This window comes from Snodgrassella sp. W6238H11, assembly GCF_016100525.1.
Classification (GTDB): Bacteria; Pseudomonadota; Gammaproteobacteria; order Burkholderiales; family Neisseriaceae; genus Snodgrassella; species Snodgrassella alvi.
In genome coordinates this window covers 1-57,671 of sequence record NZ_JACFSH010000006.1, presented here as the reverse complement: position 1 = coordinate 57,671, position 57,671 = coordinate 1, and the positions used below count along the sequence as shown (strand labels likewise).

Here is a 57,671-nt window from a genome sequence, read left to right as displayed (position 1 = left end):
GGTGCCATCTGATGAATCAGCCAGCTGAACCGGTAAATACATCCGATAGCACTTGGCATGAGACTCTTAACAGGGCAAGTGAAACACCATGGCGTTACGGATATCTGAGTCTCATGCGTCGATTTGGGGCACAGTCTCAGCTAAAAATGCCAATAGGACATGCCGCACTTCCTCAGCAGGAGCCATTTCGGCTTGGGCAATCACCTTCTCTAGTATTCGCGCCTCGCGAAATTGCTGATGCATCCCTAACTTCAGAAGGAAATTTTCGAATACGGCTATACGGACTCGGTTTATGGGGAGCAAACGGTCCGTTACCGATGCACTATACCGAAACTGCCCTGAGTCGGCGGGACAGTAATCGTGACACAACATTAGTTGATTTTACAGATCTGTTTCATCATCGTTATCTGACACAATTTTACAATGCTTGGCAAAGTGCGCAATCAGCCGGTGGTGGGCTGGACAGAGGCGATGCAGAGGATTTCTCATTTTATATTGCCAGCCTGAGCGGACAAAGCCTTGATGAAATTACTGACAGCCCGCTTCCCTCTCATCCCAGACTGGCAGCCGGGGCACATCTGGTACGTGAAGCACGTAATCCGGATGGTATTACCTCAACATTAGCATATTATTTTGGCGTCCCGTTTAATCTTCAGGAATACGTATTACACTGGATCCCGGTTGCTGATGAAGAGCGTACCCGTCTAGGAATTCCCGGACCGGCATCTGTTATGGGTGAAGGTGCTCTGGTAGGACAAATGGTACCGGATCGCCAGCATAAATTTCGCCTAACAATTGGTCCCTTAAATCTGGACAACTACTTACATTTTTTACCTAACGGGCGTGATTTACCGAGGCTAATCGAGTGGGTCAGGGCTTTTGTCGGTTATGAGTATGAATGGGAAATTCAACTCCAGCTTAATCCGCGTTCAGCCCCACCGGCACAAATTGGGGCTGACCAGCGTCTGGGCTGGACAACATGGCTGGGACAATCAATAGACGATCTTCCGGTTACCGGCATGACCTATCAACCTGAACAATATGCCGGCATCAGAAAGTTGTGAGGAAATAATGAGTAACAAAAAATCAAAAACAAATCCAAAATATGCCGATCTTCTTGCGCCTGTGTCTGATGAGCAGCCCTGTGGCAGCAACCTTGAATACGATCCGGAATTTCTGCTATTACTCTCTAATTCTACTGAACAGCCAGAAGCGCAATACGGTGATTTCGTCAACAAACCGGAAGGCGTAAACTGGAATGAAATCGAACGTGATGCATTGAGATTGCTACTGCGTACCAAAGACATCCGGATTTACATTATCTTGCTTCGCAGCAAAATCCAGCTTAATGGTGCTACAGGATTGCGCGATGGGTTAGAGTTACTGGAATCAGCCTGTAGTACTTATCCGCAAGATATCTATCCGCAGATTGAATCTGATGAAACAGGTGATGAAGAAGATGCGGCTCTGGTACGCAGCAATGCTCTGGCGGCACTCATCGATCCGGAAGGAGTAATGGCTGATATCCGCAGTATTACTTTATCGAGCAATTCAGCACTGCGGCTGCAAATCAGGGACGTAGAACGATCTTTATCAATACCGCGCCCTGCTGATGCACTGGCACCTGATTCGGTTCGGCGACAGCTGGTGGATTTACGTTTACGTGCCAGTCAGGCTCTGACAGCACTGGATGAAACTATACCGATCCTTGATAAGCTGCAAACCTGGGCTGATGAAATTCTGAAAAATACAGCACCAGATTTAAATCCGCTAAAAAAATTACTGAAAATATTACAGGATAATGAAACCCGGGCTGCACCAAAACGCGAAACTATTGACGAAAACAATATACAAGCAGATACACTAATAGTTTCCAGTGAAACATCAATCACTGAAACTGCAGAAATGACTCTTTCTTCTCCGGAAGAAACAATAATAAATGAGTCAGAGAAGTTTTTGCCGGCTGCGATTACCGACCGCTTTGATGCACTTCAACGTATTGAAGACATCCGTAACTGGTTTGAAGCTCATGAACCAAGTAGTCCAACCATTCCGCTGCTACGTCAGGCTGAACGCATGGTCGGCAAACGATTTTCCGAAGTAGTTAACACTATACCATTGGAACTGCTGCAGAAATGGGATGACTCAGAATCATAAAAATCAACTTTTTAATTACTATATGCCAAAATAAACAGAAAATTGTATGAAAATAAATATAGAACAGGATCCAGAATTATCAGCAAATTAACATCTGAAGTTTCTGATATTGAACGCTAAAAATAAAAAATGATATTTATTTAGCTGGTAGTTAATGTTAAAAATGAATCTACATTAAATCAGCTTCAAATGTACTTTTAATTAAACTTATCAGAATTTAAATCTCTTTATACTTTTACTAATTATTTTGGTTGCCTGTGCAACCAAAATAATCGTATAAAAACGGCAATGTCCCTTTTTAAAATTAAATATTTTTAAGTGCAAAATACTACTTTAAAAATATTATTCTCACACTATTGCTTAAATTTCTATCGTGCTATTCCACCGTGTCGCGAACAAGCCCCTTTTCCTGCCTTAGTTGAAGTTCCATCATTACATTTAGTAGCACCATTATATTTAACCTCAATAGCTTTTATTTTCCCTGTATGTAAATCTCAAATAAGAATATCAATCCTTTGCCCTCTACCTAGACCCGGAGTTTTTACATGAACTTGAGTACCTATAACTATAATATTATCTTTTTTACTTAGTTTATCTAAAACCTATGCTTCATCTTTTTCCCATTAGCCCTATTATTGGCTAATTGTTCTGCGCTACAACCTACGCTCAATCCCCACGGGCAATCCAAGAGAGTGTATTAGGCGCATACCGGTATACAACAGGCTAGGATCTTATATTTAACTGTGATTAATATATAGAGCAACAGGTTTTGCCGGTACGGTAATTTCCCATCCCATGATGAGTAATATTGCCATAGCCATTTCTCTCATATTCTGCCACTCAGCACATTGACAAAGCGCATCGTTTTTCCAGTATTGGATGTTAGGTGCTCCACTTATAGATAACATATTATCATCTAACTGTTTAATTGCCAATTTTTGCTCAGACGTGAAAGAAGATGCGACCAAAGGATCGTTTAATTCATCTAAAGCCATTTCCCACTCAACAGCCAGCTCGTCCGCAACATTCACAAAATCAGGAAATAAACTTTTTTGTACTTCACAAGGCTGCGCTATCGCCTGAGTTATCCATTTAATCTTATTCATTTTCTATTCCTTTGGTTTATTAATAATTGTCGCTTTCTCTCCTGCACTTGGCTTGTAAGAATTAGATTATAGGTATTTCAACTGAAGAGTTATAAAAATTATCAAGAAAAAATCTTCTAAATTTGAGCAGTTCTAAGATAACATTATTAAATTGATGCAGGCTAAAATATCTAACATAGACATAGTCTGGTTTCTGGAATTAAGCGGTCTACAAACAAGTTTAGCGAATTTTGATTATTACCTAAAAAATACAAAATGAGTTTGCACAGCTCGGATCTAGAAATGTAAATACTATTACTGGTCGCACTGAAATCAGTAATACCTCACCTGCAGAGGTTTTAAGTAAGAATTCAATCGGTATGATTCAGGACATACATGGGCTACCAGACTAGTTAAAGATAGCGTTTTATATATGACTTTCGAATGGAAATCTTTAGAAATGGAGGCAAAGATATGCTCATTTGGTATTAGAGCATTTAATTCAACATGCATAAAAGATTGACAATATCATGACATAGAAGTATCACAGTTTTGTCACAACTGATAATTTAGAGAGAAAAAAATAGTAACCCTAGATAAATGCCGGTAAGCCTAGTATTTCAAAACTGGCCAAAACTTTATTATTAGAGCAGCTAAATCTTGAGCCAAAGGATAGTGTAAATAACTACAGCAATGCAGACAGCCAACGAAATAAAAAAAGACTGGAAATACAAATAAACAATGACCAGCTTGAATATTTAAACGCAGTATCTGGACAACATTTAATGACATCTAATGCCTTTGTTGTGGATATTATCAATCACTACATTACCGGACACCCTACCCTGTCAAATAATGAAATGCAGGCACTGTATCAGTCCAATTACCAGCTGTTACGCATCGGGCGCAATCTTAATCAGATAGCTCGTCAGCTGAACATTGGTGAATCAGGCGGAATCACCACAGATGAAATTCAGAAACTTCGTACACTCATTGAGAAACACACAGAAAGTGTAAGTGAAGTAGTCCAGGCAAGTAGGAGAAAATTTGAATGAGCAGATCCATAGACGATTGGTTATACAAAACCCGCGCCGTCAGAACGAAAGATTCTGTCGGTTTTTCTTTATTCAAAAAGAAACCTACGCCATCGCTAAAAGCTGGCTATGGTCTGGCCAATTTGCGTGCTGCGGCTCTTAAGCAACCTGAAGTAATGGTTAAAATTTCCAAGCGCAAAAGTAATACAAGTACCGGATTGAAAGGAATTCGCGGCCATCTCAATTACATAAGCCGGAATGGTGAAATAGATATAGAAAATCAGGATGGTGAGAAACTCCAAGGCAAAAAAGAAGTATATGGCCAGATCAATGACTGGCAGAAACTAGGAATACCGGAACATAGTAAAAAGCGGGAAGCAATTAATATTGTGCTTTCTATGTCCGCAGGAACGCCACCAGAGGCCGTAAAGAATGCAGCAAGGGAATTTGCCGCTGAACAGTTTAAGGCCACCAATACGCATTTGCGTTGCATACAGACAGTGAACGCCCTGATGCACCGGCTCACCCACATGTACACCTGTGTGTACTGATACGTGATGAGTTTGGCCAAAGACTTAATCCCCGTAAAAATGATCTGTTCGAATGGCGGCTTCGATTTGCTGAAAAGATGCGCAAACAAGGCGTACCTTGCGCAGCTACTCGTCGCCAGCACAGAGGAGTAACCAGGAAAGGAGAAAATTTTGTACTGCGTTCCATGCAAAAACGTGGTTATGCAGGCAATGTTCACAAAGAACAGGCTAAAAAATTAATTGAAGCTATTAAAACCGGTAACAGACCGGCACATATCTTCCTGAAAGAAGCAGTTGCAACACGTTCGGAAATCGTCAGCGAATATGCCAAGCTAGCCAGAGAGCTATACAAATGTGGACACAAAACCGAAGCCAGGCTGCTAAGTAAATTTGCTACAGATGTAACTAAGACTGGTTTTACTACTCAGACTCAAGAAAGATATGATAAAACTATAAAAGATTTGAATCAAAAGCAGATTCATAATATTGAGCGAAATGATCTTGAACGTTAACAAATCAATATGTAAATATTAATCAAAATGCTTACATATTATTCTGATCATTTATTGCTAAATATCTAACTTACTCAATTTATTATTTTAGTAAAACATATAAAAGATATATAATAATTGTTTATATTTTTTTATATTAATTTTTATTAATTTGTAACCTTTTACACTTTTTTAAGCTCAAACAATTAAAAGGCTTGAATGCTTGAGTTTTAAACAGCTAGATTTGAGGAGCTGGGCATGACAATAATAAATCAAAAGTGGTATGAAAAACATGAATATAAATCAGTAGATGATTTGCAACTTTGGGATACCAATCCACGATTTAACCCATCTAGGAAATTAGAAACTCTCAGAGATTGTGTAGAAGAACTGATTAAAGATAATAATGGCAAAGAAAAATTTATCAATTTAATAACTTCCATTGCTAAAAATGGATTTATAGGTTTAGATCCTATAATTATTTGGCAAAATAATGAAGCAGGATTTACTGTGGCAGAAGGTAATAGACGAGTTATGGCGCTAAAACTATTACTTAATCCAGCAAACTCGCCCATTAACATCCGGGAAACTGTGACCAATTTGTCAGAATCAATTAACAAGGACGAAATTGAAAAAATAAATGTTTTCTTAGCACCTTCTTTTGAAGATGCAATCTGGTATGTAACGAAACGGCATACATCAACAAATAATGGCTTAGTTTCTTGGGATAGAGCTCAACAGCATCGTTTTATAGTTAATATATATAATCAATACCATCATGATCCAAATGAGCTAGAAAAACTAACAGGTTTTGACCAAAGTACAATTAAAGGTGCTATATATGCTAATCATATTATTGAACTAAAAAAGGATGAAAAAGTTACTTGTCATTTAACATCAGATGAAAAAAATGAAGTGTTATATGGAACAAAAATTAAAATATCAACATTAGAACGGTGGTTTAATCATTCTGAAGTTAAGAAAGCTTGGTACATAAATTTTGATGATTACAAATTTAAAATTAATGGCGACATTAATAGCTTTTATATTGCATATGCACATCTTTTAAAATTAATGATTAATAAAAATGAAAGTTTAGGGTTTATCGTTAATACACGTACAGTAGACGATTACTTGCAAAAAATTTTAGAATTTTTACCTAAAGTGAAACCTCTTCAGGAAAGTGGTACCGGAAAACCAACTGGTGGGGATACCGTAAAACTAACTGGTAGAGATACCGAAAAACCAACTGGTGGCGACACCGAAAAACCAACTGGTGGGAATACCGAAAAACCAACTGGTGGGAATACCGAAAAACCAACTGGTGGCGACACCGAAAAACCAACTGGTGGCGACACCGAAAAACCAACTGATGGGGATAATCAGGTACGAACTGGAAATGTTCAACGTAGAAATCTTGCTTATAAAAAACATATAATTACAACAGATAACCATAGACTATATGCTTTATTTGAGGAACTGAAGAAATTGCCAACCAAATCTTATCTGCATTTATCAGCAGCAGGGATTCGAATCTTTTTAGATATTTCTGTTGATAATTACATATCTGTCAGACAATTACAATTAGATTTGAAAAGAGAAAAAAAGAAAAACTTCGAAGATATCACGTTAACAGAAAAACTCAAATATTTAAGTGGGTTAAATTTTGAATCCAAGAAAGCTACGTCAATTTTACAAAAAATACTCAACTATAATAATGATTATAGTATTGATACCTTAAATAAATATATTCATGGTAACACAACTGATAAAATCAATCGTGAATTTTTAAATAGTTTTTGGGATATACTCATACCTTTATTTGAAGTTTTAGTGGAAATGAAAGAAAAAAAGAAAGAAAGTTAATGTTTTTATCTCCTTTAAGATACCCGGGTGGAAAATCAAAATTAACAGCTTATGTCCTTGAAACAATCAAACTAAACGGTCTTGAAGGGGCATACTATGCTGAACCTTTTGCCGGAGGTTGTGCTATTGCATGGTATCTATTATTAAATGGTCACGCCCAAAAAGTTTATATTAATGATTTGGATCAAGCCATTTATGCTTTTTGGTACAGTGTCCTTAATCGAACGGATGAGCTTTGTGAGCTTATTCTGACAACACCAATTAATATTGATGAGTGGTTGCATCAAAGAGAAATATATCGACAAAAACATCACGATTATTTAAAACTTGGATTCGCCACTTTATTTTTGAATCGCACTAATCGGTCAGGGATCTTAAATGCTGGTGTAATAGGCGGTTTAAAACAATCTGGAAAATATAAGCTTGATTGCCGATTTAATAGAACTGTCTTGATTAAACAAATCAGTGCGATAGCTTCTAGAAAAAAAGATATTCATTTAACAAATCTAGACGCAATTTTGTTTATTCAGCAATATATTCAAAACATCAATGAACCGATTTTTGTAAACATTGATCCACCATATTATGTAAAAGGTAAAGGACTGTATCAGAATTTTTTTGAGCATGACGATCATTATCATCTGTACGAAAGCATAAAACACTTAACAAAACCGTGGATTATTACTTACGATAATACTCCTGCAATTTGCGATATATATACTGAATATTTTCCAGAACCATTTAATTTAACTTATTCAGCACAAATCAAACGTAAAGGATCTGAGATAATTATTCATTCACCTGAGTTATTAAAAACATCATTTAAGCCCGACGTCACCTTTAATGAAGTCAGACAATATTATAAACAGAAAGAGTACGAACAATTTAATCAATTATAAAGTAAGACTCATATAACATTCACTTTGACTAATGAATTCAGTTATTAGTATATCCTAAAGTTCATTAATAATAACGAATCGACTATTTTCTTAACTACCATTATGTTAGTCGATTTGTTTTCTTAATATTCTCTCCATAAATTTTCTCATATCACTAACTGCATTTGAGCAACTTTCAAACCAACTGTAAATCACCCTATTTGTTACAGTATCTTTTACTTTTTACATTTGATGTTTAAAAATACACACAGCAAGGAAAGGAGATATGCATAGCTCAAAACTTATTGAAATGCTTAAAGAAAACGGGTGGTATGAAGTCGCAGTTAAAGGCAGCTACCACCAATTTAAGCATTTAACAAAAAAAGTCCGAGTTACCGTTCCCACCCCATGAAAGATTTATCGCTTGGAACAGTAAAGAATATTCTTAAACAAGCTGGTCTTTAATAAGGCTAGTCTCAAAAATCAACTGAAAATATCAATTATTTCTATAGTTGTTTTAGCTCTTAAATATCAGTATTCCTTAAGACATTTACTATCAGCAACAAAACTGGCAAAAAGTGTTTTTATTATTATGTTAATAAGTTGAAAACCCCGTCTGCTTATGAAAATGAGTTAAAACGTATTGAATCGATTTACCATGAACATAAAGGGCGTTATGGTTATCGCCAAATTCATTTAGCGTTGATAAATGGAGGAATGAAGCTCAATCATAAAACGGTACAACGATTAATTGGTCAGCTTAATCTCAAATCGACAGTAAGACCTAAAAAATATCATTCTTATCGTGGAGAGACAGGTAAAACAGCAGCTAATTATCTTAAAAGAGATTTTTAATCATCGAGACCGAATGAAAAATGGGTAACGGATGTCACAGAATTTAAGGTAAATGAACAGAAAATTTACCTATTCCCCATTATCGATTTATATAATCTAGAAGTAATAGCTTATAAAGTGGCTAAAAATGCACGTTTGACCTTGGTGACAGATATGCTTCAAAAAGGGATATTACGATTAAAACAGTGTGAAAAACCCTTACTACATAGTGATCAAGGCTGGCAATATAGAAATAGCCATTATCAGAAGCTACTAGCTAATAATGGCATCAAACAAAGTATGTCCAGAAAAGGAATTTGTTTAGATAATGCGGTAGCTGAAAACTTTTTTGGTCTAGTAAAATCAGAAATGTATCATGGACAACGCTTTCAAGATGCAGATGAATTGATTGAAAAAAAATAGAAGAATATAGAATACTACAACACCAAACGGATTAAAGCCAAATTAAAAGGTCTGACTCCGGTTGAATATCGAAATCAGGCCTTACAAGCCGCTTAATAAAAGTGTCCAACTTTATGAGGTCACTTCAATTAGTCGGTTTTTTGTGTGATCTTTCTTTAATTTAATCAGTAATAAAATATTTAATATAAAGTTAGTGAGTAATTATTTTGTTATAATTTGGTGACTATTTTAAAGGTACATTGAAATTAAACCATAAATATTTTGATCATGATAAATTCCATTTAAATATTCAGCCTGTTTAAGTGTTCCTTCATAACTAAAACCGCATCGCTTAGCAACCGCATTACTTTTAGGATTATCCACTGAGCATTTAATAACAAATCGTTTAATTATTTTTTGCGATGCATAGTAGTAAATGAGTGCTTGGATTGCTTGCGTCATAACACCTTTGCCTTCTGCTTGGCTATCAAGCCAATAACCAATATAGGCAGTCTTATTGTTTTTATCTATTCGATTAAAAGATAATAAGCCGACAGGGTTATTATCCAGTAAAATTACATAAGTTTTGGTAATATCTTTTTGATGTTCAACTGAACAATTATCTAAAAAATTTGATGTGTCTGCTTCATTACTGACAAACTTAGGCCAAGCCATAAATTGACTAAAATTATCACGATTAATATTAATAATATTGTATAACTTAGATGAATATTGTCGATCTGATGGCACTAAATGAATATGTTCATTGACAATGATGCTTTGTTGATTGGTATTTGTCATTAATTATTCCTTTAAGAGCATAAGCAATTTTCAGTCAGTATAAATATAAATTAAAGAATAATATCAACGTTACTAAATTAAATGATTATATTTTTAGCGTTAGCGTTAGCGTTAGCGTTAGCGTTAGCGTTAGCGTTAGCGTTAGCGTTAGCGTTAGCGTTAGCGTTAGCGTTAGCGTTAATTATAAAAAACTATCAGATCATTTGATCTGGTAATTTTATTGTTATCTAAAAATTAATTAGAAAAATTTTACGCATCATATTGCAATCTAGAAAGATGGCAACACTGGTTATGGTGTAACTGTATCAGTCTTACCAGGTTGCTTCTTATATGGTGACACCCTGAAGCAAACATTACCAATACCAAAGAAGCCATCCAATTTCATCTTGAAAGTATTCTCGAAGATGGTGAAGAGCCAGTAATTGAGCAGATATCTTTGGATAACCTTATTAATAACTCGGATTATGCCGGAGCACAATGGTTTGGTGTTGAGATGAATATTGATCATCTAACATTTAACCAGAACGCTTTAATGTAAGCTGTCCATAATATATTCTGGAAAAGGTTGACCGACATGTTTTATTAACCCATGACAACCGTTCCAATTTTCTAGCCAAAGCGGCACTGGATAGAATTAACCATCTTTCTTAATCATACTACTGCGATTTTAGTTAGTTTAGTTCCACGTTCAAACAAGTATTTCCTAATAATAAAAAGCCAGTAATCAAGCTGACTTTTTTGTTTAGCCGTAGGCGTTTCAGCGTAAGCTGAATTTGGCAACGACCCCGCTTTACCGGTTGTTGCCTATCCTGCATATAGTTTAAAAGTCGTTATTATTAATGGGCGTTCTTTTTTTGAGGGGAATTTTTCGCGCGGATTCGAATGAATAATAAGATTATTCTAATTTATTGTGGTTTATTTCGGTGTATCTTGGTGTATTTTAGTTTATTTCAGTATTATTTCATTCAATCTTAGTATTATTTGATTCAATTTAAATATATTTTTATTCAATTTTAGTTTATTATAGTATTCGCTATATTTAATATTAGTTTATTTTAGTAAATTTTATGGAGATTTGATCCTGGGCATTACAGCTGAAGAATTTTTGAAAACTGTTAAGAAAAGAGTTTCTAAGCTTGAGCAATTCAAAAAAGATATTATTAAATTGAAACAAGAAAAAGTATCTAATATAGACATAGTTCGATTTCTTGAATTAAACGGTGTACGAACAAGCCCAGCGAATGTATGTAAATACTTAAAAACTATACAAAGCGATCTAGAACAAGCTAAACCTAAAAAGTAAACACGATTAAAGGTCATACCAAGTCCCCGGATATATCGCAAACTGAAGACACACAAGAAACGAATAAAACACGGCTACATTCCTGGGCAAGCAAAGATGATGTAAACGATTTATTTTAAGTAATTAAAAATGATTGATTTATACGAAACAGATCAACAACGCTAATCGATTGATATTCAGTCTTATTTAATTAAAAATCAGCCTGCAACCATAGCGGTCAGATGTGGCAACGATTCAATGAAAAATGCCGGTATTAGTACAGGTGATATTCTCATCATAGATAGATCATTAGAGGCCAGGAATTCAGACATCGTGATGGCGAATATCGGTACTGCATTTACTATTAGACGGTATGAATTAGTAAATGAAATAGCCTATTTCAATTTCGATAGCACTATTGGCAAATTTAATAACTACATTTTTTGTCCACAAGATAATATGGAAATTGTAGGAGTTGTAGGAGTTGTAACCTTTGTCATAAAAGCAATTAGATAGCTTTATTTAAAATAAATAAAAAAGATTCTAGCTCTGCGTTTAAATATTTGAAGTGGTCTATGTAGTTGTTATATGTATATAGCGTGTACTTCATGTGCAATCTAAATTGCACTTTATGTACAATGTTATTTGCTCATAATATACAAAAATATGTTTTTTATATGATTTTTTAAACGAATTTTTTTAAAATTTTATATGCTTTTAAAATATAAATAAAATAAAAACGCTTTTTTTTATGTTTTTAAAATATTGAATGCGTGAATGAAGGTTTGAACTTCATTTTTTATGTAAATATAATATTTATTTTGAATAATAGAAATTTAAGATAAAAAAGGCCTGACTAATTAGTTAGTCATTGCTTTTAATATTTATTTTTTTCTGATGTTTAAAGAGAACCAGCGGGCTTTACTTATAGAAATATTAGAAAAAAACGAGGAAAAGGTTAACCAGCTTGAGAATTGCGTGTATGCGCGACTAAAATGGAATTTCAGTAACATTTCTACAAACAACAAAGAAATTACTATTATTCTCTATCTCTCGATTTTTTTTGCTCTTTGTTGTGCTGTTGGTAGTATTTTTTCTATTTTTCTATTTTTCTATTGTTTAACTAATCAATAGATTCAAAATTTAACGACTTAGCTGTTATAGATAGCTAGGTCGTTTTAATTTTTAATTCATAGAATCAATGGCATGTCTGACGTTAATAAATACAACTTGGATTATTTATTATGCTGATTAATGATATTAAAACTATTGAGACAGAAAAATATCTGTTTTTTATACGCCGGAAGAATTTTCGCATTTTAGATTGTTACCTAGTCCAACCGAAGCAGGCAAAAAATATTGCCTGTTTCTTTATGTTGATAAAAATAATTATCTGATTCTAGAGACAGGTATACAACGACTAAAACGGTTCATGGATACGTCTAATTACCGTGTTTTTGAAATCATCTATTAAGAAAAATATTGTGGAACCTACCAGGCTTAAAAACTTACACAGCTGATGAAGTTGCAAAAATATGTCAATGTTACCCACTGACTATTCGAAAATATATCAAAGACGGTTATTTACGTGCAGTTAAATTTGGCCGTGCCTATGTAATAAAAGAAAGTGACCTTGACGATTTCATGCATTAAATTGAAAATATGCAATTGCAAGCGTCACTCCAACGAGAGAGTGAAAAAAAATGTCATTATATCAACGAGAAAACGGAGTTTGGTATTACAGCATTACATTACAGAGCGGTAAACGAATTCGCGGAAGTACTAGGACTAAAGACAGAAAATTAGCAGAAGAGTTACACGATAAATTGAAGTATGAAACATGGAGACAAATAAATTTAGATGAAAAACCAAAATACCTATGGGATGAGGCAGCCCTAAGATGGATTAAGGAAAAAAAAGGGATTAAAAAAAGTATAAAGGATGATATATGCCGACTTCGACAGCTGCAAGAGTTGAGAGGAATTTATATACATCTGATTGATAAACAAATGATTATGTCAATAATTAATCAAAAGGATATTACCAATGGTACTAAAAATAGATATATAGCCTTGATTCGATCAATTTTAAATGCGTGTGTTCAAGATTGGGATATGCTGGAGCAGGCACCAAAACTCAAACTATTTAAGGAGCCTAAACACCGAATGAAATGGCTAAGGCCAGCGGAAGCCAAACGACTGTTAAATAATTTGGTTACGTATATGGCTGATATGGCTGAATATGATTTAGCTACTGGTTTAAGGCAGAGAAATATTTTTAATTTGAGATGGTCGCAAATCGATTTTTTAAAACGAACATGCGAATACTATCCTGAAGATATGAAATCAGATAAACCGTTAGTGATACCATTAAATGATACTGCCATAAAAATTCTAGTTAAACAATTAGGTAAACACGATGAATACGTTTTTTTAAATTCACGTCATAAACCTGTTAAATCTCTTAATTACAAACTATGGCGAATTGGTGTGGCTAATGCAGGCATTGATGAAGACTTTAACTGGCATGATTTAAGACATACATGGGCTAGTTGGCTAGTCCAAGATGGAGTTTCATTGTATGCACTAAAAGAAAGGGGGGGCTGGAAATCTTTAGAGATGGTGCAAAGATATGCTCATTTGGCACCAGAGCATTTAATTCAGCATGCATCAAAGATTGACAATATCATGGAAAATGAATGTCACAGTTTTGTCACAGGTGCTTGTTTAGATGAAGAAGTAGTAACCCTAGATAAAATGCGTAAAATATTGAAAAATATGGAGGAAAAATGGTGGGTCGTGAGCGATTCGAACGCTCGACCAACGGATTAAAAGTCCGCTGCTCTACCGACTGAGCTAACGACCCAAGAGCGCGCATTTTAGGCAGGAGTGCGGCTGCTGTCAAGTACTTTGCTATTATTCATTTGCGGTAATATGGCACTAAAAGTGCTGCCTTTCCCGGTAATACTTTCAATCTGTAATTTACCGCCATGTTCTGCCAGAGCGTGTTTAGCAATGGCCAGCCCAAGACCTGTACCACCGCTCTCGCGTGAGCGGCCTGAATCTACACGATAAAAGCGTTCGGTAAGATGAGGAATATGCTCCGCAGCGATACCATGACCCGTATCGCTCACTTGAAATACAATTTGCTGACTACAATCCGGCACATTCTGTTTCATATAGAGCCGGATAGTAATGGTTCCATATTGCGATGTATAGCGTACGGCATTAAACAGAAGATTACTGAACGCATTATATAAATCCTGCTGAATCCCCTCTATCCAGATATCTGCAGCTATTTCACAGATAAAATGGTGTTTATTTTCTGACAGAATCTCAGCTTCAAATACCACCTGCTCAGCCAGAGTACTCAGATTCACCGGCTGCTTGCGCACAGATGAAACAACCTGATTTTCCAGCCGTGATAAAGTCAGCAGATCAGCCAGCAGATGATTCATGCGCGCCCCTTCCTTACTCATCAGTACAATAAATGACTGACGCTGCTCTTGCGGCAAATCCGGCATATCCGTTAAGGTTTCCAGAAAGCCGTTGATTACAGTTAAAGGAGTACGCAGCTCATGCGAAACATTGGCCACAAATGCAGTCCGGGTAGCGTTTAGCTGTTCGGCAGCAGTAATATCCTGAGTAATAATCAGGGTTGCCTGTTCGTCAAACGGAGTACGGATAATATTTAATACACGTGGTAATCCGCTGTTCATATTTTCAAGTGTAAGTTTTATATTCACCGATTCTGTTGCCGGCTCATCCAAAAATCGCCGGAAATCAATATTTTCAATCAGATCAGTCAGCATACTGTTATTGTCTTGTTCAGCATCCAAATTCAAATGGATTGCAGCCAGATGGTTCAGCCACTGAATATGTCCATCCTGCCCGAGGATTAATACGCCCTCTGGTATAGTTTCAGCAATGCGGTTAAAGCGTAACAAGGCGACACCCAGTTTCTGCTTGCGCTTCTTACGGCTACGTGCCTGTAGCATCAAAGTATTGAAAATATTGTTCCAGATCCCGATCCCCTGTGGCGCATTACGTAATTTCGGTCTTTCCAGCCACCGGACCAGTTTAAATAAATGATACCAGTAACCCGCCAGCCACAAAAAAAACAGGCAGCACAAGCTAATCAGCATGATTTGCAGACCGCCGGCCAGCAATGACGCTACAACAACCACAATCAAGGTTGCCAGTATTAAATATAAATGATGGCGCAGTTCAGACAGAAGCATATCATTTCACAGAAGATAAATTTAAGAAGTATTTCCGGCTATGGTGAAAAGCGATAGCCACTGCCACGCACAGTTTGTATAAGGTGGTCATGCCCCACTGTTTCAAGTCCTCGTCTTAAACGGCGGATATGAACATCTACCGTACGCTCCTCAACAAACACATGATCACCCCATACAAGATCCAGAAGCTGGCTGCGGGTGTATATCCGATCCGGATGTGTCATAAAGAAATGTAATAACTTAAATTCACTGGGTCCGAAGGGAATGGTTTGTCCGTTTACTTGTACACGCTGCTCCTGCGGATCGAGTTCCAGACCATAAATACGCAGTGGTACACTGGTTTTTTGCGGTGCACGCCGGCGCAAAAGTGCATTAATTCGCGCAATCAGTTCTCGTGGTGAGAAAGGTTTAGTAATGTAGTCATCTGCACCTAGATTCAGCCCCTGCTCTTTATCTGTTTCTTCACCTCGTGCTGTTAATAGAATAATGGGTAAATCACGGCTGCGAATATCATTCCGCAGCTGCCGAATAAAATCAAGACCGGAAAGTCCGGGTAACATCCAGTCCACTAGCAGCATGTCAGCCAGCCTGGATTGCAATAACGGCTGTGCTGCTTCTACACTAGATACACATTGAACAACAAAGCCGGCCTGCTCGAGAGTAAATTGAATCAGGGTAGAAATTGCAGCTTCATCTTCTACAACCAATACCATAACTTCTGCCATATATATTTCCTGACCAGATTAATTATCTATTGTGACAGATTAAGAAAATATAAAGCCAGCAACTCAGCCAAAACCTGTGCCACAACATTCTGTTGCCTACATTGAGTGCCGGACTGACTATTGCAAGGCTAGCAATACAATATAAGCTTACAATACATTAAGAAGCAATATATCCACAGCCATCCCATATTAATTGTATTGAGCAAACTCCACCATTTAATTTCTTATTATGAACATCAGTAATTAATAAATTTTGATTTATCGTGATTAATAGTATGATTTTCTCAATCAGTTTACTATAAATCTTCAGCCGTCTGCATTTATTAAATAATATGTAACCGGTTACGTTGTTCTACGGGTATAACGATAACGTTATTAAAAATACTGCAGATACTTTTGAAACCAATTTACAACAAATCAAAGATTTAAATTACCTGATTATTATTTTAATCTAATTCCATATTCATAAAATATAACTATTTACTCCCAAATCTGCTTACTAAAACATACATTTCAACAAATATATTAATATAGATAAATATACCATAAACATAAAATATCAGACTAAGGCTTCAGTTATCTGCCATACCTCATAGAAATCCTAATTTTTTTATTTTATTTAATCATTATTATTATTTATATAACTAACAAATAATAACATTTTTTTATTAACTATCAAATAGTTAAATTTTTGACTTAATTGATTTTTTATTGTCGAATTAATACTGGATATGTCTTATTTCTTAATGTCCGATTAAATGATTGTGTAACTAATTGCTGTAACTAAAGCATTATTATTTTTTAACCTGACTATTTTATCAATATGAATAAAATCTACAAACTTATCTGGAGTGCACAAGTACAGGCATATGTTGTTACCTCAGAACTAGCCCGTAAAGTGGGTAAAGCAGCACAGCTCAGGCTGGTAAGCATTATAGGTATCGGCATAGCAACCTCTGGTCTGACTTACGCACAATGTCCACTTTCGTTTCAAAACAGCAAATTTTGTACAACATTCAGGTCAAATACACCTGGTATCAGTACATATGCGGATACCACTATCAGCAATAACCGTATTGAAAACCGGGATCCTTCCAGTCAGACTATCAATACATCTACCGATGAATTAAATCAGACACTTACCATCGTTAATCAAAATGGCGCAGGAAATTTAACCGTAAACGCAAACAATAAAAACATCACCAATATTGATGCAACAAATAATAGCCAGACAGGTGCGATTATCATTAATGCCACCCAAGATATGTTATCTGACTCTGTCAGTGGTATTTATATTAATAATGCAGGCACCGATGCTAAACTTTCAACAGCCTCTATTCATAGCAAACAGCGCAAAGGTATTAGCATTTATAACGGAGGCAGCGGTTCCACACAAATAACAGCTAATGGCACCATTATATCTGATAATGATGATGCCATTTATGCTATGAATAATACTGCAGCAAAAGATTTATTTATTACTACCGGAGCTGTTATTGGTAAGGCACATGGCATTTACGCATACAACAATGGTACAGGATCAGCGACACTTATCGTTAACCAAGTTATTGAATCAGGCACTACCGATGCTATCTGGGTTAATAATGCGAATGTATCAGCCAAAAACATAGCTATTACAACCAAAGATACCGTAAAAGGCAATACCAACGGTATTTATGCATACAATAGTGGTAAAGGTTCTACAACCATTACCACTAACAGCGATGTATATGCAAATAATGGTAATGGTATTTATACAGAAAATCATGGTGAGAAATTAACTGTTATCAGTAAAAGTGTTCAAGGTACAAATACCGGTATTTTCGCTATCAATTCTGGTACAGATTCTACTGAAATTACATCTGAAGGTAATATTTCCGCTACATCTGGTAACGGAATCTTTGTTAATAATGGCAATAATACAAAAGACCTGACTATTAATACTCATGCTATATCAGGTGCTGATAATGGCATATATGCAACCAATAATGGTACAGGCGCAACTACAATCCACAATAAGACATCCGTAACAGCAACCCGTAATACCGGTATCAGTGTAGTAAATGCAAACCAGGCTACGGGATTAAATATTGAATCAGCGGATATCAATGCCGGAACTAACGGTATTTATGCAATGAATCATGCGTATGGTGCAACAGAAATTATTTCTAACGGATCAATTACAGCTACAAACGGATATGGAATCTGGGCTGAAAACGGAGAACAGGCCACGGATGTCAAAATTACTCAGTTAGATGGAAGAATTAGCGGAGGAATCAGCGCAATTGAGATACACAATTCTGGTTCAGGTAGTACTACACTTACCCTGGCCAATCAAATAAGCGGAGGTACGGAAGCAGGTATTGTTGTTCTGGATAAACCAAACAGTACAACAACTATTACCCTTAATACCGGTACCAGTGTTTCAGCAACTTCTGGTCGGGCTATTCGTGATGGTGATGGTAATGCCAATGTTACGCTGAATAGCGGTTCAAACGTCATCGGGAGTATTGATCTGGGTAACGGTAGTGACACTCTTTCTATCAATCGCGGAGCCATTATCAGTAATATTACTGTAGTCGATGGCGGGGACGATACCAGCAGTAATGACGGAATGACTGATATACTGAATATTAATCAGTCTCTGACTGGTTCTACCACGGGTAATAATAATGGTATTGCTGGAAATATTGCTATTCGTAACTGGGAAAAAATAAATCTGGCTCAAAACAGTACCCTCAGCCTGAGCGGAGATTTGAATACTAATCAGCTTAATATCGGGAATGGTACCACAGTCAATCTTATCGACTCTCTAAGACAGGCACAGATTAATGGCGATGTGTTTAACTCAGGCAATATTAATCTCCATAGTAATTTCACCGGAGACAATTTAACGATTAACGGAAATTATCAGGGTAATGGCGGTAAACTGACTCTGGATCTGAAACTTAATTCTGCTTTAAAAGATAATGACAGCATTGCTGACAATACTGCCGATAAACTGACTGTTCAGGGTAATGTGACAGGTAAAACCACCATCAGGTTTGCAAGCATTGATGGTCTTGGCGGCGATACCGGAAATACTAATGGCATTGAATTAGTCCAAGTTAACGGTAACAGTACTGGGGATGCTTTTGCACTGGAAGGCGATCATTTAGACAGAGGTGCATATGAATACCATTTGTTTAAAGGTGATTTGCAGCAAAACGGGAATAACTGGTATTTACGCTCTCAAAAGCAAACAGACCCTGGTGATGATAATTCCGGTGGCGATAACTCCGGTGGCGATAACTCCGGCGGCAATAACTCTGGTGGTAACAACTCCGGTGGTAACAACTCCGGTAACGGCAACTCTGGTGATAGTGGTACGACAACTAAACCATCAAAACTCAGACCACTATACCGTAAAGAAGTACCATTATTTGCCGCAGTTGCCTCTCAGTTACGACACGCTGACAGCCTTATGCTCGCTAATATGCATCAGCGTATCGGTTCCACTCCTCTGCCTGATGAACGTATGAGCTGGGGCAGAGTGATTGCCAGCCGTACTGATACTCAGCAAAACGGGCCGGCCAATGCCCGTACTACCGGTAATTATGCCGGTTTACAACTGGGCAGTGATATCTGGAGCAACAATGGCTGGCGTGCCGGTGGATATGTCGGCTATCTGCAGGGCAATCTCGATGTCGACGGCTTTACCAGCGGTATTGATACCAGAGCAGGTAAAAACACAACCAAATCTTACTTTATCGGCGCATATGGTAATTACACCCGTGAAAATGGTGCTTATGCAGATTTTGTAATACAGGGTGCCCGCCATCATGTCGATATTAAACCGGATAACAATCCGACCGGCAAACAGAAAGGTCATGGCGTTACGGCTTCAGTAGAAATAGGTCAGCCGTTTACTCTGGGCAGCAGCAACTGGAAGCTTGAACCGCAGGCTCAGATTATTCATCAGTGGCTAGATTTAAATGATTCTGATATCAGCGGACGTACTACAGTCAGTCACGGACACAATAATGCCTGGCTCTTCCGCCTTGGCGGAAGACTCGAAGGCAGCTATCAACTGAATAAAGGAAGTCTGCGACCCTATGCCCGGGTAAATTTCTTTTACTCACCTGATGGTGCCGACCATACCAGTTACGTTACTAATGTAGCCACAACCAGATTAAATGCCGGTGCCTCTCATGCCAGCACTGAGCTGGCAATTGGCGGTACTTACGATATTACAAACAAAATAAAAGTTTATGGTGAAATCGGCCATACATGGTCTAATGGTGGTGATGTACATACCAAAGCACCGGTAAATGGTTCTGTTGGATTAAAGATTAACTGGTAAAGCGCAATAAATAAAGAAACTGGTAATTATTTCCAAACTGAATCTTTTTCTTTGTAAAAAACAATACAATCATATTGGTTATTCTGAAATATGCAGAATAACCAATATGCAGGAATACCATCTTTTTCATTTTATATTACTTAAAACAATTCAATATTATGCATTATTCCGGATTTAATATTAATTCCTAGCTCATAATTTCAGCATCCGCTGATTTTCTTTTAGTGTAGAAAGAAAAAATTAATTGGTTAGTATGAATTTATTCTAAATAATTTATTTATAGCACTAATAAAATCAGCACCGGTTTAGTTGATCAGGCGCAACACTACATTAATTTTGATGGTAGTTATGACTAATAATTTTTTATTAATGATATATTATCTATTTGACAATAATTTACCAATCTAGATGAATAAACAAAAATTTAACAGAAAAAAGTATATTATAAAAAAGTTATTTTATATCCTGCTTATGGCTTTTATTTTATTTCTTCCTTTGACATGTGCCTGGAAATTTGCCAAACATTATTTGTATGATACAACTTATCAGAATATATTAGTGAAGTTTGCCTGGCGACCCGATAGGTGTGAGTCACATTCTGGAGAACCGAAATTAAAATGTTCCTGCAAATACGGTATCATTGGACTTGACGATAAGAATTATAAAATTACTAAAGATGGATATTTACATTGGAAAGATCAGCTCGTGGGTAAAGTGGTGTTAATAGAAAAACCTAGTTTTTTCACAACAGGAGAAATACTTACAGGTGGTTACATGAAAATTATTGATTCAAAAACTGGAGACATTTGTTATTATGATTATGTCATGTCATGATCGCACCATAATGATAAACGCAGCACCCATAGCCTGAGAAGATATTTTCTACCTATATAGTGGCAATCTATTTACATGGCAGATTGTGTTCAGATATGCATAAATTTACATGATATTGAAAACGGCACTTTCTGATAACACAGACAAATTTAATGACGGTATATGTATTTATCAGGCTACTTTAATCTGTTTTATTAAAAACAAATTGCCCTATACTACATCTTAGATTGGTTGCTGTTTAAGCTTACAGCCTGCTAGTAAATATTATCTTCTTTATCGGATTTGGCAGAATTTTTCAATATCTGCTTCAGTCACGGCGTAATACCATATTATCCCGATGAATCAGTTCCTGTTCTGCCACATAGCCCAATAATTCTTCTATAGCCTGAGACGGCTGCCGCAATAAACGCCCAATTTCATGATCATTATAATTAACCAGTCCGCGGGCAATTTCTTTACCGGCCTGATTACATACTGCCACTAATGCGCCACGATCAAAATGACCACTGACAGCAACACAACCGATAGCCAGCAGACTGGAGTGCTGTGTTTTCAGTGCCTGTTCTGCACCCTCATCAACGGTTAGCTTACCAGCCAGTTGTACCTGCCCAAGTAACCATTGCTGGCGTGCGCTCAACCGGCTACCGGCCGGGGTAAATAAAGTACCCGTTTGTGCGCCTTCCAGTAACCGGACTAATACATTTTCAGCATACCCGTTGGCGATACAGGTTGCAGCACCGCTTAAAGCAGCCCGTCTTGCAGCCAGTACTTTGGTATACATACCTCCGGTGCCCACGCTGCTGCCTGCTCCGCCGGCCATACTTTCCAGGTCTGGATGATTGGCAGCAATTTTATGAATCAGTCTGGCTTCAGTATGCTTACGCGGATCTCTGTCATACAGACCATTCTGATCTGTCAGAATAATCAGTACATCAGCTTCAATCAGGTTAGTTACCAGAGCACCAAGGGTATCATTATCGCCAAGTTTGATTTCATCAATGGTAACAGTATCATTTTCATTAATAATCGGTACTACTCCCTGCTCCAGCAGAGTGCGGATAGTACTACGGGCATTTAAATAGCGGGTACGGTGACTCAAGTCATCATGTGTCAGCAGAATCTGTGCTGTCCGGATATGCAGTGATTCAAACGCAATCTCATATGCCTGAGCCAGTCCCATTTGCCCCACTGCGGCGGCAGCCTGTAATTCATTAATTGCTTTGGGACGTACCTGCCAGCCCAGCCGTTTCATACCTTCTGCAATAGCACCACTGGATACCAGTACTACCTGAATACCATTCGCACGTAATTGCGCAATCTGCTGTGCCCAGTTATTCAGGATATTCTGATCTACCCCATGCCCGCCATTGGTCACCAGACTGGAACCTACTTTTACTACCACACATTCAGTCTGGCGGATATCAAATTCTGAGTTATTCATGCTTATTATGCAGTTGTTATGTCAACGGTTGAATAGTTATTTTACCTGTGCGCATTTGTTTTGATAAGTGTGTACGGCTGTTATAAAAACAGCAGCCGTAGTGGCTGCTGTTGAAGGACTAAATTCAGATTAACTATGCAGTAATGCCTGTACACACCAGTTCATTACACCATCAGGCAAAATACCCCATAACAGCAATAATAAACCGTTAACAGATAAAACGATTTTACCGAGAAAAGTCATATTGAATACTGGTTCGGCAACAGAATCCGGATTATCGAAATAGATGGTTTTAACCACACGCAGATAATAGAAAGCACCAATCAGCGACATTATTACTGCATACACAGAAACCCACAGATAGCCGCTGGCCAATAACGCTTTAATAACGGCCAGCTTGGCATAAAAGCCCATCAATGGCGGAATACCGGCCATTGAAAACATCGCCAGCAGCATTAAAAATGCATACCATGCATTTTTCTGGTTCAGACCGGCAAGATCACTGATATTCTGGCATTCAATATCCTTGCCGGAGAGCAGAACCAGAATAGCAAACGCTACAGAGGCCATTAAAGCATAGGTTATTGCATAATACATAGCCGCAGCACAGCCAGACTGGCCAGACAGAAGAGCCAGCATAATGAAACCCATATGGGCTACTGTTGAAAAACCAAGCATACGTTTAATGTTGGTTTGCATGATAGCAGCCAGATTACCCACAAACAGCGAGGCGATACCTAGCAGTAACAGTAATTCACGCCAGCTTTCCCACTGAGTCAGCAGACCGTAAACCAGGATACGGAAAGCGAAGACTGTGGCTGCAATTTTCGGTGCTGTACCCACCAGTGCAGCAACTGCAGTCGGCGCACCCTGATACACATCCGGCACCCACATATGAAATGGTACACCACCCAGTTTAAATACAATACCGGCAACAATAAATACCAGCCCGAGTTTCAATAACCACGGATTGGTTGTTTCCTGGCTGGCAGCAAGCACCTGCTGCAACTGTAATGTACCTGTTGCGCCGTATATCAGTGAAATACCGTATAACAGTAAACCTGAGGCCAGTGCACCAAGCACAAAATATTTCAATGCGGCTTCAGCAGCACGGCCACTATCGCGCTGCAGGGCAATCAAAGCATAAAGCGCCAGCGAAAGCAGCTCCAGCCCGACATATAAAGTCAGGAAGTGGCTGGCTGAAACCATAATATTCATGCCCAGCAGTGCAAACAGGGTTAGCGTATAGAATTCACCCTGATAAATATGTTTAGCACGCAGATAAGTCTGGCTGTAAATAAACAAGACAATAACCAGTACATACATGCATAACTTGGCCAGTTGAGCCATGCCGTCCAGTACAAACATATCATGGAAAGCATATTGCGGCTGTTCTTTCCATACCAGACACTGTACCGCGGCGGTCAGTATCAGACCGATAACTGACAGGGTACAGGTTATCCAGCGTTGTCGGTCATTAAGCCATAAGTCCACCAGCAATACTGTAAACAGTACTACAGTCAGCACCATATCCGGTGCAGCGGGAAATATTGTTAAATCTGTCCAGTTCATTCACATTTCCTTACAGTTTGCTTTGTGCCGCTTGGACTATCAAATCATTTGCTGCTTGATGCACGACAGCGATAAATGGTTCCGGATACAAACCAAATCCCAGTACCGCTACAGCCAGAATCACCAAAATTAGCAGTTCGCGTTTGTTTACATCTTTTAATTGCGCAACTTCCGGATTTTTGATGGCACCAAAAACAACCCGTTTAAACATCCACAAGGTATATGCTGCACCATAAATCAGGGTTAACGCCGCCAGTGCACCAACCCAGAAATTGGTTTTCACTGCACCGACAATGACCATAAATTCGCCTACAAATCCTGATGTACCGGGCAAACCGGCATTAGCCATAGCAAAGAACAGCATGAAAGAAGCAAATACCGGCATACTGTTTACAACACCGCCGTAAGCTGAAATATCGCGGGTGTGCATCCGGTCATACATCACACCGATACTCATAAACATAGCGGCTGAAACAAAACCGTGCGAAATCATCTGCATAATGGCACCTTTAAAGGCCCAGTCATTCAGATAGCCGCCGGTAAACAGGAAAAAGCCTAAAGTGACAAATCCCATATGGCTGATGGAAGAGTACGCCACCAGTTTTTTCATATCAGTTTGTACCAGTGCCACCATACCGATGTAAATTACCGCCACCAGACTAAGCACGATGATTACCGGCGCAATATAACGTGCTGCATCCGGTAAAATAGGCAGAATAAAGCGCAGGAATCCGTAACCACCTATTTTCAGAGTAATCGCCGCCAGTACCATTGAACCACCGGTCGGCGCTTCTACGTGAGCATCCGGCAACCATGTATGCACCGGCCACATCGGCACTTTAACCGCAAAAGACAGGAAGAAAGCGATAAACAGCAGAATTTGCGCCGTCATCGCAAGGTGCTTGATATTGTGCCATGCTTCAATAGAAAAACTGCCGGTCTGATTAGACAGATAGACAAAACCAACCAGCATCAGTAATGAACCCATTAAGGTATACAGAAAGAATTTGATTGATGCATATACCCGTCTCGGACCACCCCAGATACCGATAATCAGATACATCGGAATCAGCATGCCTTCGAAGAATACATAGAATACGATGGCATCCATTGCTGCAAATGCGCCATTAATCAGTCCTGACATAATCAGGAAAGCGGCCATATACTGCGCAGGCCGTTTCTGGATTACCTGCCAGCCGGCCAGAACAACCAGTAAAGTAGTAAAACTGTTCAGAATCACAAACAGAACTGACAATCCATCCACACCTAATGCATAGTTGATGTTGAGACTCTCAATCCAGACATGAAATTCTGTAAACTGAAATCCGCCATTTAAACGGTCGAATTTAAAAAACAGCGGTAAGGTTATGAGAAAGGAAACCAGCGCACCGATTAAGGCCAGCACTCTGGCTATACCTGCGTGCTTGTCTGAGCCGGTAGCCAGCACTGCGACGCCAGCCACTACAGGCAGCCAAATCGCCAAACTGAGTAAGTTATCGTACATATTTATAGCCTAAAGATACCAAGTTGAATGCCCGCAATTAACCGCCAAACATTGTTTTAAGCAACGGCCAGAAAGTCCATGCCACCAGTACAAACACACCCACAACCATTGCTGTAGCATAGTTATAGATGTATCCGGTCTGAATTCGCCGTATCAGCGCTGCTACAGCAGCGACAACGCGTGCAGCACCATTAACAATTAATTTATCAATAATGAAAACGTCGCCAACTTTCCAGAACAATGTTCCCAGCAGACGGCTGCCTTTGGCAAACACGTTATAGTAAATAGTATCCAGATAGTATTTATTATCCAGCAGGGTATAAACCGGACGTATAGATGCAGCAATTCTGGCCGGAATCTGTGGTTTTTTCATATAGAAGAACCACGCCAGTACAACACCGGCAATCACCAGCCATAACACAGGAGTTGTCAGACTGTGCAGAGCCATGGCAAATATGCCGTGGTACTCTTCTTCTACGGATGCCAGTGCAGGATGTGCAGCACTATTAATAAAAATCACATGCTGATAAAAATCACTGAACAGCATCGGCTTCATTGCCCACATACCTACAAATACTGAAGGGATGGCCAGCAGAATCAGCGGAATGGTTACCACCAGCGGGCTCTCATGCGGATTATCCTGTGGTTTCAGTCCATGATGTTCTTCTGCATGATGATGTTCGCTATGTTCGGCTTTGCGCCATTTTTCTTCACCATGAAATACCAAGAAATACAATCGGAATGAGTAGAATGCGGTGACAAACACACTGGCTACCAGAGCTACATAGGCCACACTACTGAATGGCAACGTTGACGCTTTTACTGCCTCAATAATTGAATCCTTGGAATAGAAACCGGAGAAAAATGGTGTGCCAATCAGCGATAATGAACCAATTAGCATACAAATCCATGTTACCGGCATGTATTTACGCAATCCGCCCATATGACGCATATCCTGATCATGGTGCATACCCATAATCACACTACCGGCGGCCAGAAATAACAGTGCTTTGAAGAAAGCATGGGTCATGACATGGAAAACAGCAATATTATAGGCAGAGGCACCCAAGGCTACCGTCATATAACCTAACTGTGACAAGGTTGAATAAGCAATCACCCGTTTGATGTCATTCTGAATCATACCCAGAAAGCCCATAAACAGCGCAGTAATAGTACCTGATACCATAATCACACCCAGAGCAGTATCAGACAACTCATACAGGGGTGACATACGGGATACCATGAAAATACCGGCTGTTACCATGGTTGCCGCATGAATCAGAGCTGAAATCGGTGTCGGACCTTCCATTGAATCCGGTAACCAGACATGCAACGGAAACTGTGCCGATTTACCCATTGCGCCTACAAACAGCAAAATGCAGGTAACAGTAATCAAAGACCACGGATGACCTGGAATCAGTTCGATAGTGGCATTTTTAATCTGATCAATATGCTGGAAAACATCAGCATAGCGAAGGCTGCCACCGAAATAAGCCAGTACCAGACCAATACCGAGTACAAAACCGAAGTCGCCGACACGATTAACCAGAAATGCTTTCAGATTGGCAAAAATAGCACTGTCACGTTTAAAGTAAAAACCAATCAGCAGGTAAGACACCAGCCCTACAGCCTCCCAGCCGAAGAACAACTGAATGAAGTTATTACTCATTACCAGCATCAGCATGGAGAAAGTAAACAGTGAGATATAGCTGAAAAAGCGCTGATAGCCGTCATCATCACTCATGTAGCCGATAGTATAAATATGCACCATCAGCGATACACTGGTCACAATCACCAGCATAGTGGCAGTAAGGGTATCAATCAGAAACCCTACTGAGAAGTCCAGACCGCCCATGGTCAGCCATGTATACACATTTTCATCAAAGGGCTGACGGGTTCCGGTCATAAAACCATAGAGTACCCAGACAGACAGTACTGCCGAAACGGCTACGCCTGCTATGGTAACGCTATGCGCACCCTTACGTCCGATCAGCTTACCGCATAAACCGGCCAGTAATGAACCGATGAGCGGAGCCAAAGCAATAATCAGATAAACACTCATAATTTTTCTCTCGTTCCTCTCACCTATTAGCCTTTGAGACTATCCAGATCCTGTACATTAATGCTCTGACGGTTACGGAAAATCAGAACCATAATTGCCAGACCAATAGCAGATTCTGCCGCAGCAACTGTCAGAATAAAAAAGACGAAAATCTGTCCGGCGGTGTCGCCGAGATAACGGGAAAAAGCCACAAAGTTAAAATTTACCGCTAACAGCATTAGCTCGATTGACATCAGTAATACGAGCACGTTTTTGCGGTTCATAAATATACCCATGGCAGAAATAGCAAACAGTATTGCGCTGAGCACCAGATAATGGGTTAAGGTAATCATGCTTTCTGCTCCCCTTCAGTTGCTTCTTTACTTGCTTCTTCAGTGACCGGTGCAGTGATTTCAGGCTGCATTTTCACCATACGGAAACGATCTTTTGCCTGTACTTTAACCTGTTCGGCCGGATTGGTACGACGAGAATTGTATGTCTGCCGGTGAACCAGAGCTATTGCGGCCACCATCCCCAGCACCAGCAATACAGCCGCCAGTTCAAACGGTAACAGATAGGTAGTGTAAATCTGCATCCCCAGATCATGCACATTGCTGTAGTCTGCAGGCAGCGGAGAATCCTTACCCAGACTCGCCAGATGCAGCTGAGGATTTACCAGAATAACAATCAGTAAGGCAGCAGTCAGGATACCCACCAGTGCTGCAACAGGTGCATGCCGCCAGAAGCCGGCACGCATCTGCTCAACATCAATATTGAGCATCATGATGACAAACAGGAACAGTACCATTACCGCACCCACATACACCACTACCAATACAATGCCGAGAAATTCAGCCTGCATCAGAATCCACATCATGGCACTGGCACAGAATGTCAGAACCAGAAACAAAACCGCATGTACCGGATTTTTGGCAATAACTGTATTTATCGCGCCAAACAAAATCACGGCGGCAAATACATAAAACAGAATTAATGGTAAATTCATGACCACCTCTTAACGATATGGTGCATCTGCGGCTTTGCATTTAGCGATATCTTCTTCATAGCGATCGCCAATAGCCAGCAACATGGGTTTAGTGAAATATAAATCACCGCGTTTTTCACCGTGATATTCGAAAATCCGAGTTTCAACAATAGCATCAACCGGGCAAGCTTCCTCACAGAAACCACAGAAAATACATTTAGTCAGATCAATATCGTAGCGTGTGGTTCTGCGTGTACCGTCCTCACGTTTTTCAGATTCTATATTGATTGCCATGGCCGGACAGACAGCTTCACACAGTTTGCAGGCAATACAGCGTTCTTCACCATTGGGATAACGTCGTTGTGCATGCAAACCACGAAAGCGAACTGATTGCGGGGTTTTTTCTTCAGGAAAATATATGGTTTCCTTGCGCGCAAAGAAGTTTTTCAGAGTTACTTTCATACCCGAAAGTAACTCGGTCATCAGAAAGGTTTTAATTATATTTGCCATATCAGAGCCTTTCCCTGCTTAATGCCATAAATTCAGGGGTGAAATCATCCACAAACCCAATACAATTACTGCCACAATGGTTACCGGAATCAATACTTTCCAGCCAAGACGCATAATCTGGTCATAGCGGTAACGCGGGAATGTTGCACGTATCCATAGATAAAAGTACAACACCAGTGCCATTTTCAGAAACATCCACAATACACTCGGGGTACCAATGAAACCCCAGCTTTGCGGAAAGGGAGATAACCAGCCGCCAAAGAACAGCAGAGCCGTCAGAGCAGCCACCAGAATCATGAAAATGTATTCGGCCAGAAAGAATAACGCGAAAGCAAAACCGGAATACTCTACATGGAAACCGGCAACAATTTCCGACTCACCTTCGGCTACGTCAAATGGCGCACGGTTAGTTTCGGCCACAGCTGAAATCAGATACACCACAAACAGCGGAAATAAAGGCAGCCAGTTCCATGAGAAAATGGAACCACCGGCATAACCTTTTGCCTGAGACATCACAATGTCATGAAAGTCCATACTTCCGGAAACCATAATCACACCAATCAGCGCAAATCCCATGGCAATTTCATAGGAAATAGTTTGCGCAGAAGCTCGCATGGCACCGAGAAAAGCATATTTAGAATTGGAAGCCCAGCCGGCAATGATGACACCATACACAGACAGTGAAGTAATCATCAGAATATAAAGTAAACCGGCATTAATTCGGGTAAGAAACCATGTTTCACTAAACGGGATAACTGCCCAGGCAGCAAAAGCCGGCATCAGTGACATCATCGGTCCGATATAGAACAGTGCCTTATTAGCCTGTGACGGACGGGTAACTTCCTTGAACAGCAGTTTTAATACATCGGCAAACGGCTGGATTAAGCCATACGGTCCGGTAACATTCGGACCAACCCGCAGCTGCATATAACCGATAACTTTACGTTCGAAATAAGTCAGATAGGCTACGGTAATAATCAGCGGCAGCATGATGATGACAATCTTGACGATGACAGACACCAATAAACCGAAGTCGTTGCCCAGTAAGTGTTGAAACCACGCTTGCATGATTATCCTTTACTCAATTCAACAGTGGTCAATAAAGCGCCTAATTGCCAGTTACTTTGATGTAATGGCAAAAACAGTACATTTTCCGGCAAGTTATCATCCGTAGTGATGGTAATCGATACGGTACTATTGCCTTGTTTAGCCTGTGCAGTATCACCATTAATCAAACCAAACCGAGCCAGTGTCATACTATTGGCACGTGCAGCCGGAACTGCGGCATGAACTGTACTCTGTAAGGGTTCGGAACGGCGCACAATCGCATCAGTTGCGTACAGACTAACGCCGCCAACACGTACCAAACTGATATCGGGATCACTGGTAGCGACTGGTTGAATACGATTGTTCAGCAAAGCCGGTATCTGATCTTTGGTAACCGCATCAGCCAAAATCTGCTGGGTATTTTCATATTCAAAGCCCGGTAATTCCAGTACATTACCCAGTACGCGTAATACCTTCCATAAAGGTCTGGCTTCTCTGTAGGCCTGTACAACACCATGAAAAGACTGTAATCGCCCTTCCATGCTGATAAAACTGCCTGAGGTTTCTGTAAATGGCGTAATTGGCAATAATACGTCTGCAACTTCACGCAAGACGTCACTGTCGTAAGCAGTGAATGCCATTACTGTCTGAGCCTGTTTCAGGGCTGCAATGGCCGCAGCTCCGTTGGCTACATCCATATCCGGTTCAACATTGAGCAGCATTACTGCCTGTTTAGGCTGCTTAATTTGTGCAGCAATGGTATTTTCTGCTTTACCGGCAGCCATGCCTACGATTTCAGCACCAATACTATTGGCCGCCTGCGGCAATACGCCCAGTATACTGTCGGTAGCTTCAGCCAGATCCTGTGCGGCTGCATAAACTGCCGCTGCATCAGGATGGTTCAAAACATCTGCACCCAGAATAATGCTGGCTTTTTCAGCTTTTAATAAGGCCTGACCTACTTCGCTGTTAAGCGCATCACTAAGCCAGTCAATCCATTGATAAGGATGCAGACTAAGCTGTGCCAGTAATGGCATGAACAACTCTTCATCAGCAGCAGCCACCACTGCTACTTTAGTTCCGTTTTTAGCCGCCTGACGGATACGGGCTGTTAATAAGGGCTGTTCCTGCCGTAAGCGTGCGCCAACCAGCAAAATCACCTCATTTTCTGCCAGCTGTTCAATACTCTGTCCCAGCCACTGGGCGCCTTTAGTAGCAGCACCAAAACGTTCATCAAGCTGACGCAGACGACTGTCAACGGCATTTATGCCCAGCGCATTAGCCAGTTTACGGGTCAGGTACATTTCTTCAACAGTATTGGCCGGATTGACCCACATACCAATTGCATCGGTACCGAAATCATGGCTGACACCATGCAAACCTTTAGCCACATAATCCAGCGCAGTTTGCCAGTCAACCGTATGCCACTGGTTGTCCTGTTTAATTTGCGGCTGAGTTAAACGCTGCTGATACAAACCTGCATAGGCAAAACGGTCACGGTCACTGAGCCAGCACTCATTGATGGCTTCGTTTTCAAGTGGCAATACCCGGCGCACGGTATGGTCTTTAGTTTGCACAATCAGATTACTGCCCAGTGCATCGTGAGCAGACACAGATTTACGCCGGCTTAATTCCCATGAACGGCTGTCATAACGAAATGGTTTGCTGGTTAGTGCGCCCACCGGACACAAATCAATCACGTTGCCAGACAACTCGGTTTCCAGTGTTTTACCGTTAAACGGTGTAATTTCAGAGCATTCACCACGATTCATCATGGCCAGCTCCTGCTTACCGGCAATTTCTTCAGTAAAGCGGATACAGCGGGTACAGTGAATACAGCGGCTCATTTCAGCAGCAGAAACCAGTGGCCCCATTTCTTTACCGGCTACAGCATGTTTGGCCTCAGTATAACGGCTGGCACCTTTACCATAGCCCATTGACAAATCCTGCAACAGGCATTCACCACCCTGATCACAAATAGGACAGTCCAGCGGATGGTTAATCAGCAGGAATTCCATTACCCCTTTCTGGGCATCTTTAGTCATGGGCGAATTGGTTTTAACAACCATACCATCGGTGACCGGCGTAGCACAGGCAGGTAATGGCTTGCGTGATTTTTCCACCTCAACCAGACACATACGACAGTTGGCGGCGATGGACAATTTTTTGTGATAGCAAAAGTGCGGAATGAATGTACCGGCCTTATGGGCGGCTTCTATCACCGTACTGCCCTGCTCGACAGAAAGTTGTTTACCGTCAATTTGAATTTGTAACATAGGTTCGCAATCCTAACTAAGCAGATAGTGCCTTAGCACCAGCGATGTTCTTTCATGGGTTTGCCGTGTTCGATGTAGTGCTCAAATTCGGGGCGGAAATGTTTCATAAAGCCCTGTATCGGCATAACAGCCGCATCTGCCAGTGCACAGATGGTACGTCCGGAAATATTACTACCCAGTGATTCCAGCAAATCCAGATCCTCCGGCCGGCCTTTGCCGGAGGTAATACGGTGAATAATGCGATACAGCCAGCCGGTTCCTTCACGGCACGGCGTACATTGCCCGCATGATTCTTCAAAATAGAAATAGCTCAGTCGTTCCAGTGCTCTGACCATGCATACATCTTCATCCATGACAATGACCGCACCGGAACCCAGCATAGAACCTGCCTTGGCTATGGCATCATAATCCATGGTTAGTTCCATCATGATGTCTGCCGGTAATACCGGTGCAGAAGAACCTCCGGGAATAACCGCCTTAAGTTTTTTGCCATTTCGCATGCCACCGCACATTTCCAGCAAATCCTTAAACGGTGTACCCAGCGGAATTTCATAGTTACCCGGGCGTTCTACGTGACCGGATACTGAAAAGAGCTTGGTACCACCATTATTGGGGATACCTTTATCAGCAAACAGCTGACCGCCGTCGCGGATAATGAACGGTACAGAAGAAAAAGTTTCAGTATTGTTAACAGTTGTCGGCTTACCATATAAACCATATGAAGCCGGAAACGGCGGTTTGAAACGCGGTTGCCCTTTTTTGCCTTCCAAAGACTCTAATAAAGCAGTTTCTTCACCACAGATATAGGCACCATAACCATGATGAGCATGCAACTCAAAGCTGAAATTACTGCCCAGAATATTTTGTCCGAGTAATCCTGCTTCGCGCGCCTGCTGTAAAGCTGTTTCAAAACGCAGATAACTCTCGAAGATTTCGCCGTGTATATAGTTATAGCCGACAGCAGCGCCCATAGCGTAGCCGCCGATAATCATGCCTTCAATCAGGGCATGCGGATTGTAGTCGATGATATCGCGGTCTTTGAATGTACCCGGTTCACCCTCATCCGTATTACACACGATATATTTGGTACCCGGAAAAGAACGGGGCATAAAGCTCCATTTCAGCCCGGTAGGAAAACCGGCACCGCCACGACCGCGCAGACCGGAAGTTTTAAGCTCGGCAATTACATCATCCTGCGATACATTTTCGCTGATAATTTTTTTCAATGCCTGATATCCGCCGCGGGCAATATAAGCTTCCAGTGTCCAGCAATTAGGGTCTGAAGTATCAACCTGATCAAAAATCACGCCATTCTGGTACATTGCCATTAGTTCAACTCCGCCAGTTTTGCTTCAATGGCTTCTTCGCTCATAAAGCTACACATTTTATGATTATTGACTAATATTACCGGCGCATCACCACAGGCACCCATACATTCGCCTTCAACCAGAGTATATTTACCATCGGCTGTGGTTTCACCATAGCGGATACCCAGACGTTTTTGCAGATACTCACCTGCATTTACTCCGCCACGCAGGGCGCAGGGCAGATTTGTACACACAGTAAGTTTATATTTACCTACTGGTTTCAGGTTATACATATTATAAAAAGTAGCAACTTCTAATGCCTGCGCCGGCGGAATGCCAATATAATCAGCTATTTCTTCAATAGTTTCCGGCTGAAGCCAGCCCAGCTCGGTCTGCGCAATACGCAAGGCAGACATAATGGCACTACGGCGCTGATCGGCCGGATATTTTGCCAGTTCTATATCAATTTGTTTTAAGCTGTTAGGGGACAACATTATCTATCCACCTCCCCGAATACGATATCCTGTGTACCAATAATAGCCACCACATCAGCCAGCATGTGACCACGTGCCATTTCATCCATCCCTTGCAAATGAGCAAACCCCGGAGCACGAATCTTCATCCGGTAAGGTTTATTGGCACCATCAGAAATCAGATATACCCCGAACTCGCCTTTAGGATGCTCGGTAGGCACATAAACTTCACCCTCAGGTACATGCATACCTTCGGTAAACAGCTTAAAGTGATGGATTAACTCTTCCATCCCGTCTTTCATAGCGGTACGGTGCGGCGGAGCCACAGTATGGTCATCAATAATTACCGGACCAGGATTGGCTTTAAGCCAGTCAACACACTGACGGATAATACGGTTGGCTTGACGCATTTCATGAATACGGCACAGATAACGGTCATAGCAGTCACCATTAATCCCTACCGGAATATCAAAATCTACCTGAGCATAAGCATCATAAGGCTGTTTCTTACGTACATCCCACTCAATACCGGAACCGCGCAGCATCACACCGGTAAATCCTTTTTGCAGAGCACGCTCCGGGGATATCACACCAATACCGACTGTACGCTGCTTCCAGATACGGTTATCCGTGAGCAGATTTTCATATTCATCCACACAGGCGGGAAAGCGGTTGGTAAAGTCTTCAATGAAGTCCAGCAAGGTACCTTCACGGCTGGCATTCAGTTTTTGCAGAACTTTGGCATTACGGTATTTACTGGATTCGTATTTAGGCATGAAATCCGGTAAATCCCGGTATACACCACCCGGGCGGAAATAAGCTGCATGCATGCGCGCACCTGATACCGCCTCATAGATATCCATCAAATCTTCCCGCTCGCGGAAAGCATAGAGAAATACCGTCATGGCACCAATATCCAGCGCATGAGAACCGACACCCATCAGATGATTAAGAATACGGGTAATTTCAGCAAACATCACACGGATATACTGAGCGCGAACCGGCACTTCGATATTCAGCAAGCGCTCCACTGACAGACAGTATGCCTGCTCATTACACATCATGGACACGTAATCCAGACGATCCATATATGGCAATGCCTGCAAATAGGTGCGTGATTCAGCCAGTTTTTCTGTGCCGCGGTGCAACAGACCGATATGCGGATCGGCACGAACGATATTTTCACCGTCCATTTCCAGAATCAGGCGCAATACGCCGTGTGCTGCCGGATGCTGCGGCCCGAAGTTAATGGTGTAATTGCGTAACTTAGACACCGTACTGCTCCTCTCTCACCACGCGCGGTGTAATTTCACGCGGTTCAATCGTTACCGGCTGATAAATTACGCGGCCTTCGGCCTCGTCATAACGCATTTCAACATAGCCGGAAACAGGGAAATCTTTGCGAAACGGATGACCGACAAAGCCGTAATCAGTCAGAATACGGCGCAAATCAGGATGGTTGTTAAACAGGATGCCAAACATATCGAATGCTTCACGCTCATACCAGTTGGCTCCGTTATAGATATCAACAACAGAATCTACTGTAGGAAAATCTTCAGCCTCAGCCCAGACACGCACACGCACACGCCAGTTATTGGCTACTGACAGCAGATGACTGACTACAGCAAAACGCTTACCTTCCCATGGCTCATTTTTATAGCTCTGGTAATCGACTCCGCACAGATCAATGAGTGTTTCAAATTTCAATTCATTGTGGTCACGCAGCGTTTGCATAAGCTGATGATAATCAGCTGCTGCACAATCCAGTGTCAGCTCACCACGGTCAAGACAGTAACGTACCTTATCGCCGAAAGTGGCTTCGCACACGGCTTTCAGTATTGCCAAATCTGCCATATTTCCCTCACTTTCATACACGCGCGATAGTGGCGGTACGTTTAATTTTCAGCTGCAACTGCAATAGTCCGTATACCAGCGCTTCAGCAGTTGGCGGACAGCCCGGTACATATACGTCAACCGGTACAATCCGGTCACAGCCCCGAACCACAGAATAAGAGTAATGATAATAACCGCCGCCATTGGCACAGGAACCCATAGACAGTACCCAGCGCGGTTCGGCCATCTGGTCATAAACACGCCGCAAAGCGGGAGCCATTTTATTGCACAGCGTACCGGCAACAATCATCAGATCGGCCTGACGCGGTGACGGGCGGAAAATAATACCAAAGCGGTCAAGGTCATAACGGGCAGCACCAGCTTGCATCATCTCTACGGCACAACAGGCCAGACCAAAAGTAGCCGGCCACAACGAACCGGTACGCACATAATTGAGTACGGTATCGGCAGTGGTTGTGACAAATCCTTTTTTTAAAACGCCTTCTATTCCCATTCCAGAGCGCCTTTTTTCCATTCATAAATAAAGCCGATAACCAGAATCAGCAAAAACACCATCATTGACCAGAATCCGTATGCGCCCAGCTCTTTAAACACAACTGCCCAGGGCACCATAAAGGCAACTTCAAGGTCAAACAGGATGAATAAAATGGCTACCAGATAGTAACGCACGTCGAATTTCATTCGTGCATTTTCAAAAGCTTCGAAACCGCACTCAAACGGTTCCTGTTTCATTTTGTATGGCCGGTTCGGTCCTAGCAGTAAACCGAGAGAGATAAACAGAACACCAGCGGCAAAGCCAACCAGAACAAATATTAATATGGGGAAATAATTCGCCAACATAACTGCGCTGACCTTATGCAAATATTGGTAAAATTGATATATTGTAACTAATTTCGAACGTTATTAAAAGCGCGTATTACATTAAAAGAAAATAAAAAAATAATGTTTTCAATAGGATATTGAGAATTATTCTCATTAGCATTTATTCAGTATTACGTTTGGTTTCTCATATTTTTGTAACCAGAAAACAGCAAAAGTCAATCATGGATTTTTTCATTTATTTCGGTCAGTTATACTCATTAAAGCAATTTATGCTTTTGGGTTAAAATAATTAGCATAATAAAATATTACATTTCATATATTTAAATAATTTAATTTATCATATATTTAATAATAATATTAATTTGTAAAATTATCATTTTTTAACTGTACTACCACTTATATCAGTTTTACAATACAGATATCATGGAAATAAAAATTAATAAATACAATGACATATAATCAAATATATAAACCTGAGGACTGCCACAGCATAAATGACATTCGTACAGAAATAGATCATATTGATTATGCGGTAATCCAGTTACTTTCCGCCCGCTTTGAATATGTCAAAGCGGCCAGTAAATTTAAAATGAATGCTAAAGACGTACAAGCGAATGAGCGTTTTAACAGCATGCTTGAAAAACGCAAACAATGGGCAGATGAGCAGGGACTGAACGGAGATGTAATCAAGTCCCTGTTTTGCGAACTGGTGAAATATTTTATCGCAGAAGAATTAAAAGAATTTGAACACAAATAAATTTGCATGAATTCTTTTCATTTTCGTTATGAGGCTGAAATACCACTATTCTGCTTCAGCCCGCCGGAAATCGCGTACGCGGAAACCCAGAGCAAATAGTGATCCGAAATATAAAATAATACCGGTAACAATCAAAATACTTAATTGCCCTACTTTTGCCAACCCGCTACTGTGCCAGTTAAACGGCAGCCAATGCTGTAATAACCATAACCCCAGACCCATAACAACAAGAGCCACCGTCAGACGCAATAGAAAACGCAGCCAGCCGGGGCTGGGGGTATACAATTTCTGTCGCCGTAACAGAGTAAACAGTAATCCGGCATTAATACAGGCGCCAAGGCTGATAGCCAGAGCCAGCCCGACGTGATGCAACTTCCAGATAAACAGCAAATTCATCAGCTGAGTCATACATAAAGTAAAAATAGCAATTTTTACCGGCGTTTTAATGTTCTGGCGCGCATAAAATCCCGGTGCAAGTACTTTAATCAGAATCAGACCAATCAAACCAACAGCATAAGCGATAAGCGCACCCTGAGTCATTATTGCATCATACTCATTAAACTGCCGGTACATAAATAAAGTTGCCACCAGAGGAAATGACAGCACAGCCATACCCACTGCTGCCGGTAAAGTTAACAGCATGCACAGGCGTAATCCCCAGTCCAGCAATGCAGAAAAGCTGGCTATATCATTAGTAGCTGAGTGTTTAGACAAAGTGGGCAAAAGAATGGTTCCCAGTGCCACACCAAGCACACCAGTCGGTAATTCCATCAGACGGTCAGCATAATACATCCAGGATACTGAACCGGATTGCAAATAAGAAGCAAAAATCGTGTTTATCACCAGCGATATTTGCGCTACCGATACCCCCAGAATAGCCGGTGCCATTTGCCTGAGTACCCGGTTAACTGCTTTGTCCTTAAAATTGAGTCTGGGCATAGTCAGAAAACCCAGTTTAAATAAATAAGGCAGCTGATACAGCAACTGTAATAATCCGCCCACAAATACTGCCCAGGCCAGCGCCAGAACCGGAGGATGAAAGTAAGGTGCCAGCCACAGAGCAAATACGATAAAGGAGATATTCAGAAAAGTCGGTGTAAAGGCTGGAACAATAAACTGATGATAAGTATTCAGAATACTGCCAACCAGTGAAGACAGCGATATCAGAAAAATATATGGAAAAGTAATCCGTAATAGTTGTACCGACAGAGCAAATTTATCAGCATCCTGCTGAAAACCGGGAGCAGAAATATAAATCACAACAGGTGCGGCCAGGATTCCAATCGCCGTTACAATAATCAGAACAAATGAAAGCAGTCCGGCCACATGCTGCACAAAAGCCCGGGTAGCTTCTGGTGATCGTGTTTCCCTGTACTCAGCCAGTATCGGTACAAAAGCCTGTGAAAATGCGCCTTCTGCAAAAATACGCCGTAACAGATTAGGCAGTTTAAATGCCACAAAAAAAGCATCAGTAGCCATCCCCGCACCAAAACTGCGGGCAATAATGGTATCGCGGATGAAACCCAGAACACGCGACAGCATAGTCATGCTGCTGACTTTAGCCAGAGTACGCAGTAAATTCATCAGAAATGCCAATAAAAAAACAAAGGCGAAAGTGTACACCGGAATGTCAGCCGATTCTATATAATGGGATAACAGTATTGAATTGACACTATAAATCCGGCAAAAGATAAGCTGTACAGCCTGAAATTTACCAGAATGGTAATTATCTGTTTACAAACAGCCGTGATTATGGTTAAAAGACCGGATAGTATTCTGGTATCTGGCAACAGAAATTTTAATTAAATTGAATTGTTTTAAGGAGCACCCGGTGAAAGTAGGTTTTGTTGGCTGGCGCGGTATGGTAGGTTCAGTATTAATGCAGCGCATGCAGGAAGAAAATGATTTTCAAACTATTGCAGATGCGTATTTTTTCACGACATCAGCAGCCGGTGCAGCCGCACCTGATTTTGGCCAGACAGCAAAAACACTGCTGGATGCCCGTAATCTGGATGCTCTGGCTCAAATGGATATTATCGTTACCTGTCAGGGTGGCGACTATACCAAAGCAATCCACCAGCCGCTGCGGGATCAGGGCTGGCAGGGATATTGGATTGATGCTGCATCCACTCTGCGCATGAGCGATAAAGCAGTTATCGTACTTGATCCGGTGAACCGCGCAGTGATTGATAGCGCCCTGTCAAACGGCATCAAAGATTTTGTCGGCGGTAATTGTACAGTGTCACTGATGCTAATGGCTCTGGGCGGCCTGTTTGAACAGGATTTAGTGGAATGGGCTACCAGCATGACCTATCAGGCAGCATCCGGCGCCGGCGCCCAGAATATGCGTGAACTGATTAGTGCAATGGGTGCCATTGAAAATCAGGTTAGTTCAGAACTGGCCGATCCGGCCAGTGCTATTTTAGCCATAGACCGAAAAGTTGCCGATTTTTTACGCAGCGAAGCATATCCGCAGGCCCAGTTCGGCGTTCCTCTTGCCGGCAGTCTGATTCCATGGATTGATGCTGATCTGGGTAACGGTCAGTCTAAAGAAGAATGGAAAGGTGCTGTAGAAACCAATAAAATTTTAGGTCGCAGTGCACAGCCAATCGTTATCGACGGCTTGTGTGTCCGTGTCGGTGCAATGCGCTGCCACAGTCAGGCACTCACCTTAAAACTGAAACAGGATTTACCCGTAGCTGAAATTGAGAAAATTCTTGCTGCTGCCAATGACTGGGTAAAAGTTGTACCTAATGAAAAAACTGCATCTATGCATGAGCTGACACCCGCAGCAGTAACTGGCACATTAACTGTACCAGTAGGGCGCATCCGCAAAATGGGCATGGGTGGAGAATATATCAGTGCCTTCACCGTAGGTGACCAGCTTTTATGGGGTGCCGCAGAACCTATCCGGCGTATGCTACAAATCGTTTTACAAAACAGATAAATCTTCAGCAAAAACCTGACAGGCAGCCTCTACCGCCTGATTACTTGCGACATCATCATAGTATTATCCGAACAGGACAGTTAAATGATTAACTGTCCTGTTTAATTACCTGTCTGTAAACCTTAAATCCGCTCATGCCCCATATTAAGAATTTAAACGAAAAAAATCAGCCGCTCTGCTGACACAGACCGGCTGCTAATTATGACAAATGGTTTTAAATACCTACTGCATTAATGTACCAGTCTGCCGTGCTCCGTACTATTTAATATTTTTTTATTAGTCTGATGCAGCCACTGGCTGGTTAACGTACCTGCTGTCATCGCACCGCTGACATTCAATGCTGTACGCCCCATATCAATCAATGGTTCTACAGAAATCAATAAGGCCACCAGCGTAATCGGCAAACCCATTGCCGGCAGCACAATCAGCGCCGCAAATGTAGCTCCGCCGCCAACACCGGCCACACCCGCGGAACTGATAGTCACCATCCCGACCAGTGTTGCAATCCACCATGGATCCAGAGTATTGATACCTACAGTTGGCGCAATCATGGTGGCGAGCATAGCCGGATACAAACCGGCACAACCATTCTGTCCGATAGTTGCACCAAAAGAAGCAGCAAAACCGGCAATAGTTTTCGGTACACCAAGACGCTGCGTCTGAGCCTCGATATTAAGCGGAATAGAAGCAGCACTGGAGCGACTGGTGAATGCAAAAGTCAGTACCGGCCATATTTTCTGAAAATATTTACCCGGATTGATCCCAAATATGCCCAGTAACAGACCATGTACCCCGAACATCAGAGCCAGTGCCAGATACGAAACCAGTACAAAGCCTCCCAGCTTAATAATCTCCTGCATATTTGAAGAAGCCACTACTTTAGTCATCAGTGCCAGGACTCCATAGGGAGTTAACAGCATTACTATCCGTACCAATTTCATTACCCAGCTTTGTAAGATATCAATTGCCCTTAACACCCGCTCACCCTTAGCAGCATCATCTTTTAATAATTTCAATGCGGCGATACCGAGAAATACAGCAAAAATAACCACACTGATAATAGAGGTCGGATTGGCTCCGGTTAAATCAGCAAACGGATTTTTTGGAATAAAAGACAGTAATAGCTGCGGTACATTTAAATCTGCTACCTTACCAACATAATTAGTCTGAATTGCATTAAAGCGCGCAGTTTCAGCTTCTCCCTGAATCAGACCGTTGGCAGTCAGACCAAACAGACTGGTCAGCAAAGTACCGATCAGCGCAGCCATCGCCGTAGTAAACAGTAACACGCCAATAGTCATCAGACTGATTTTGCCTAGCTGAGCAGCATTATGTAATCGCGCCACAGCACTCAGAATTGAAGCAAACACCAACGGCATTACAACCATCTGCAATAACTGTACATAGCCGTTGCCGACTACATCAAACCATTGTACAGAGGTACGGATTACCGGGCTGGATGCTCCGTAAATCAATTGCAGCCCTAAACCCAATCCAATACCAAGAATCATACCCAATAATACTTTTTTGGATAAACTCCATTGGGTTGAATGCGTACGGCTCAATACCCATAATAACAATGCGAACACCATAATGTTCGCGAGCAAAGATAAATTCATTTTATACTCCTGCGCCGGCAAGCTTTCTGCCCGCGTTTGATACCTAGTGCCAGCTAAGAATACGCAAAAGTAAATAAGTTGTGAAATAGCCCTTATGCATTCACTTATTCTATTTTATTATATGTAATAAAGATAAAATACTTTCCGATTTAGTTGTACCGTCCGGAATATTGGCTTACAAATTACCCAATTCCTGTTTCAACCCTTTATACGACATACACATCATTCAATTTAAACATCATCAGATAACAAGCTTTCTATAAACTACCGTTCATAAGCAATCATTTGAATAAATACTTGACATCAGCCCTTTATTGCCATCATGCTTGCAATTTGTTTAAACATCCTGTCTCAGGTTTAAACTTTTCGTTTAATTCTGTTTATTGGTTACATTTATGTCGGTTTACACCAGCGTTAGCGACGATGAAATGCGCAGCTTTCTGCGTGATTATCACTTAGGTCGGTTTATTGGTTTACAAGGTATCGCTCAGGGCGTTACTAACAGCAATTATTTTGTAACCACCACACAAGGGCGCTATGTACTGACTGTTTTTGAGGCCATGACACAGGATGAGCTGCCCTTCTTTTTAGATTTAACCCGGCATCTGAGTGCTCACGGCGTAGCCTGTCCTGCTCCTATTGCCCGAACTGACGGTCGTCTGGACAGCACTCTAGTTGGCAAACCAGCCTGTCTGGTAACCTGCCTGACCGGCAGCGATACCAGCAGCCCATCCGGACAGCAATGTTTCAATACCGGAGCGATGCTGGCTAAAATGCATCTGGCCGGTAGCGAATTCACGCAGAAAATGCACAATCCGCGTTACACTGGCTGGTGGCATGAGGCCAGTACCCGTTTATTACCCTTTCTGGATCCGGAAGATCAGCAGTTATTACAAGCAGAAATTGCTTTCTTTGATGCACATGAATGCACAAATCTGCCTGCGGGTATCATCCATGCCGATTTATTCCGCGATAATGTTTTGCTGGATGGTGAACAGGTAGCCGGATTTATTGATTTCTATTATGCATGTAACGGTAATTTCATGTATGACCTTGCCATCGCCGTTAACGACTGGGCACGTCGTGCAGACAATCATATCGACCAAAATCTGCAACAAGCATTTATACACGGCTATGAAAGCATACGCCCGCTGACTTCCGCTGAACAAGATTACTTTCCAATTGCACAGCGAGCTGCATGTATTCGCTTCTGGGTTTCCCGCCTGCTTGATTACCATTTTCCGCAGGCAGGAGAAATTACCTTTATTAAAGATCCGAACGTCTTTAGAGATTTACTACTTAATTTACGCAAATAACATCATTATTTTTATCAAAAAACTAAAATTAGATATTACCTACCCCGCCATCTACCAGTATTTCCGCACCGAGCATAAAAGATGATTCATCCGAGGCCAGAAAAACAGCGGCTTTAGCCAGCTCTATCGGTTTGCCCAAACGTCCTAACGGTACCAATGCCTTAATTTCCTGCTGTAAATGTTTGACAGCATCCGCGTCAGTGGTATTTAAATTCATATGCGCCGGCGTGTCTGTCGGGCCGGGGACTAAACAGTTGAAGCGAATATTTCTGGATAATAGCTCTCCCGACAGTGTTTTGGCTAATGAACAGAGAGCAGCTTTACTGGACGCATAAATACTGCTTTGCGGTAAACCGATTTTGGTACTTACCGTACCGCACAAAATAACCGAACAGGGATCAGCCAGCAAAGGTAACAGCGCCTGTATCAGAAAAAACGGCCCCTTGAAATTAGTATTCATTACCCTGTCAAAAGTATTTTCATTCCAATCAGTTACCGGCAGATGAGTGACATCGGCCGCATTAATATATACAGCATCTAATCTGGGCCACATTTTGGTTAACTGTGCAGCCAGAAGCTTTTGTTCTTCAACATCAGAAGTATCACTTTGCAATATTATTACATCTGCACCTAATTCCTGCTTCGCTGCCAGTAATCTGTCTTTATTTCTGCCGGTTATGGCTACTGTCGCACCTTCGGCAATAAATTCTCTGGCAGTTGCCAGCCCTATTCCACTGCTTCCGCCTGTAATCAGTGTATATTTACCCGTTAATCTGTTCATAAATTCCCTTTCAAAAATAAAATTCAGTATAATTTAACGGGTTTACTTATGAAAGTAGGTACCAAATAGATACTAATGGAAAATAGTTATGCACACTGAAAAAAATACCCCTGATATTTATCATTGTCCTATGGTTAAATTTGTTAATTTAATTTCAGGAAAATGGGCTATTCCTATCCTGTATCGCCTGATTATTAATGATCAACCCATTCGTTTTGGCGAATTAAGGCGAGCCATCGCACCAATTACTCAGAAAGAATTAACAAAACAGCTAAAGCTGTTTGAACAAAAAGGATTAATTACCAGAAAGCTCTACCCCGAAGTACCGCCTAAAGTTGAATACCAGATAACAGCGCTGGGAAAAACTCTAAAACCGGCTTTGGTTTCCATCGCAAACTGGATGGAGCAGCATGAAAAAGATTTACTCTGAATACTATTCACCTATTCAGACAGGCTGTAACTTAAACAGCAACAGGTATCCGGCAACAGCTGATAAGTATCAATCAAAGAAAAAGTAATTATTCATTTTAAATAATTAAATTGTTTATACTCAACCATTGATATCACTACTAAACGCATCCATTTAAAATACATAACTGCGTATTCTCTGACTAATTCATAATTACATTCAATAAATTAATATTAATAGCCATATTTCCTATATACATTGACCAATAATCAACTAAACACCAAAATGGTGGCACCGGAATTATCCAGCACCACCATGATTAAACCTGCTTTTAAACATCAGTCTTTGCTAAATTTTAGCTTTAGTCAGCAATAACATTCTGGTTAAAAGTTGTAACGATATCCCGCATTAATCTGCTTCTGATTAAATTTGTTTCCTGCAGAATAAACCATATCACCATAAATATGATGTTTCCCATTCAGCCGCACATTAATTCCTATACCGTTATCCCACCAGTTACCACCAAAATCATATTTTTCTTTTGCAACACGATTAAAGGTATAAGAAGTTTTTCCATCAAACTCCCTCAGATAACCTGTTTTAAAATAAATATCTACCGGATTTTTATTGTTTTGAATGGTATAACCTAAAATAAGGCTCGCCCGCCCTATTAATGAATTATAACTACCCAGTCTGGTTCTTAACCCATTGGTCGCATTAATGGTGGCTCCATCCTGATGTGAATAAGTAAGCTGGGCCTGTGGTTCTAAATACCAACCCTCATCCGCGTTTCCTGCACCGGATAAATGAATACGTTTGCCTACTTCTGCTCCTATGGAAAAGCCATTGGTATTGCCATCTCCTTTAACATGATAGCCTCCTGCGGTCATACTATTGAACTTGTTGGTCATATGCATATACTTGACTAAACCATCAAGATAAAATCCATTCTGGCTTTGTAACGTTCCATATAATCCCAATGAATAGCTTTTGGTACTGCCGTCACCAACGTTGTGATCAACTTCACCCCGGCTTAGTCCGCCCATTAAACCATAATATAGGTTCACTTTATCGTAATTCAGTTTACGGTCCAGCCCCATCTGTAATCCATAATAATCCATGTCAAAACCAGACAACCGATTATCATTAAACGAGTTCAGTTTCCCTGTATATATACGCCCCCATACTTTACCGCTCGCTGTATCATCGGTACGGATTTGTCCCATACGCTGCAATAAAGTTTGTGTTTCTACATAACTCATTAAATAATTTGAATTAAGAATATTGGCCGCATTCTTCGCTGTATTAGTTAAATTTGGTTTGGAACCTGGCTTTGGTTTCGTACCTGAACCTGAATCTCCTATTGACCCGTTGTCATTATTGCTATCTGAGCCGCCTGATGTCTCCCCACCTTGATTGCTATCAGAATTTGAAGATGCAGACAATATCCAATCTTTACCGTCAGGATTAGAATTGTCAAATTCGTCTAAAGTATTAAACTCATAGCCACCAATATCTACTGCTGAGGACGATAAACTAAATTTAGCATCGCCACCATTGGTTTCAACCAGTTTAATTTTTTCTTTGCCAGTTACTGTAGCGGAGCCAGTTTTAGCATCAATAACAGCAATTTTATGATTACCCTTTGCCTGTTGTAATCCGGTTATTTTCAGCAAATCATTATCTATATTTTTACCAATCGCTGCTCGCATTTTAAATACGCCATTATTACCCGCTAACGAATCAGTTTCTAATACCATTGCGTTGTTTCCGTTAAGGCTGGTAACAGCATCGGGAGTAGCATAGTCATAACCAAAACTGACTTTGGCATCATCACTGAGTTCCAGAGAGTTAATATTTGAGCTGCCGGTCATTTTCCACTGGCTGTGACTACCTGAAAGGCCAAGATTAATCTCACCTGCACCATTATCATTGTCCAAAGAGCTTAATAACATTGATCCGTCAGCCAGAGTTAATTTAACTACTCCTTTATCCCGAAGCTCATCATTTTCACTTGAAACAATATCTCCAATAATTTCCGATTTACCATCAATAATCACTTTGCCAGCTATTGCTTGTATCGCATTAAAGCCTTCAGGATCCTTAACAACAATACGGATATCATTTGAACCATCAGTATCCCTAATCTCTAATTCACCCTTGTGCTGGTTCATTGAAATTGCGGTACCACCATCAACAGTAAGTTTAAGCCCTTTATTGAATTGTATAAAATCGCCTTTGCCGGTGAAGGCGCCTGGTTTTGGTGGTAATTGATCTACATAAATTCCAGCAGTATTAGGATTTGAAGAAGAATCTTTTACATCAATCACCGCTTTATTGTTAAAAATTAGTTCATTTCCTTCTGCTGTTAGACTCTGAGTTCTCTGAGACCAAATACCCCGACTTCCCTCACCATTGGTATTTATTTTTACTTCATTCTTAAATAAACTTTTTGTACGGCGTGGGACTGAACTGGTATAAGAATGTATTCCTATACTTCTGTTTCCAGTTTCTATATTTACTTTCCCTCTAAACTCGCCCATTGCTCCATCAGCTAGATAAATACCCTTACCACTTCCAATATTTATGTCAAGATCAGTTTCTGAAACTAAATCAGTTTGATTTCCTAGGTAAATACCATAAAAATCTGTATAATTCTTAGATATCTGACTTCTAATTTTAAATGAGTCGCCGCCAGTAATTGTTGTGTATTTGTTGGAAGACGATCGAATACCAATCCATGCTCTACTATTCTGATCAATATCAATATGTGGTTCAGAGTCGTTTGTTTTACTTATCTTTATTTCTACATTGTCGAAGATATCAATTCCAGTTTTTTTGTAATTCCCGATATTATTATCATCAATAACTGTAGTTGCATTTACTGATATTGGAAGTAGTGCCAGGGTTCCTAGTGAAAGTTTAAATACTAATGTATGTATAATTGAATTTAATTTTTTCTGCTTAAAGTTATTCATTCTTATTCCCCAAATCAATTTTTTACATTGTTCATAATTAAAATTCTTGAAAAGAATAAATCTATTTCTACATATTAATTTATATTTTTAATAAAAAAATTTACTTTATTAATCAATAATTAATATATATATATTATGCAATATTTAGCCCCAAAAAGAATATAAATTTTATCCTTATATATCAGTAATATAAATATATTATTCTTATTATAAGTAAACTTTTATTAATAAAAATACAGCAAAACAATTTAATAAGCCTTAGAAAATTATATATATATTGCATAATCGCAAAAATAAAATTAAAAATTCAAGTAACCGCAAGATAAAAAATTCAAGCAAAAGTAATTACTCCGTTCATTTACTAATTATCCATACAATAAATTAATCATTATTTGATCTAAAATTTATTATCTGAACAAATAAATCAGATTATTCGGAATTAATTACGCCATATTATTTCTTAGTTACAGCAATTTAAATATTGAAAAGCCATTCTGAATTCACTTAGACATTACAATTTACACAGATTGAAAAAATAAACTAATTTTTATTGCTTCCTAAAAATTACCCGTATTTGCAATAAAATCTGCTAAAAATATTACTGTATTTCTAAAAACTGTTTGCTGATTCAAGATCAGATTCGAAATTTTCCGACTGTAAATTTTTTAATCATTAATATATACATTTTCATCTTATATATTGTTTATTATAATAATTTTAGCAGTATTTTTTTATAAAAACAGGTTAACAGAAGTATTATGAAAATATTTACATCATTTTCCGTCGCCAGAATAATCACTTTGCTGGTACTTTGGCTAACTGTTATCTACCTGCTAATTGGAGGGATATGGCTAATATGCCTGGGTGGTTCGCCCTTTTATGCCATGATTGCCCTGTTACTGAGTCTGTTTACTGTTCTGTATCAGTATCAGCGCAGTAGCTGCCTGTGGTTATATGCAATTATTCTATTTATTACGCTAATCTGGGGTTTATGGGAGTCCGGCACCGATTTCTGGGCATTAGCACCACGTTTTGATCTGCTGTTTCTGTTTGGATTATGGCTTTTAACTCCGTGGCCAACACGACATATATCAGCTTCACGAAGTGGAAAATTAATTATTACAATAGCATTAATTGCGATACTGGGTGTGATGTTCTACAGCATCAGTCATGATCCGCAGCAAATTAATGGCACCATTACTCGCCTCCAGCCGGCACCAGCGGCAAACGATAATGGTGTAGCAGCAGAAGACTGGCCGGCGTATGGTCGTACTCAGGGCGGAACACGTTATTCACCATTAACTCAAATCAATACCGCTAATGTTAAACAGCTTAAAGTAGCCTGGACTTACCGTACCGGTGATTTCAAAACTGCTAATGATTCAGCAGAAACCACTAATGAACTAACACCGATCAAAATCGGCAAGAAACTCTTTATCTGTACACCACACCAGTTTCTGGATGCTCTGGATGCCACTACCGGCAAACGTTTATGGCGTTTTGACCCTGAATTGCGCAGCAACAGAACTTTTCAGCATCTGACTTGTCGTGGTGTCAGCTATTATGATGCTACGACAGCACACAGTTCTGAGACCACCGCATCCGCTATTTGTCCGCAAAAAGTTTTATTACCAGTTAATGATGGCCGTTTAATTGCCGTCAATGCACAGACTGGTCAGAAATGTCCGGATTTCGGTCATAACGGTGAAATTAATCTGCAAGCCAAAATGCCTTATGCTTTTTTGGGAGGATATAATCCGACCTCACCGCCTGTTGTAACACCTAGTACGATTATTATCGGTGGTTCGGTAACGGATAACCTCTCAACTAAAGAACCTTCCGGGGTAATTCGTGGTTATGATGTCAATAACGGCCAATTAAAATGGGTATTTGATACTGGTGCGGAAAACCCGAATGCGATGCCGGGTGAAAAGACCAATTTCGTGCATAATTCACCCAATGCATGGGCACCTCTGGCCTACGACCAGCAGCGTAATATTGTATATATACCCACCGGAGTAAGCACACCGGACATCTGGGGCGGTCACCGTGATAAGTTAAAAGAACGTTATGCCAATTCTCTTGTGGCACTGAATGCCTCAACCGGTAAACTACTATGGCATTTTCAGACTACTCACCATGATCTTTGGGATATGGACGTTCCGGCTCAGCCTTCACTGATGGACATTACAATATCATCCGGTAAACGGATTGCTGCTATTTATGTGCTGACCAAAACCGGTAATATTTTTGTCCTCAACCGTGAAACTGGCCAACCTATTGTGCCAGCTACTGAACAGCCGGTACCACAGACTCTGAAACATGGTAAACCAACACAGGGTGAACATTATGCAGCTACCCAGCCTTTCTCAGCTTTAAGTCTGATGCCGAAAAACAAACTGACTGATAAAGATATGTGGGGAGCAACCATGTTTGACCAGCTTCTGTGCCGCATCCAGTTTAAGCGCTTAAATTACAATGGCATTTATACACCACCTTCTGAAAATGGCACATTGGTATTTCCGGGTAATCTGGGGGTATTTGAATGGGGTGGTATATCTGTCAATCAGGATCGGCAAATTGCTCTGATGAACCCAATCGGATTGCCCTTCGTTTCCCGCCTGATTCCGGCTAACCCCGACAGGGCTCAGCAAAAACAGGGCGCAGGTACTGAGAATGGTATCCAGCCAATGTATGGCGCTCCTTATGGGGTAGAAATTAGCCCTTTTCTGTCACCAATAGGTTTACCTTGTAAACAACCGGCATGGGGATTTGTAGCTGGTGTTGATTTGCAGACTAACCAAGTAGTGTGGAAAAAGCGTATTGGCACGATTCGTGACAGTCTGCCGAAATTATTTGAATTACCACCCTTGAAAATTGGCGTTCCGGGTCTGGGTGGCTCAATATCCACAGCGGGTAATATTATGTTTGTCAGTGCAACTCAGGACAACTATCTGCGTGCATACGATACCAGTAACGGAGATTTATTATGGCAGACACGTTTGCCTGCCAGCGGACAGGCTACACCAATGACGTATGCCGTTAATGGTAAACAATATGTAGTACAAATGGCTGGTGGTCATAGCTCATTCGGTACGAAGATGGGAGACTATCTCATCGCCTATACTCTACCCTGAATTATTTGCGCTACAGGCGCCAAATAATCTGGGCGTATTTCGCCGTAATTAATTTATGTAATAAAAAAAGACATGTTAATAACATGTCTTTTTCATCGGATGATGCGATCAGACAACAATATTGACTAATCGTTTTGGCACAACAATAACTTTTTTCGGTGTTTTGCCATCCACAAATCGCTGTATGGCCGGATCAGCCAATGCTGCTGCCTGTACTTCATCATTACTACTATCGGCAGAAACTGTAATCTGTCCGCGCAGCTTACCATTTACCTGAACCATCAGGGTAATTTCATCCTGTACCAGTGCGGCTTCATCAACACATGGCCATGCAGCATCCCACAGTGTTTTCTGCGGAGACAGCTCATTCCATAATGTTTCACACACATGAGGCACAATCGGCCATAACAGACGCAATACGCACTCCAGCACTTCCTGTGCCACGGCGCGCCCTGCTTCTGTAGTGCAATCAGTCCGGTCATACTGATTCAGCAATTCCATAACCGCAGCAATTGCGGTATTAAATTGCTGCCGGCGACCATAATCATCGGTTACTTTGGCGACTGTGCTATGCAGTTTCAACCGCAGCGCTTTCAGGTCGGCAGACAAATTATCCTGACTGCCGGTAAATGCAGTTACACCTGCACCCTGCTGTAAATAATCATATACAGTACGCCACAAACGGCGCAGGAAGCGATGCGCACCCTCTACCCCGGCATCTGACCACTCCAGTGATTGCTCAGGCGGTGCAGCAAACATCATAAACAATCGCGCAGTATCCGCACCATAGCGGTCAATCAGCTCTTGCGGATCCACACCATTATTTTTGGATTTAGACATTTTCTCAATGCCACCGATACACACCGGTTTACCATCTGCTTTCAGGGTTGCAGCCAGAGGCCGGCCTTTATCATCCCGCTGCAAATCTACATCTTGCGGTGCAATCCATTCTTTGCTGCCATTAGCACCTTCACGATAATACGTTTCACATACCACCATACCCTGAGTAAGTAAGCGGGCAAATGGCTCATCTACATTCAGCAGCCCCTCATCGCGCATTAACTTTGTAAAGAAACGGGCATAGAGCAGATGTAAAATTGCGTGTTCAATACCACCGATATACTGGTCTGCATTCATCCAGTAATTAGCAGCCTCTTTGTCCACCATTGCGGTATTGCAATGTGGTGATGCATACCGTACCGCATACCAGCTCGATTCAACAAAAGTATCCATAGTGTCGGTTTCCCGACGAGCCGGTTTACCGCAGCAAGGACAGGTAGTTTCGTAAAATTCCGGCATTCTGGCTAATGGAGAACCGGCACCATCCGGTACCACATTTTCCGGTAAAACAACTGGCAACTGTTCTTCCGGAACAGTGACATCACCACAATCATCACAATGGATAATCGGAATTGGGCAACCCCAGTAACGCTGCCGGGAAATACCCCAGTCACGCAGGCGATATTGTGTTTTCGGTGCACCGGCATTTTTAGCCTGTAAAATCTCACCAACACGCTCAAATGCCGCATAAAAATCCAGACCATCCAGTTCACCGCTGTTAACACACTGTGTCTGCTCTTTACTGCCATACCATTCCTGCCACACGCTTGTATTAAAAGCATCTGTATTCTGCGTAGAGGCAATTACTTGTTTTACTGGTAGCTGATATTTAGTGGCAAATTCAAAATCACGTTCATCATGCGCCGGAACAGCCATTACCGCACCATCACCATATCCCCACAGCACATAATTGGCCACCCAGACCGGCAGCACATCGCCATTAAGCGGATTGATGGCAAAGCGTCCGGTAGGCATACCTTTCTTCTCCATCGTGGCCATGTCTGCTTCAGCCACAGAACCAGCCTTGCACTCAGCAATAAACTGCTGTAACTGAGGGTTATCAGCAGCGGCAGCTGTCGCTAGCGGATGTTCTGCAGCAACAGCAACATAAGTTGCTCCCATCAGTGTATCAGGACGTGTGGTATATACCTGTACAAAATCTGCATACTCACCGGTTAATCCCGCTTTACTGTCTTCAGCTAGTGCAAACCGTACCTGCATCCCGCGTGACTTGCCAATCCAGTTGCGCTGCATAGTTTTTACCTGCTCCGGCCAATGTTCCAGTGTATCCAGACCATTGAGCAGCTCTTCAGCATAATCTGTAATCCTGAAGTAATACATCGGGATTTCACGTTTTTCTACAATGGCACCGGAACGCCAGCCACGACCGTCTACAACCTGCTCATTGGCCAGTACAGTCTGATCCACCGGATCCCAGTTTACTGTTCCGTTTTTCTTATAAATAATGCCCTTTTGGAATAAACGCACAAACAGCCACTGTTCCCAGCGATAATATTCCGGTGTACAGGTCGCAATTTCCCGCTCCCAGTCAATCGCAAAACCTAAACTCTGCAACTGCTTTTTCATATAAGCTATGTTGTCATAAGTCCATTGTGCCGGGGCTACCTGATGTTTCATTGCAGCATTTTCAGCAGGCAAACCAAATGCATCCCAGCCCATCGGCTGCATCACATTAAACCCATTAAGCAAGCGATAACGGCTCAGTACATCACCAATAGTGTAGTTACGCACATGTCCCATATGTAACTTACCCGAGGGGTAAGGAAACATCGACAAACAATAATATTTAGGTTTCGGACTAAAATCTTTAGCGTTAAATAAACGGTATTCCTGCCAGCGCGCTTGTGCAGCCGGCTCAATCTTTTCGGGACAATAATGTTCTTGCATCATGAATTATCAGTTTATTGTATAAAAATAGACCACTATTATAACAGTTTACTCAAGACACAAACTTGCAATTAATCATTCTGGCAATACAGTTATTGAGCTTAGTCCATCAATACTACAATAGCATATTAATTGCATAAAACATTTTTAATATTTATATAGCATATATAAAAATAAATAAAAAAAACCACCGATACCAAGGGAGGGAATATCGGTGGACAATTTGCGGGAAAACACTACTTACTCAATACTGATTGTCAGGCAAAAACAATACTGACAAAAATATTATAGAAAAATCATCATTAAACGCTGTTAAACTGTGCTAAGTCAGACAAAACAATTTATTTAATCCGCAGTTTCAGATAATTCATGTGAAGAATTTAATTTTTTCAGTAATTTTAATGCTTTATCCGGATCATCATTACGTAATATTTTCTGTACTTCTGTTTCAAGCATTAGCAGATCACTTTGAATAATCTGATTTTTCACCGCCAGAATATTATTTGCATTCATCGAAAACCGGCGCAGCCCCATCGCCATCAATAACCGTGTATATTGAGCATCACCAGCCATTTCTCCGCACACGGATACTGGTTTATTCAAACGTGCAGCGGTACGAATAATATGCAGCAATAACTTCAGTACCGCAGGATGACCCGGCTGATATAAATAACTCACACTTTCATCATTACGGTCTGCCGCCAGCGTATACTGAATTAAATCATTAGTACCGACTGAAACGAAATCAATCATCTTCAAAATAGAATTAACTGTTAATGCAGCTGACGGAATCTCTATCATCGCCCCAACCTGAATATTTTCATCAAAGGTTTCAAAGCGATCATGTAACTGTTGTTTAGCGGTATTTAGATGAGTTAAACACTGCTGTATCTCTGTTACTGATGAAATCATTGGCCACATCATGCGCACGGGCCCCAAAACCGCAGCCCGCATAATTGCCCGCATCTGAGTACGGAACATCACAGGTTCAGCCAGACACAAACGGATACCGGTCAATCCCAAAGCCGGATTCATCGTATGACTGGGACCAAACCAGCGCGGATTTTTATCTACACCTAAATCAATTGTCCGTATGGTTAATGGTTTACCCTTCAGCTTTTTAACCACATCAGCGTATTCGGTATACAGTTCATCTTCTGTAGGCAGAGCATCACGGTTCAGATAAAAAAACTCACTGCGATATAATCCGATACCATCCATACCCAGACTATGCAGTGCTTTTATGTCATTAGCACTTTCAATATTACCCAACAACTCAATATTGATTCCATCTAATGTTGTTGCTGCCGTATTCTTAAGTTTATTTAACTGCCGTCTTAAGCTGCGAAATTCCCGCAAGCGTCGGCGATATTCCTTTAAAATAACATCATCAGGTGCAATAATAACTACACCCATTGTGCCATCTACAATAATCAGCTCATCTTCATTAATTAATTCCCGTGCATAGCCCAGTGCAATCACAGAGGGAATATCTAGACTACGCCCCAGAATCGCGGTATGGCTGGTTGGTCCGCCGGCATCAGTAACAAATGCAGCAATACGGCTGTCTTTAAAAAAAACCGTATCTGCTGGCGATAAATCATGGGCAACAAGAATCGTATCTTCTTCAAAATCCTCCGCTTCAGTCACGACTTCTGTCGATAAACCAATCAGATTTTTAAAAATACGCTCAACTACTTGCAGCATATCCTGCTTACGTGCGCGTAAATAATTATCTTCAATTGCATCAAACTGATCTGAAAGTTTATCCGTTTGCAGTTTTAATGCCCATTCTGCATTAACACATTGTGCTTCAATAATATCTACAGGCTCTCTGGATAGACTTACATCACCTACCAGCATCAGGTGCAGAGAAATAAACGCTCCCAGTTCTGAAGGTGCATTCTGCGGAATATCTGTACGCAACTGCTCTAACTGACGGCGAGTTGTTTTGATTGCCTGCTCATAACGGGCAACTTCTGCGGGCACTTCTTCAATCGACAACTCCTGATGTGGCACATCGTCCATACCGCGCACCACCAGATGAGCACGACCGATAGCGACACCGGCCCCCACTGCAACACCATGCAGGACGATACTCATTATTCGTCTTCACCAAAATAATTATTAATCAGCTCAACCAGCGCTTGCATTGCCTGACTTTCATCAACACCGTCGGTTTCCAGCTCAATTACACTACCTTGAGCAGCAGCCAGCATCATTAGTCCCATAATGCTTTTACCGTTAACGCGGCGATCTTTCCGAGTTACCCATACTTCGCACTGAAACCGGCTGGCTACCTGAGTAAATTTATTCGATGCCCGTGCATGCAAACCAAGCTTGTTAATAATCTCAATTTCCTTTTTTACCATTTCAAAGCTCATCCTGATTAGAAATAGTCATAATGCCGGCAATAGCAGCAGCTTTAACTTCATCTGCAAATTTATGTACATCATCTGCTTTAGTAAAATGTTGAAGTGCCTTAATCAGCATTGGAGCATTAAGACCAGTTAGCAGAATTACATTGTCACTCTGAATTAACCGGCGCACCAGATTACAGGGTGTGGCACCGAAAATATCAGTGAGAATCAATACACCGTGACCATAATCCAAAGAAGCCAGTTTTTCTACAACCTCAGCATGTATACTTTCAACTGAATCACTACTACGTACCCCGATTAAAGTAACATTATCAGGTACAGAACCAAAAATATGCCGGATTAATTGCATATTTGCCTGCCCTACTGTCTCGTGGGTAACAATCATCAAACCTATCATTGTATTACCTATTACCATTTGGGTATTAAGTGTACTGAATAAACCCATTCAATGAGAAATAATCGTACTGACTTTTACTACCCGACAAACAATTGGCTTAATATTTCTGCCTATAAATCTCCCAATCAAAACTTATCATACTAATCACATAACAGGAAGAGTCTGTCAGAAGAAAATACAGAATAAACAATATGCATATTACTGCTACAGGGCAGCACAATAATTATATAAGTGAAATAATATTTAAATCAGACCAGAATCTATTTCTGAACCGTTAAATAGTTATCGAATCGTTTATGGAGCGATCATCTATATAAACTGTAACCAAAAGTTTTTCATTTTTCCTAAACTATATTTCAACCACTAAAGTTTGTATCCAAAGCTATAGTACATAGTACTTATAGCAATGAAATTTAAAATGTTCATCGGGATAACCGAAACTCAGACTAATGCACAAGTCTATCTGATAGAAACCTACGGCACACGCAATTACACTCAGTTCGACTACAGCGACCCCAATCAGCAAATCTATTTCCTCTTCGGTCGCGAGACCACCGGATTGCCCCAGACATTCGCGCAGGCACGCGCCGAGCAATGTCTGCGAATCCCGCAGTCAGAGCACATCCGCTCACTGAACCTTTCCAACGCCGCCGCCATCGTCCTCTACGAAGCACTGCGTCAGCAGTCCTTCCCTTCTCTGGCCTAGATACAGCAACAGCAGCCATCAGGCTGCTGCGGTATTGTTTTATTCTCAGTACTTAAAGTAAGAAACCCGGCTGACTGATCAACCGGGTTCTTCTATGGGGAGTCTGGCGGTGTCCTACTTTCACATGGGCAATCCATACTATCATCGGCGCTAGGTCGTTTC

50 protein-coding genes, 1 tRNA gene and 1 pseudogene (1 of these 52 running past the window's edge) are annotated in these 57,671 nt (G+C 40.9%); 24 read left to right on the top strand and 28 right to left on the bottom strand.

The window, feature by feature from the left end; genetic code table 11:
• The 3 genes in view from tssF to H3V00_RS09960 are tightly spaced (at most 7 nt apart) and all read left to right on the top strand, a layout consistent with a single transcriptional unit that may run on beyond the window.
• A protein-coding gene (tssF, locus tag H3V00_RS09970) for a type VI secretion system baseplate subunit TssF (protein WP_025329752.1) crosses the window boundary here: on the top strand, nt 1-12 show its 3' portion. 1,872 nt of this gene lie to the left of the window's left edge; only the last 12 of its 1,884 coding nucleotides appear in the window; its start codon lies off the left edge, out of view; its stop codon occupies nt 10-12.
• Nucleotides 12-1,064, top strand: a complete 1,053-nt coding sequence (gene tssG, locus H3V00_RS09965; RefSeq protein WP_025329751.1) for a type VI secretion system baseplate subunit TssG — start codon at nt 12-14, stop codon at nt 1,062-1,064. Before tssF ends, tssG begins: the two co-directional genes overlap by 1 nt.
• 7 nt (nt 1,065-1,071) lie before the next feature.
• Complete coding sequence (locus H3V00_RS09960; protein ID WP_051506526.1) at nt 1,072-2,157, top strand: ImpA family type VI secretion system protein; 1,086 nt, start codon at nt 1,072-1,074, stop codon at nt 2,155-2,157.
• 737 nt (nt 2,158-2,894) lie between these two features.
• On the opposite strand, the gene H3V00_RS09955 is transcribed toward H3V00_RS09960, so the two are convergent.
• Nucleotides 2,895-3,263, bottom strand: a complete 369-nt coding sequence (locus H3V00_RS09955) for a hypothetical protein (RefSeq protein WP_025329749.1) — start codon at nt 3,261-3,263, stop codon at nt 2,895-2,897.
• Between the two features lie 764 nt (nt 3,264-4,027).
• Here H3V00_RS09955 and mobC point away from each other — a divergent pair.
• The 8 genes and pseudogenes from mobC to H3V00_RS09915 all read left to right on the top strand — a co-directional run.
• On the top strand, nt 4,028-4,297 hold the full coding sequence (mobC, locus tag H3V00_RS09950) for a plasmid mobilization relaxosome protein MobC (protein ID WP_198207882.1): 270 nt from the start codon (nt 4,028-4,030) through the stop codon (nt 4,295-4,297).
• Nucleotides 4,294-4,827 carry a hypothetical protein gene (locus tag H3V00_RS09945; RefSeq protein ID WP_180297658.1) on the top strand — a complete coding sequence of 178 codons (534 nt, stop codon included), beginning with the start codon at nt 4,294-4,296 and terminating at the stop codon, nt 4,825-4,827. The genes mobC and H3V00_RS09945 overlap by 4 nt, the downstream gene beginning before the upstream one ends.
• Nucleotides 4,764-5,318 (top strand): hypothetical protein, encoded by a 555-nt coding sequence (locus H3V00_RS09940; protein ID WP_180297659.1) that lies wholly within the window; start codon nt 4,764-4,766, stop codon nt 5,316-5,318. Before H3V00_RS09945 ends, H3V00_RS09940 begins: the two co-directional genes overlap by 64 nt.
• 237 nt (nt 5,319-5,555) lie before the next feature.
• Nucleotides 5,556-7,163 (top strand): ParB N-terminal domain-containing protein, encoded by a 1,608-nt coding sequence (locus H3V00_RS09935; RefSeq protein WP_198207880.1) that lies wholly within the window; start codon nt 5,556-5,558, stop codon nt 7,161-7,163.
• Nucleotides 7,163-8,062 (top strand): DNA adenine methylase, encoded by a 900-nt coding sequence (locus H3V00_RS09930; protein WP_025329746.1) that lies wholly within the window; start codon nt 7,163-7,165, stop codon nt 8,060-8,062. The genes H3V00_RS09935 and H3V00_RS09930 overlap by 1 nt, the downstream gene beginning before the upstream one ends.
• A gap of 265 nt (nt 8,063-8,327) precedes the next feature.
• Nucleotides 8,328-8,453, top strand: coding sequence for a type II toxin-antitoxin system HicA family toxin (locus H3V00_RS11485; protein ID WP_306216284.1), 126 nt, complete (start codon nt 8,328-8,330; stop codon nt 8,451-8,453).
• Nucleotides 8,454-8,644: 191 nt separating this feature from the next.
• Nucleotides 8,645-8,896, top strand: coding sequence for an IS3 family transposase (locus H3V00_RS09920; RefSeq protein ID WP_157784996.1), 252 nt, complete (start codon nt 8,645-8,647; stop codon nt 8,894-8,896).
• A 15-nt stretch (nt 8,897-8,911) separates the two neighbouring features.
• Nucleotides 8,912-9,394, top strand: a pseudogene (locus H3V00_RS09915) (IS3 family transposase); the annotation flags it as partial.
• A 132-nt stretch (nt 9,395-9,526) separates the two neighbouring features.
• Here the strand turns inward: H3V00_RS09915 and rimL are convergent.
• Nucleotides 9,527-10,078, bottom strand: coding sequence for a 50S ribosomal protein L7/L12-serine acetyltransferase (gene rimL, locus H3V00_RS09905; RefSeq protein ID WP_025329745.1), 552 nt, complete (start codon nt 10,076-10,078; stop codon nt 9,527-9,529).
• Between the two features lie 352 nt (nt 10,079-10,430).
• On the opposite strand from rimL, the gene H3V00_RS11695 reads away from it, so the two are divergent.
• The 5 genes from H3V00_RS11695 to H3V00_RS11685 all read left to right on the top strand — a co-directional run bounded on the left by H3V00_RS11695 (nt 10,431) and on the right by H3V00_RS11685 (nt 14,191).
• Nucleotides 10,431-10,616 carry a type II toxin-antitoxin system HicB family antitoxin gene (locus tag H3V00_RS11695; RefSeq protein ID WP_080690416.1) on the top strand — a complete coding sequence of 62 codons (186 nt, stop codon included), beginning with the start codon at nt 10,431-10,433 and terminating at the stop codon, nt 10,614-10,616.
• A gap of 537 nt (nt 10,617-11,153) precedes the next feature.
• A complete protein-coding gene (locus H3V00_RS09895) occupies nt 11,154-11,381 on the top strand; it encodes a hypothetical protein (protein WP_025329743.1) in 228 nt (75 codons plus the stop codon).
• A 168-nt stretch (nt 11,382-11,549) separates the two neighbouring features.
• Nucleotides 11,550-11,876 (top strand): LexA family protein, encoded by a 327-nt coding sequence (locus H3V00_RS09890; RefSeq protein ID WP_370570106.1) that lies wholly within the window; start codon nt 11,550-11,552, stop codon nt 11,874-11,876.
• Between the two features lie 966 nt (nt 11,877-12,842).
• Nucleotides 12,843-13,013, top strand: coding sequence for a helix-turn-helix domain-containing protein (locus tag H3V00_RS11690; protein WP_198207878.1), 171 nt, complete (start codon nt 12,843-12,845; stop codon nt 13,011-13,013).
• Nucleotides 13,014-13,063: 50 nt separating this feature from the next.
• Nucleotides 13,064-14,191: a site-specific integrase gene (locus H3V00_RS11685; protein ID WP_198207906.1), complete on the top strand. Its 1,128-nt coding sequence runs from the start codon at nt 13,064-13,066 to the stop codon at nt 14,189-14,191.
• Here H3V00_RS11685 and H3V00_RS09875 read toward each other — a convergent pair.
• The 3 genes from H3V00_RS09875 to phoB all read right to left on the bottom strand — a co-directional run bounded on the left by H3V00_RS09875 (nt 14,150) and on the right by phoB (nt 16,325).
• Nucleotides 14,150-14,225, bottom strand: a tRNA-Lys gene (locus tag H3V00_RS09875). The two genes, H3V00_RS11685 and H3V00_RS09875, sit on opposite strands and share 42 nt — an antisense overlap.
• A gap of 13 nt (nt 14,226-14,238) precedes the next feature.
• The gene (gene phoR, locus H3V00_RS09870) at nt 14,239-15,600 is read right to left on the bottom strand and encodes a phosphate regulon sensor histidine kinase PhoR (RefSeq protein ID WP_198207876.1); all 1,362 of its coding nucleotides are present in this window, start codon (nt 15,598-15,600) and stop codon (nt 14,239-14,241) included.
• Between the two features lie 38 nt (nt 15,601-15,638).
• Nucleotides 15,639-16,325: a phosphate regulon transcriptional regulator PhoB gene (phoB, locus tag H3V00_RS09865; RefSeq protein WP_084552673.1), complete on the bottom strand. Its 687-nt coding sequence runs from the start codon at nt 16,323-16,325 to the stop codon at nt 15,639-15,641.
• A gap of 823 nt (nt 16,326-17,148) precedes the next feature.
• Here phoB and H3V00_RS09860 point away from each other — a divergent pair.
• Nucleotides 17,149-20,667 (top strand): autotransporter outer membrane beta-barrel domain-containing protein, encoded by a 3,519-nt coding sequence (locus tag H3V00_RS09860; RefSeq protein ID WP_198207904.1) that lies wholly within the window; start codon nt 17,149-17,151, stop codon nt 20,665-20,667.
• Between the two features lie 408 nt (nt 20,668-21,075).
• Nucleotides 21,076-21,501, top strand: a complete 426-nt coding sequence (locus H3V00_RS09855) for a hypothetical protein (protein WP_198207874.1) — start codon at nt 21,076-21,078, stop codon at nt 21,499-21,501.
• A 307-nt stretch (nt 21,502-21,808) separates the two neighbouring features.
• Here H3V00_RS09855 and proB read toward each other — a convergent pair whose 3' ends face one another.
• The 15 genes from proB to H3V00_RS09780 all read right to left on the bottom strand — a co-directional run bounded on the left by proB (nt 21,809) and on the right by H3V00_RS09780 (nt 37,351).
• A complete protein-coding gene (gene proB, locus H3V00_RS09850) occupies nt 21,809-22,942 on the bottom strand; it encodes a glutamate 5-kinase (RefSeq protein ID WP_084552669.1) in 1,134 nt (377 codons plus the stop codon).
• Nucleotides 22,943-23,071: 129 nt separating this feature from the next.
• Nucleotides 23,072-24,514, bottom strand: a complete 1,443-nt coding sequence (gene nuoN / locus H3V00_RS09845) for an NADH-quinone oxidoreductase subunit NuoN (RefSeq protein ID WP_084552668.1) — start codon at nt 24,512-24,514, stop codon at nt 23,072-23,074.
• A 10-nt stretch (nt 24,515-24,524) separates the two neighbouring features.
• The gene (locus H3V00_RS09840) at nt 24,525-26,018 is read right to left on the bottom strand and encodes an NADH-quinone oxidoreductase subunit M (RefSeq protein ID WP_037391929.1); all 1,494 of its coding nucleotides are present in this window, start codon (nt 26,016-26,018) and stop codon (nt 24,525-24,527) included.
• Nucleotides 26,019-26,055: 37 nt separating this feature from the next.
• Nucleotides 26,056-28,080 carry an NADH-quinone oxidoreductase subunit L gene (gene nuoL / locus H3V00_RS09835; protein ID WP_198207872.1) on the bottom strand — a complete coding sequence of 675 codons (2,025 nt, stop codon included), beginning with the start codon at nt 28,078-28,080 and terminating at the stop codon, nt 26,056-26,058.
• A gap of 26 nt (nt 28,081-28,106) precedes the next feature.
• Complete coding sequence (nuoK, locus tag H3V00_RS09830; RefSeq protein WP_025329732.1) at nt 28,107-28,412, bottom strand: NADH-quinone oxidoreductase subunit NuoK; 306 nt, start codon at nt 28,410-28,412, stop codon at nt 28,107-28,109.
• On the bottom strand, nt 28,409-29,065 hold the full coding sequence (locus tag H3V00_RS09825) for an NADH-quinone oxidoreductase subunit J (protein WP_198207870.1): 657 nt from the start codon (nt 29,063-29,065) through the stop codon (nt 28,409-28,411). Before H3V00_RS09825 ends, nuoK begins: the two co-directional genes overlap by 4 nt.
• A gap of 9 nt (nt 29,066-29,074) precedes the next feature.
• Nucleotides 29,075-29,554, bottom strand: a complete 480-nt coding sequence (gene nuoI / locus H3V00_RS09820) for an NADH-quinone oxidoreductase subunit NuoI (RefSeq protein ID WP_025329730.1) — start codon at nt 29,552-29,554, stop codon at nt 29,075-29,077.
• A gap of 18 nt (nt 29,555-29,572) precedes the next feature.
• The gene (gene nuoH / locus H3V00_RS09815; RefSeq protein ID WP_084547581.1) at nt 29,573-30,622 is read right to left on the bottom strand and encodes an NADH-quinone oxidoreductase subunit NuoH; all 1,050 of its coding nucleotides are present in this window, start codon (nt 30,620-30,622) and stop codon (nt 29,573-29,575) included.
• Nucleotides 30,623-30,624: 2 nt separating this feature from the next.
• A complete protein-coding gene (gene nuoG, locus H3V00_RS09810; RefSeq protein WP_198207868.1) occupies nt 30,625-32,877 on the bottom strand; it encodes an NADH-quinone oxidoreductase subunit NuoG in 2,253 nt (750 codons plus the stop codon).
• 32 nt (nt 32,878-32,909) lie between these two features.
• The gene (gene nuoF, locus H3V00_RS09805) at nt 32,910-34,205 is read right to left on the bottom strand and encodes an NADH-quinone oxidoreductase subunit NuoF (protein WP_025329727.1); all 1,296 of its coding nucleotides are present in this window, start codon (nt 34,203-34,205) and stop codon (nt 32,910-32,912) included.
• A complete protein-coding gene (gene nuoE, locus H3V00_RS09800; protein WP_110413742.1) occupies nt 34,205-34,678 on the bottom strand; it encodes an NADH-quinone oxidoreductase subunit NuoE in 474 nt (157 codons plus the stop codon). The genes nuoF and nuoE overlap by 1 nt, the downstream gene beginning before the upstream one ends.
• Entirely contained in the window at nt 34,678-35,931 is a 1,254-nt protein-coding gene (locus H3V00_RS09795; protein WP_198207866.1) for an NADH-quinone oxidoreductase subunit D, read from the bottom strand. The genes nuoE and H3V00_RS09795 overlap by 1 nt, the downstream gene beginning before the upstream one ends.
• Nucleotides 35,924-36,511, bottom strand: a complete 588-nt coding sequence (locus tag H3V00_RS09790; RefSeq protein WP_084552676.1) for an NADH-quinone oxidoreductase subunit C — start codon at nt 36,509-36,511, stop codon at nt 35,924-35,926. The genes H3V00_RS09795 and H3V00_RS09790 overlap by 8 nt, the downstream gene beginning before the upstream one ends.
• A gap of 13 nt (nt 36,512-36,524) precedes the next feature.
• Nucleotides 36,525-37,004, bottom strand: a complete 480-nt coding sequence (locus tag H3V00_RS09785) for an NADH-quinone oxidoreductase subunit B family protein (RefSeq protein WP_025329723.1) — start codon at nt 37,002-37,004, stop codon at nt 36,525-36,527.
• Entirely contained in the window at nt 36,995-37,351 is a 357-nt protein-coding gene (locus H3V00_RS09780; RefSeq protein ID WP_025329722.1) for an NADH-quinone oxidoreductase subunit A, read from the bottom strand. Before H3V00_RS09780 ends, H3V00_RS09785 begins: the two co-directional genes overlap by 10 nt.
• 430 nt (nt 37,352-37,781) lie before the next feature.
• On the opposite strand from H3V00_RS09780, the gene H3V00_RS09775 reads away from it, so the two are divergent.
• On the top strand, nt 37,782-38,090 hold the full coding sequence (locus H3V00_RS09775; RefSeq protein ID WP_100126016.1) for a chorismate mutase: 309 nt from the start codon (nt 37,782-37,784) through the stop codon (nt 38,088-38,090).
• 45 nt (nt 38,091-38,135) lie between these two features.
• On the opposite strand, the gene murJ is transcribed toward H3V00_RS09775, so the two are convergent.
• The gene (gene murJ / locus H3V00_RS09770; protein ID WP_078474503.1) at nt 38,136-39,674 is read right to left on the bottom strand and encodes a murein biosynthesis integral membrane protein MurJ; all 1,539 of its coding nucleotides are present in this window, start codon (nt 39,672-39,674) and stop codon (nt 38,136-38,138) included.
• Between the two features lie 247 nt (nt 39,675-39,921).
• Between murJ and asd the strand changes: the two genes are divergently transcribed.
• A complete protein-coding gene (asd, locus tag H3V00_RS09765; protein ID WP_198207864.1) occupies nt 39,922-41,037 on the top strand; it encodes an aspartate-semialdehyde dehydrogenase in 1,116 nt (371 codons plus the stop codon).
• Between the two features lie 230 nt (nt 41,038-41,267).
• Here asd and H3V00_RS09760 read toward each other — a convergent pair whose 3' ends face one another.
• The gene (locus H3V00_RS09760; protein WP_084564421.1) at nt 41,268-42,656 is read right to left on the bottom strand and encodes an L-cystine transporter; all 1,389 of its coding nucleotides are present in this window, start codon (nt 42,654-42,656) and stop codon (nt 41,268-41,270) included.
• A 395-nt stretch (nt 42,657-43,051) separates the two neighbouring features.
• On the opposite strand from H3V00_RS09760, the gene thrB reads away from it, so the two are divergent.
• Nucleotides 43,052-43,972, top strand: coding sequence for a homoserine kinase (gene thrB / locus H3V00_RS09755; protein ID WP_198207862.1), 921 nt, complete (start codon nt 43,052-43,054; stop codon nt 43,970-43,972).
• A gap of 28 nt (nt 43,973-44,000) precedes the next feature.
• Here thrB and H3V00_RS09750 read toward each other — a convergent pair whose 3' ends face one another.
• On the bottom strand, nt 44,001-44,753 hold the full coding sequence (locus H3V00_RS09750; protein WP_025329716.1) for an SDR family oxidoreductase: 753 nt from the start codon (nt 44,751-44,753) through the stop codon (nt 44,001-44,003).
• Nucleotides 44,754-44,841: 88 nt separating this feature from the next.
• On the opposite strand from H3V00_RS09750, the gene H3V00_RS09745 reads away from it, so the two are divergent.
• Nucleotides 44,842-45,183, top strand: coding sequence for a helix-turn-helix domain-containing protein (locus H3V00_RS09745; RefSeq protein WP_084561953.1), 342 nt, complete (start codon nt 44,842-44,844; stop codon nt 45,181-45,183).
• Between the two features lie 362 nt (nt 45,184-45,545).
• Here the strand turns inward: H3V00_RS09745 and H3V00_RS09740 are convergent, their stop codons facing one another.
• Nucleotides 45,546-48,140 carry an autotransporter outer membrane beta-barrel domain-containing protein gene (locus H3V00_RS09740; protein ID WP_198207860.1) on the bottom strand — a complete coding sequence of 865 codons (2,595 nt, stop codon included), beginning with the start codon at nt 48,138-48,140 and terminating at the stop codon, nt 45,546-45,548.
• A gap of 758 nt (nt 48,141-48,898) precedes the next feature.
• Between H3V00_RS09740 and H3V00_RS09735 the strand changes: the two genes are divergently transcribed.
• Complete coding sequence (locus tag H3V00_RS09735; RefSeq protein WP_198207858.1) at nt 48,899-51,277, top strand: glucose/quinate/shikimate family membrane-bound PQQ-dependent dehydrogenase; 2,379 nt, start codon at nt 48,899-48,901, stop codon at nt 51,275-51,277.
• 108 nt (nt 51,278-51,385) lie between these two features.
• Here the strand turns inward: H3V00_RS09735 and leuS are convergent, their stop codons facing one another.
• From leuS to H3V00_RS09715, 4 genes are all read right to left on the bottom strand, one after another.
• Nucleotides 51,386-54,025 (bottom strand): leucine--tRNA ligase, encoded by a 2,640-nt coding sequence (gene leuS / locus H3V00_RS09730; protein WP_198207902.1) that lies wholly within the window; start codon nt 54,023-54,025, stop codon nt 51,386-51,388.
• 345 nt (nt 54,026-54,370) lie between these two features.
• Nucleotides 54,371-56,128, bottom strand: a complete 1,758-nt coding sequence (gene ptsP / locus H3V00_RS09725) for a phosphoenolpyruvate--protein phosphotransferase (RefSeq protein WP_084550395.1) — start codon at nt 56,126-56,128, stop codon at nt 54,371-54,373.
• A complete protein-coding gene (locus tag H3V00_RS09720) occupies nt 56,128-56,397 on the bottom strand; it encodes an HPr family phosphocarrier protein (RefSeq protein WP_037391766.1) in 270 nt (89 codons plus the stop codon). The genes ptsP and H3V00_RS09720 overlap by 1 nt, the downstream gene beginning before the upstream one ends.
• Nucleotide 56,398: 1 nt before the next feature.
• The gene (locus H3V00_RS09715) at nt 56,399-56,803 is read right to left on the bottom strand and encodes a PTS sugar transporter subunit IIA (protein WP_078474517.1); all 405 of its coding nucleotides are present in this window, start codon (nt 56,801-56,803) and stop codon (nt 56,399-56,401) included.
• A 406-nt stretch (nt 56,804-57,209) separates the two neighbouring features.
• Here H3V00_RS09715 and H3V00_RS09710 point away from each other — a divergent pair, with 406 nt between their 5' ends.
• Nucleotides 57,210-57,509: a tRNA (cytidine(34)-2'-O)-methyltransferase gene (locus H3V00_RS09710; RefSeq protein WP_198207856.1), complete on the top strand. Its 300-nt coding sequence runs from the start codon at nt 57,210-57,212 to the stop codon at nt 57,507-57,509.
• Nucleotides 57,510-57,671: the final 162 nt, after the last annotated feature.

What these genes read in the sequence shown, in the direction of transcription:
- H3V00_RS09825 (WP_198207870.1), bottom strand. Translation starts at nt 29,065, where the DNA reads ATGAATTTACCATTAATTCTGTTTTATGTATTTGCCGCCGTGATTTTG.
- H3V00_RS09855 (WP_198207874.1), top strand. Translation starts at nt 21,076, where the DNA reads ATGAATAAACAAAAATTTAACAGAAAAAAGTATATTATAAAAAAGTTA.
- H3V00_RS11485 (WP_306216284.1), top strand. Translation starts at nt 8,328, where the DNA reads ATGCATAGCTCAAAACTTATTGAAATGCTTAAAGAAAACGGGTGGTAT.
- H3V00_RS09775 (WP_100126016.1), top strand. Translation starts at nt 37,782, where the DNA reads ATGACATATAATCAAATATATAAACCTGAGGACTGCCACAGCATAAAT.
- H3V00_RS09710 (WP_198207856.1), top strand. Translation starts at nt 57,210, where the DNA reads ATGAAATTTAAAATGTTCATCGGGATAACCGAAACTCAGACTAATGCA.
- H3V00_RS09735 (WP_198207858.1), top strand. Translation starts at nt 48,899, where the DNA reads ATGAAAATATTTACATCATTTTCCGTCGCCAGAATAATCACTTTGCTG.
- proB (WP_084552669.1), bottom strand. Translation starts at nt 22,942, where the DNA reads ATGAATAACTCAGAATTTGATATCCGCCAGACTGAATGTGTGGTAGTA.
- nuoL (WP_198207872.1), bottom strand. Translation starts at nt 28,080, where the DNA reads ATGAGTGTTTATCTGATTATTGCTTTGGCTCCGCTCATCGGTTCATTA.
- H3V00_RS09935 (WP_198207880.1), top strand. Translation starts at nt 5,556, where the DNA reads ATGACAATAATAAATCAAAAGTGGTATGAAAAACATGAATATAAATCA.
- phoB (WP_084552673.1), bottom strand. Translation starts at nt 16,325, where the DNA reads ATGGCAGAAGTTATGGTATTGGTTGTAGAAGATGAAGCTGCAATTTCT.
- H3V00_RS09955 (WP_025329749.1), bottom strand. Translation starts at nt 3,263, where the DNA reads ATGAATAAGATTAAATGGATAACTCAGGCGATAGCGCAGCCTTGTGAA.
- nuoI (WP_025329730.1), bottom strand. Translation starts at nt 29,554, where the DNA reads ATGGCAAATATAATTAAAACCTTTCTGATGACCGAGTTACTTTCGGGT.
- H3V00_RS11685 (WP_198207906.1), top strand. Translation starts at nt 13,064, where the DNA reads ATGTCATTATATCAACGAGAAAACGGAGTTTGGTATTACAGCATTACA.
- H3V00_RS09750 (WP_025329716.1), bottom strand. Translation starts at nt 44,753, where the DNA reads ATGAACAGATTAACGGGTAAATATACACTGATTACAGGCGGAAGCAGT.
- H3V00_RS09945 (WP_180297658.1), top strand. Translation starts at nt 4,294, where the DNA reads ATGAGCAGATCCATAGACGATTGGTTATACAAAACCCGCGCCGTCAGA.
- nuoF (WP_025329727.1), bottom strand. Translation starts at nt 34,205, where the DNA reads ATGGCAATGTACCAGAATGGCGTGATTTTTGATCAGGTTGATACTTCA.
- H3V00_RS09785 (WP_025329723.1), bottom strand. Translation starts at nt 37,004, where the DNA reads ATGGGAATAGAAGGCGTTTTAAAAAAAGGATTTGTCACAACCACTGCC.
- nuoH (WP_084547581.1), bottom strand. Translation starts at nt 30,622, where the DNA reads ATGCAAGCGTGGTTTCAACACTTACTGGGCAACGACTTCGGTTTATTG.
- nuoN (WP_084552668.1), bottom strand. Translation starts at nt 24,514, where the DNA reads ATGAACTGGACAGATTTAACAATATTTCCCGCTGCACCGGATATGGTG.
- H3V00_RS09745 (WP_084561953.1), top strand. Translation starts at nt 44,842, where the DNA reads ATGCACACTGAAAAAAATACCCCTGATATTTATCATTGTCCTATGGTT.
- H3V00_RS09930 (WP_025329746.1), top strand. Translation starts at nt 7,163, where the DNA reads ATGTTTTTATCTCCTTTAAGATACCCGGGTGGAAAATCAAAATTAACA.
- H3V00_RS09780 (WP_025329722.1), bottom strand. Translation starts at nt 37,351, where the DNA reads ATGTTGGCGAATTATTTCCCCATATTAATATTTGTTCTGGTTGGCTTT.
- leuS (WP_198207902.1), bottom strand. Translation starts at nt 54,025, where the DNA reads ATGCAAGAACATTATTGTCCCGAAAAGATTGAGCCGGCTGCACAAGCG.
- H3V00_RS09720 (WP_037391766.1), bottom strand. Translation starts at nt 56,397, where the DNA reads ATGGTAAAAAAGGAAATTGAGATTATTAACAAGCTTGGTTTGCATGCA.
- phoR (WP_198207876.1), bottom strand. Translation starts at nt 15,600, where the DNA reads ATGCTTCTGTCTGAACTGCGCCATCATTTATATTTAATACTGGCAACC.
- H3V00_RS09790 (WP_084552676.1), bottom strand. Translation starts at nt 36,511, where the DNA reads ATGGCAGATTTGGCAATACTGAAAGCCGTGTGCGAAGCCACTTTCGGC.
- thrB (WP_198207862.1), top strand. Translation starts at nt 43,052, where the DNA reads ATGTCGGTTTACACCAGCGTTAGCGACGATGAAATGCGCAGCTTTCTG.
- H3V00_RS09715 (WP_078474517.1), bottom strand. Translation starts at nt 56,803, where the DNA reads ATGATAGGTTTGATGATTGTTACCCACGAGACAGTAGGGCAGGCAAAT.
- H3V00_RS09960 (WP_051506526.1), top strand. Translation starts at nt 1,072, where the DNA reads ATGAGTAACAAAAAATCAAAAACAAATCCAAAATATGCCGATCTTCTT.
- nuoK (WP_025329732.1), bottom strand. Translation starts at nt 28,412, where the DNA reads ATGATTACCTTAACCCATTATCTGGTGCTCAGCGCAATACTGTTTGCT.
- H3V00_RS09860 (WP_198207904.1), top strand. Translation starts at nt 17,149, where the DNA reads ATGAATAAAATCTACAAACTTATCTGGAGTGCACAAGTACAGGCATAT.
- mobC (WP_198207882.1), top strand. Translation starts at nt 4,028, where the DNA reads ATGACATCTAATGCCTTTGTTGTGGATATTATCAATCACTACATTACC.
- H3V00_RS09740 (WP_198207860.1), bottom strand. Translation starts at nt 48,140, where the DNA reads ATGAATAACTTTAAGCAGAAAAAATTAAATTCAATTATACATACATTA.
- H3V00_RS09760 (WP_084564421.1), bottom strand. Translation starts at nt 42,656, where the DNA reads ATGAATTTATCTTTGCTCGCGAACATTATGGTGTTCGCATTGTTATTA.
- murJ (WP_078474503.1), bottom strand. Translation starts at nt 39,674, where the DNA reads ATGAATTTACTGCGTACTCTGGCTAAAGTCAGCAGCATGACTATGCTG.
- tssG (WP_025329751.1), top strand. Translation starts at nt 12, where the DNA reads ATGAATCAGCCAGCTGAACCGGTAAATACATCCGATAGCACTTGGCAT.
- H3V00_RS09840 (WP_037391929.1), bottom strand. Translation starts at nt 26,018, where the DNA reads ATGTACGATAACTTACTCAGTTTGGCGATTTGGCTGCCTGTAGTGGCT.
- rimL (WP_025329745.1), bottom strand. Translation starts at nt 10,078, where the DNA reads ATGACAAATACCAATCAACAAAGCATCATTGTCAATGAACATATTCAT.
- nuoE (WP_110413742.1), bottom strand. Translation starts at nt 34,678, where the DNA reads ATGTTGTCCCCTAACAGCTTAAAACAAATTGATATAGAACTGGCAAAA.
- ptsP (WP_084550395.1), bottom strand. Translation starts at nt 56,128, where the DNA reads ATGAGTATCGTCCTGCATGGTGTTGCAGTGGGGGCCGGTGTCGCTATC.
- nuoG (WP_198207868.1), bottom strand. Translation starts at nt 32,877, where the DNA reads ATGTTACAAATTCAAATTGACGGTAAACAACTTTCTGTCGAGCAGGGC.